Below are 57,671 nucleotides of genomic sequence, written 5' to 3'. Positions count from 1 at the left end.
ACCGGTAAAAGCTCATTTTTAAAATATCTTAAAGAAGTCTTTGGACATAATATGAGTTATTTAGATAGTCATTCTTTAAACAGCAATTTTAATCTTGATTGGGGTAACAAATTATTACTAGCCTTAGACGAAGCTTTTCTGCAAAAAGAAGAAATTACAGAAAAAATAAAATATTTATCGACCTCTAACAAAAACAAAATTGAAGCAAAAGGAAAGGAACGTTTTGAAGTAGACTTTTTTGGGAAGTTTATTATGTGCAGTAATAAAGAAGATTCTTTTATTAAAATAGATTCTGACGAAACTAGGTTTTGGGTGATTAAAGTACCAAAAATAAAAGTTGAAGATGTAAATTTTGTAAATAAATTAATTGACGAAATACCTGCCTTTTTACAATTTACACTAAACAGAGAGTTTGCTAGTGAAAGAAAAACTAGAATGTGGTTTACTGCACAACAAATCTACACACCTGCTTTAAAGAAATTAGTAAACAATAATAGAAATAGAGTTGAAAAAGAAATAGCACACCTACTTTTTAGCATAATGGAAAAATTTGAGCTGGACGAGGTACATTTTAGTTTAATGGACTTGTTAAATGCTCTTGGAAAAACTAGAGTTAAAACAGACTTAACACAACTTCGAGTATTACTAAAAAAAGAATGGAAAATTGAGCAAAGAGACAACTCATTTAAGTATCAAAAATTTGTCATTCTAAGCGATGGTGAAATTATACTTTTAGACACAAAAGGCAGGTATTTTACTCTACATAAAAGTTTTTTAAGCAAAAACTTTGATGACTTGATGACGGACTAGCCATTATATACTTTAAACTCAGTAATAACAAGGGATTCCTCCGTCATCAAAAGCATCATCAAAGCGTCATCAATAAAAACATTGATGACAGATTTAAAAAAAAGTTGATGATCTGATGATGAGTTGATGACGCAATTTTCCTTTTACCCAAAAGGGTTTCAAGAGTCCCGTCATCAAATCATCAACTTTTAAAAATTTTTAATATACACAACACAAATAAAAATGAATTGTAAAAAAGCAAAACAAATTGACCTTGTTTCTTTCTTAAAAAAACAAGGTTGTAGAATAGGTAAAACCGACACAGAAAATACTTGGATTTATTCTCCTTTTAGAAATCAGGAAAAAACACCTTCTTTTAAAATAGATATTACTAAAAACATCTGGTACGACTTTGGAGAAGGAGTTGGAGGAACAATAATTGACTTTGTAATGAAATACAATAGTTGTTCAATTAAAGAAGCATTAGTTATTTTATCTAGAGATACTTTTCCTATTCACCAGCAAACAAAACAAATCAAGAGCGAGACAAAACCGAATTACTCTATTAAAAAAGTAACTGAATTAACAAATCCAAAGTTATTGAATTATTTAAGTAATAGGAAAATCAATTTGAAATTTTCAAAGCAATTTTGTTTTCAAGTTCATTATTCTTTTTCTAATGGAAAAGAAAACTATGGCATAGGTTTTATGAACGATTATGGAGGTTTTGAAATTAGAAACAATTCCTTTAAAGGCTGTCTAAATAAAAAAGCAATAACAACCATTTTCAAGCATTCTAAAACGGTTTCTCTTTTTGAGTCTTGGTCAGATTTCCTTTCGTATTTAACATTGAAAAATGAAATCCCTGATGAAGATTTTATCATTTTAAACTCAACCGCTTTAATAAATAAAGTGATTGAACTCATTAAAAACTACGATAAAATAAAACCTTTTTTTGACAATGACGAGGCAGGTAATAAAGCTTTCAATAGCATCCAAGAAAGCACTAAAAAAGAGGTCTTAGACTATAGGATATACTACCCAGAACATAACGATTTGAACGATTATTTGATTAACCGGAAAAGTGAGCAGGTTTGAGTATTCGAGAGGTGTCTAAAACCGGTACTTGGGTACCATTTTTAAACAAATCTCGTTTTTCTCCCGATGGTCGCAAAAGCATAAAATATGAAAAGAAATAGAATAGAATTTATCTGTACTTCTTTTGAGAAGAAACTTATAAAAATTAAAGCAAAAAAAGCTGGATTAAAAACTGCTGACTACTGCAGAAAAGCTGCTTTAAATAAAGAAATGAAAGAAATTTTAAATGAAGAACAAATTGAATTATATAAGATGCTTATTAAATATCATAACAATTTTAAAAGTCTTGGAAACTTAATTAAAAACAAAGAACCTGGTTTATTTAAATTAACAAACGACACTGCTTTAGAAATTAAAAAACACCTTAAAAACTTTAAATAATATGGTAGGTTTAGGTAAAGCAATTTCACATACTAAAGCTTCAATCTCTTATGGTTGGAATGAAGAAAAAGACGCTAAGATTGTATTCAAGAAAAATCTAGTTGGAGAGACTCCAAAAGAAATTACAGAAGAGTTTCAAATCATTCAAGCAATGAATAAAAATTGCCATAAAAATACTTTCAGTTTTGTTTTAAGTCCAACCATAGAAGATGGTAAAAAATTAACTTTAAAAGACCTTAATAGAATCACTAGCGAGTTTACAAATGATTTGAAATTAGAGAGTCATCAAGCTATTGCTTTTGTACATAATGATAAAGACCATAAGCATATTCATTTATATGTTAATCGCATAGACTTCAAAGGAAAAGCATACAAAGACAATTATATAAGTAAGAGAGCTATAAAGGCGTCTGAAAGAGTAGCCAAAAAACTTGGTTTAACTACTGTTAGAGAAGTACAACAAAAAAAACTTGAGAAACTTAAAAACATCCGAATTCATATAAAAGAAAAACACGATTTCTGTATTAAAAACTTAATGCCTAAAAACTTCAATGAGTACATAAATTTAATGAAGCAATTTAATATCAATACAATCCCTTCCATCAATAAGTCCAATCAGTTACAAGGGTTTAGATACCAATTTCAAAATACAAACCTAAAAGGTAGCGAAATACATAGAAGCATGTCTTTCAATAAAATCAAACAACAAATACAAACAATCACCAAAACGAAATATAACTCTCATAAATTATAACTATGGCAAAAATTGAGGAAATAACAGCACTTCTTATTGACGAACTTGAATTGTTTCAAAAGACAGTAAAAGAATTAAAAGAAGAATCGACACAATTACAAAAAACAAAGCTCACAGTTAATACTGAAAATGTAGAAGCTGTTTTTAATGGCTATAATACAGAACTAAAGCTAAGCTATAATTCTATTGCAAAAGAATTAAACATCATACAAAACAAGCTAAAAGAAAAAGGGCAAATACCTAAATGGTTTATTCTTTATTTTATGACTATTTCTTTAGTCTTATCAGTAAGTATCATTCTTAATTTCCATTTTAACAATAATAATGCAGCAATAGAATCAGAAGCTTTTCGAAATGGTCAAGAGAATATTGAAAGCCACATTCAGCAATTCTTCGATTCAAATCCTACTTCTTTAAAAAAATACAATAACTGGTTAGATAAAAATTGATATGTCAAAAATAATATTAATCACTCATCAAAAAGGTGGCGTAGGTAAAAGTACACTAACCTTTAACCTTGCCCAAAATATTTCTAAAAATGCCAGAGTAGTTGTTTTAGATTTTGATTTACAAGGTAGTCTTAGTCAACTAGCAGACTTGGTAACAGATTTCGAAATAATTTCTTTCAAAAGGGAAATAAAAGAAATTAAAAAACTGGACTATGATTTCATTTTGCTAGACACGCCCCCGTACCTATCCAATCATCTACATAATTTAATTGAATTAGCAGATTTGATTATTGTACCAACTAAAGCAGGTATTCTAGATCTTTTAGCCATAAAAAGTACAATAGAACTTATCGAGTAACAAAAAAAAACATCACAAACTTTAATTGTTTTTAACATGATAAAAGCAAACACCACACTAACACTAGATATTCTTATCGGCCTAGAAGAATACAATGTAAATATTGCAAATACACATATTAGTGATTTAGTGTCTTTTACTAGATCAGTTTTGGTAAAAGGTGTAAAACATGATAAAAACGCACAAAAACAAATAGATAATCTCACTAAGGAAATATTAATCAAACTTATATAAATATAGATTTCTACACATCTAGTATTATATAAAAATATAAATCTATCATTATGGAAGAACAGAACATGAACGAGCTAATTAATAAAGCTAAATCCGCCAATAAGAATAAAACAATTCAAAAGGTTGTTCCAATAACAATAAAAGACATAGAGGAAGTGCAATTTTCTTTTTACATAGAAAAAGAGCTACTTAAAAGTCTTAAATTAAAAGCATTACAACAAGACACAAGTATGAAGCAACTTGTAAATGATGCTATTAAAAAATCATTAAAATCAATTTAGATCAAGTTTTCTCAATCATTGAGAACATAAGCATTCTACTTATTAAAAAGTTTGTTTAAATTTGAAACAAATACAATTTATAAGAAAAAATATAACGATAAAATAAACATATAAAGCGTTTAGCTTTTGAATTGGTTTTAGAAATCCAGCAAGATTTAAATATACCACCACTCTCAAAAGATAAGACGCCCAACGTTATGCGTTGGGCTGTTCTTGTTATGGTGGATAGGTTTCTTGCTGGAACCTCTAAAACTAATAAGATTCAGTTCCAACGCTTTTTTTATGAAATAAATTTATGAAAATTGAAAGCCACAGATTAGAAATTAAAGACACATGCAAGCCTGAGTACATAGAAGCCATTAAAAAATATTGGGTACTAGAAAAGAATAAGTTTATAAATAAATCAAAATATTTAGGGCTACCCTTTAATTTGTCTGCTTATGAGTTTGGTAGCTTAGTAAAAAGAGAATCCTCTTTTTTTATTGAATTAAAATGCCAAACCTGCCCTAACACCGATTTTTTTCAAGTAACTTCTCACTCTAATCTTTCTGTAATAAAAAGGAATTTATATAATAGTTACACTAGTCTATTTAATTGTCCAACTTGTAAAAAAGAAATAAAAGACAAAAAAATAGAACAATTAAAGAAACTAGAACAATTACAAATTGAAAAACAGACTAAAGCAATTAAAAACCAAGCATGGTCTTCTCTTAATTCTTTTCAGATAAAGGTGTTACATTCCATCATAAAATGTAAGGATTTCTCAAAACTGCATTATAAGTTCAAGAAAACACCCAACAAAACACTCTGGAGCGCAATCTATACCTTAAGAGATTTAAATTTGATTGTTTTACATTTTCACGAAAACTCAAAATATGTGCAAAAGATCTCATATTTACCCGAGCTTGAATCTGTATTACCGGAAGTCAAACCTATTGTCAAACAAGAGCCTAAAACAGTTTACAACAATACTACCAAAGAATTAAAATTTAAACTTACCAAAAATAACGATTCAAAAAACAGAGACAGTCCCTTATACAGCGGGATTCTTAACTTTGAGGAAGATGTACTTATAGAAAAAGGGACACAATATACTTTTGGGGTTTGGAAACGTGAGCTCGATAATTTGTATTTTACTTTAGTCCCCACAGATAGTATCTACAAGGCACCTAGACAGGAATCAATTTCAAGTCAACCCAAACATTTAAGAGATGCAATACAGGATTTTTTTAATTCCAGTGGGTTTGATTTATAGGTGTAATTAAAATTAATTTCTACAGCCAAGTAATAGGAAACAACGCTATCTAATCGTGTAAAAAAAATTATCTTAATTACATAGTTTTTAAATTTATAGAAATCAATAACTCATCTTATCCGGAATAACACCTCTTACTCCTCCCCTTGGGTTTTCAATATCCCCCTTGTATCTAGGTATTAAATGACAGTGAAAATGAAAAATAGTCTGACCTGCAGTTTCCCCGCAATTCATTCCAATATTGTAACCAGAGGGGTTATACTCTTTGCATATTATTTCTTTTGCAATTTCAAGTACTTCAGCTAAATTATTTTTCTCCTCAGATGAAAGCGCAAAATAATCCGCTTTTAAAACATTTGAAATGATTAAAAGATGACCAGGAGATACCGGAAAGGAATCTTTAATTATAAAGAAGAATTGATTTTTAAAAAGAATTGATGTCTCAGGTAGTTCTAGAAAGTTTTTCATAAGCTCATATATTGAAAACCATTATTATGAGCAATAGTAAGCATTGGCTTTATATGTTCTTCATACTTGAATTTACTTAATTCTTGGCTAGGAAAAATTGGTAAATAGTCCTGAAGAAATTTATTCTTAGGTCGCAACGTTCTAACTATATCATAGCCTTCTTTCTGGAGTCTATAGAAGTCGTCAAAGTAAGTTTCGAATGAAGGAAGTTTATTACTCTTACGGGAATTAAAACTTGATTCTGCAGGAATTAAATTCCACATTAAATCATGTGCAACAAACTGATGGGGAATAAAATGTTCAACTATATAACCTCCTACAACTAACTTCTCTCCGGTATATATACAATTTATATACCCCAATTCCTTTATTACAAGATCCCAGAACATTTTTTTATGTTTATTTAAACTCCCTCTTATTATTGGTCTTAGTATTTTATTTGGAATATCGGGTACATTAGAGTTTCTCGCTTGTAAAAACAGGGTTAAATTCCAATAACAAAAGGTTTTTAATATGCCACTATTTGTTCTAAAATAATTATACCATTTATCATATATAAAGATGGAATCATTCAATAATTTATAAGGGGCATCAAAAGTAACATCCAAAGACTTTTCATATACTTTTGATCTAGAACCAGAACCTAACCATGGACTCAAAAATTTATGTGGTACATTTATATCAAAATGATGCAATAAGCCATTGGTTTCATTGTTTTCAGACTCTAAAAGCATCTTAAGAATCATACTTTTCTTGGTATCAACATTAATATTTTCAATATCTTTTATCCTTCGAACTGCTTTCTGAATTAAGTCTTGCTTCCCAAACGATACTTGAAAATAATTTACAGTGTACCATGACAAAGTTAACATTCTGGAAAATATCTCCTTTTTATTAATCTCCTTCTTCCCTTCATCAGCACATTCTAAAATCGCCCAAAACCAGTAAAACTTATAAGTTGCACTGGTATTTTTAAATACTGAAGTAAGTTTAGAAATTGATATAGTTGACTCTAAAGGTAATTGCATGTTTTAAAATAAATTAGAAGTAATAAAAAAAAATAAAAGTTAGTACATTAAAAGTAAATTTTGCAAATGAAACAATCAATTATTTACATTGTTTATATAAAACTATAATTCTAGAAATATAGTTTTATAGTTTTACGGAAAACCGTAATTATATATCAAATGGATTTCTTAATTTACCACTCTCAATTTGAGAATAATGTTGTTTAACGATTAAACTCAAGAAACATGTAGTAGATATAGTACTATATCGTTCAAAAGCATATTAAGGTATAAAAAAAATTATATCATAGATTAATAAAACATCAAAAATAGTGTTTCAATAAGAAACTTAAAAACAAACTAATTAACAGTAATTAGATATCAAAATGAGTAAAAAAAGAGATATAGACGTATCTAAAGAAGCTGGCCTTATATGGCAAGTTGCTAATGATGTACTAAGAGATATTTTTCAAAGAACAGAATATCCTGATATTATTTACCCAATGGTACTGATAAGACGTTTAGAATGCGTTCTAAAATCTGAAATTGACAAGATTGAAAAAGAGTTTGATGATGGTATCTCTAGGATGACTGACAGTGCAGCTGCAAAATTTATTAATGATCAACTTTATAGACGTGTTGGTTTTTCTAACGATTCAGGATTCACTTTACAAGATCTAAAAGATGAAGGGGAAAATAGTATCAAGACCAACTTTATTAGTTATCTAAATGGCTTTCATAGTAAGAAAGCAAAACCAGAAGATAAAGACAAGATTCAAGACGTTATTAAGTTCTCAGGAATCCGAAAGCATGTAGATAAACTGAATACAAACAATATTTTATATTCAGTAATAGAAGAATTTACAAATATCCCTTTAGAGCCAGAAACGGTTTCTAATATTAAGATGGGTTATATTTTTGAGGAATTAGTAAGGCGTTTTTCAGAAGCCAACAATTCAGAAGCAGGAGAACATTATACGCCACGAGAGGTTATAGATTTAATGACCCATATGCTTGATATTGATCAACGTAAATTGAAGGATGGAGAATTAGTAACTATCTATGATCCTGCTTGTGGTACTGGTGGAATGCTTACTGCTTTAAAAGAGTTTATAGAAGTTAATGTAAATGACAAAGCAAATGTTCGTTTATATGGACAAGAGGTTAACGATAAAACGTGGTCTATTTGTGAAGCCGATTTAATGATAAAAGGAGAAGATGCCAAAGTAGTAAATGGTGACACCCTTTTTGAGGACGGCTTCCCGAATGAGAAGTTTGATTATATGATTTCTAATCCACCTTATGGTAAATCTTGGTCTAAGATCAAGAAAAAAGTTATGGCAGCTAGTAACGGTAGGTTTGATATTGCACAACCTCGCACCTCAGATGGACAGTTATTGTTTACACTACATATGCTTTCTAAAATGAAAGACCCTAAAAAAGGAGGTTCTGCAATTGCTATTGTACATAATGGTTCCCCTTTATTTAGTGGTGATGCAGGTGGTGGTGAAAGTACCATACGCCAACATATTATTGAAAACGATATGCTTGAAACCATTGTAGCACTGCCTACAAACTTGTTTTATAACACTGGTATAGCAACATATATATGGATTGTTAGAAACAACAAAACTGCTGAACGTAAAGGTAAAATACAGCTGATTAATGCTGTTGATTTCTGGAAACCTATGAAAAGGAGTTTAGGTGATAAAAGACGTTTTATTGCAGATCCTGATGTGCATAAAATAGTGCAAATCCATAAAGATTTCAAAAAAGGAAAATACAGTAAGATTTACGATTTGGATGATTTTGCATATCGTAAAGTAACTATAGAGTTAGAAGAATTAGACGAAGAAGGTAACCAGCTGTTTGAAAAGAAAGAAGTAACAGTAGCACAAAATGCATTATCAAAAATTCTAAAAGCGACACCTTCACAAATTAAAGCACTAAAAGATAAAAAGAATACGAAACAAGACACGTTTACATTTGAACTGAAAACCGATAGTGATTTTGTTATAAAAAACAGAACTAAAGATAAAACCATAGAAGTTATTAAAGCTGTTGATGGAAACAAGCTAAAATTAACAGCTTTTATAAACGTACCCGTTATTGCAAAAGATACAGAGATTATTCCTTGGAAAGAAGACACAACCAAATGGCTCAACAAAGAGGTTGAAAAGAAATGGACATACATAGACGAGAAAAAAGGCTATGAAGTACCTTTTACTCGAGAGTTTTATGTGTATCAACCTTTAAGGGAATTAGAAACTGTTTTAGCAGAATTTAAAGATTTAGAGCATGGAAATTTAGATGAAGACAAAATTGGTAATACACAATTGTTGAACGAATTAGGTCTAGAGTTATGAGTAAACATTTATCATATAAACATTCAGGTATAGAATGGCTTGGAAATATACCAACACATTGGGAGTTGAAGAGATTTAAATACTGTTTTAAGAATGGTAAAGGTTTATCTATAACAAAATCCGATCTACTTGAAGAAGGTATTCCTTGTGTAAGTTATGGTGAAATCCACTCTAAGTTTGGTTTTGAAGTTGATCCTGATAAAAATACCTTATTGTATGTAAATGAAGAATATCTTGAAACAAATAAATCTTCTTTATTGAAGTATGGAGATTTTGTTTTTGCTGATACTTCTGAGGACATTGAAGGAGCAGGGAATTTCACTCATTTAGCTAGTGAGAAAAAAGTTTTTGCAGGATATCATACAGTTGTCTGCAGGCTATCAATAAAATCAAATCCAAGATTCTTTGCTTATGCTATTGATTCAATTTCTTTTAGGACTCAAATTAGAAGAAAAGTTCAAGGCGTTAAGGTATATAGTATTACAAATAAAATTCTTAAAGATACTATATTATGGTTTCCAGAAATAAAGGAACAAACCGCGATAGTCAATTACCTAGATGAAAAAACAAGTAAATTAGATCTACTAATAAGTAACAAAAAAGAGCAAATAAAAAGGCTTAAAGAATTACGCCAAATAGAAATAAATACAGCGGTTACTAAAGGCTTAGACTCAAATGTAAAACTAAAACCAACAGGCATAGAGTGGCTTGGAGATATTCCTGAGCATTGGGAGGTAAAGAGATTGAAAGAGGTTTCTAATATTTGGGGTAGAATTGGTTTTAGGGGATACAATAAGGAAGATATTGTGCACGATGAAACGGAAGGAGCATTAACCTTGGGAGCCAAACATATTAGCAAATCTAATAGTATCAAATTATCCCATCCAGAGTATTTATCTTGGGATAAATATTATGAATCACCAGAAATCATGGTGAAGGTTGGGGACATATTAATAGTGCAAAGAGGTAGTATTGGAAAATTCACAATAGTTGAAAGTGAAATTGGTGACGCCACTATTAACCCAAGTATGATTCTTGTAAATAACTTAAAAATTGAACCAAAATTGGTTTATTATTTATTGCATTCAAAACATATTCAGAGTTTCATTGAAGTTCTAACTTCTTCAACTGCTGTTCCAATGATATCACAATTTCAAACGGGTACATTTCGCTTACCATTTTCCAAAAACAGGTCAGAACAAATTGAAATAGTTAAGTACCTAGACGCTAGAGTTTCAAAAATTGATAATCTTATAGAAAATCAAATAAACCAAATCAATCAATTACAAGAAATACGCAAAATTGAAATTTACAATGCTGTAACAGGTAAAATTAAAGTGGCTTAGTATGGCGAAGAAAAAAGACTTAGTTATAGATAATGAAACAGTATTTGAAGAGCACTTTTGCCATCAATTAGAGGTTTTTGGCAAATACCGTTTAGATAAAAATAGAGATGTTACTATTAATAAAGAGCTTTGCCTTTACCCAAATGATTTAGAAGAATTTTTATATAATACGCAAGAAGAAAAATTAAGACAACTTCAAGAGCAGTATCATACCAAATGGAGAGAAGAGTTTCAAAACCATTTTAAACAAGCACTGGCTACAAAGCAATTGTTTCAGGTTTTACAAGAAGGCATAGAAGTTAATGATTTACATTTCGATCTTCTATATTTTAAACCAAATAAAGCATCTAACACAACTCAAAAAGAGCTTTATAAAAGAAACAGGTTTACAGCCATTCGCCAATGGACGTTTGGGTCTCAAGGAGAAGCACAGAACAAAAGTTTAGATATTGTTTTACTGGTTAATGGTTTTGCTATTGTAACTATAGAGCTTAAAAACCAAGGTACAAGTGGTACTATTGAAGAAGCTATAGAACAGTACTTAGGTAGAGATTTAGATTTACCTATATTTCGTCAACCATTTTTACACATTGTTTGTGATAATGATAAAGTGAAAATGGCAGCTGCTTTTGGTAAGCCACCATCAGAGAGTAATTTCCGTGATTTTAATATGGATTTGGTAAACGTAGCGCCTAATGAACATGAGTATCCTGTTCATTATTTGTATCACGATATTTTGCTTCCAGATAGTTTATTGAATTTTTTAGAATCCTATTTATATCCTGGTAAAGGTAATAGTTGGATTTTTCCGAGATACCATCAACAGCGTGCTACACGTAATGTGGTTGAGGATATTAAAAAGCAAATTGCAGAAACAGGCAAATTAAACTTAAATTACCTTATTCAACATTCTACAGGTTCAGGAAAAAGTAATACCATCGTTTGGATGGTTCAGAACCTTCGTAATGCATTTGATGGAGATAACTCTATTTTTGATAGTGTGGTAGTACTTACCGATAGGATTAACTTAGACGATCAAATCTCTAAAGATTTTCAGAAAGCAATTTTAACGCCTGGTGTTGCAGAGTATGCAGAAGATACAGCCGCATTAAAAAAAGCGCTTCAGCAAAATAAGAAAGTCATTATATCTACCATTCATAAGTTTTCACATCTTAAAGAACTTTCAGACCAAACCAATAAAAGAATTTGCGTTTTAATTGACGAGGCACATAGATCGCAAGAAGGCAAACTACATGATGGTTTAACAGATACTTTTCAAACTGATGAAGGAGAAGAAGAAATAAATGAAGAAGGTATTGCAACTGTGGCGCCAGATAAACAAGATGTGTTGATAGATGAAATCTCAAGAAAGGAATTCCCAAACATGGCCTTTATTGCACTTACGGCAACACCTAGCGATAAAACTTTAGAGCACTTTGGTGTTGCTAAAAAGGATGAGAAAGGAGAGTTAGTTTTAGACAAAAAAGGAAATAAAACATGGGAAGCCTTTGATGTGTATTCCATGGATCAGGCTATTAAAGAAGGTTATATTATGGATGTTGCCAAACACATCTATAGTTACAACACGCTTTATGAGTTAAATAAAGAAGTAGATACAAAAAAGGAATACCTGCCAATGATGGTGCGTAAAGCACTTCGCCAAAAGGCTTATCAAGACACAGGTATTATAAAAGAGAAATGTAACCGAATGGTTAACATTTTTAAGAATAAATCAGCACATAAAATAGGTGGTAAAGCCAAAGCAATGGTCGTTACAAGTAGTAGAATAGCTGCATGTAAATACAAGTTGTTTATGGATGAAGAGATTAGAAAACAAGGCTTAAATTATAAAACTATTATAGCTTTTTCTGGAGGAGTAGATGTTGATAAATTAGAATTGACTGATGATGAGTTTACGCAACTTAATATTGAGGGATTAAAAGGTACTAAATTCACTGAAGACGGAATGAATAAGGAACATAATCCTAAAAGTCTGAAAATTGAGGATTTGTTTGAAGAAACTGATGATATTCGTTTCTTAATTGTTGCCAATAAATTTCAAACAGGGTTTAGTGAATCGTTATTACATACCATGTTTATTGACAAACCACTTAGAGATAAAAATGCTGTACAGACCTTGAGTCGATTGAACAGAATGCATCCAGGTAAAGTAGACACATTAGCTATTGATTTTACAAATTCTTATAAACAAATTATAAAAGCCTATACGAAGTATCAAAAAGATGTGACTTCAAATAAGTCAAGTGATCCTAACCAATTACACGAATTAAAAGCAGCGTTACTAAAATTTGAAATTTTTACAGAAGATGATGTTACAAAACTTCTAGAGTTAGCTACTTCTGGAAATAGTAAAAATATGCCTGCTATTGCAGGATTAACCTTTATAATAAAGTCGAATTTTGAAACCAATTTAGCTCGTGAAAAAAGAGACGAGTTTAGAACGCTTTTAGGTAGATATTTAGGGATATTCAAATATATAAATGCCTTATTTAATTTAAGAGAAAAAGAATTACATCAATTTCAACTTTTTTGCATTTACCTAAGTAACAAGCTATCCAATAGCAGCAATAAAGATTTAGAAAAGGAATTGAGAGACGTAAGTGTTATTAATTTCTCTATTCCTGAAATTGAAATAGACCCTGAGGATGACGACGATGATACAACTGGTGGAGGAAGTTCAGGTAGTAATGGCTCGGTAACACGAGTAAAAGTAACAAAAACTGTAAAAGAAATTATATCAGAAATTAATCTACAATTTCAATCGGAGATTGGAGACGATGGAGTTGCTGTGGTTGGAGACTTTTTAGAAGATGTAGCACATGATCAAATATTGTTATCTATAATGTTGAATAATAAAAATAAGGATGCAGAGAAGGTCTATAATGAAATTATAAAAGAACAATTAACTAATAAACTTGTTGATACCATTATGTCTAAGTCGCCAGAAAAGTATGGAGATATTATGACAGATAATGTTTTGTCTTATATAAATAGAACGGCTTATAATGTGCTCAAAAACGCTACTAATACTGCTTAACCACAGATAAAGTTAAAATATATAAAGAAAACAAATTAGTACTTTATTAAAAGAGAGAACAGTAATAATAGGTTCTTTTTTTACTTAGAATTTCAAAAGAATGTCAGTAAAAATAAACAAAGAGGACTCCATCGTCTTATATGATCAATTAAAAGATCTATATAATAGATTTCATAAAAATGTAAGTTATGAGGCTATAAAGCAAATTAGATCACTTTTGTCAACAGTTTTAAATTTAGCAACAAAAGAGGAGATAGCTACATTTTCTTCACTATTTTCTAAATGGACATACGTTTACAAAACAGGAGCATTAACTACTACCTTACAAGCTCAATTATCAGAATTCAGATATAAATCTAAGGATGAAAATTTTTGTAATAACATCTCAATTAATGAGTTTTACGGCTTGTTTTCAGCAATTGGTTATCTTATACAGCAATTAGGAGAAGGAACACAACCCAAATGGTTAACTTCAGTAAATTCTAATTCTTCTTTTTTAAAATCAGATGCAATTTTTTATAAGATAGATACTCCATATGAATTTTATAATGTGCTTGGTTACTCAGATAATACTATTCGATTAGATTATCAACAGTTAAACATCTTTACATTAATTTTAACAAAGCAACAACAGGCGATATATGATAATATTTTGGATATTATTCGTGAAGGGGATAGGGTATGTTTAATTGATATAGTCCATTTAGAGGACAATAAAGTTCAATGCAAACATCTAATACTAGAGCCTGATTTCACACTAGATGTTTCTTCATTGGCTTCTACTGTTAAAAGAATTGGAGGAGAAACTCATTTTTTATGGCAACAATTTTTCATTAATGAACTCATAGATATTCAACCCAATATCCCAATGCATAAAGGAAATGTTGTGAATGACCTATTAGATAAATGGATTTATGCTAGTAAAGATAATCCTCCAGTATTTGTGGATAATTTCAAAGAATCGTTTGCGAGACACGCTTTAGTTTACACAAAGTTGTTTGATGATGATAGTGGTCTAATAAAGTTTATGAATGAAATTAAAGATCAGAATGAGAATCTCAAACGAATAATTAACAAAGAACTACCAACTCTTTTGCGAACTGAAAGAGCAGATAGTATTTTGTTAGAACCCTCATTTATTTCTAATAAATTTGGGATTCAAGGGCGGCTGGACCTCTTATATCTAAATGATTTAGGGAAAAACATTATAGTAGAATTAAAAAGCGGAAAACTACCATATCCTCAAAATGATAGTAATAGAGTGGATGAAACTCACTCTGCTCAAGCTAGATTATATGAATTAATGTTATCCTCAGTGATGTCAACATCACGTAATAATTTTGGCTCTTATATCTGTTACAGTGCTGGGGTTTTGGATAGTCTTAGATATGTTGAACCAAAAATAACTTTTGAACAAAAGTTATTAAATAATAGAAATTCTATTATTAGTACGATTATCACTATTTCTCGTAGTTCAGATAAAGATTTAGATTCTTTATTTAAACAATTTGATTTTGATAAAACCGGCATTGAGCTAGCTGGTAATATAGGATGGGTTAGAAGAGACTTTGATATAGTAATTAATAAGTTACGAGGCTTAAACACTATAGAAATAAATTATTTTAAAGCATTTTACAGATTCATATACACAGAACTTATATTACACAAATTAGGTAGTTCTAACTCAGTTGCAGGTAGTTCTTCTTTATGGAATAAAGAGGAGGATATTAACTCTAGTTCAACACAACTTACAAATCTTAAAATAAAGGAAAACAATTCATCAAATATTTTGAATCCTATTATAGTTTTCACAATTACTGATTTCAAGGTTATTGCAAAAAAAAGTATCAGGGCTGGTGATTTATGTGTATTATACCAGCAAAAAACGGAATCAAGCTTAGCAACTGAAAGCCAAATATATAAAGGCACAATAGAGTCCTTGAGTTCTAAAAACCAAACAATAAGTATTAAACTCCGCTATAGTCAAAACCAAATAATAAGTCCAATTATTTTTAATAATGACTATACGTGGTCAATAGATCGGGACTACGTTGATAGAAGTTTTTCAGTTATGATTAAATCTTTATTTAGATTAATGAAAACTTATCAGCCATATAAAGAATTAGTTATGGGAGTGCGTAAACCTGTAGAATATTCGAGTAGCAAATTAGAAATTATAAAATCAGATGAGTCACCCAATGAGGATAGTCGTAGGGAACAAAATAAAATATTAAATGCTGCAATCTCTGCAGAAAATTATTTCTTAATTATCGGCCCACCAGGTACTGGTAAAACAAGTATAATGTTAAAGCATTTGGTTAGAAGATTGTATAATGATTTCGATAATACTAATATATTATTGCTTGCCTATACAAACAGAGCAGTTGATGAAATTTGCGACGCGGTAAATAATGCTATCATTAATTTTAAAAGCACTAACACAAGTGACATAAATAAAGAGACTACCGATTTAAATTTCGTTCGTATTGGCTCTGCATCTGGAACTGCAAAAAGACATCATCACAATCTTCTTTCTAACGCTTGTTCGGGCACTGTCGATAGGAGTAAATTAAAAAAAGTTTTATTACAACATAGGGTATTTGTTAGTACTGTTTCTAGTATCTCATCTCAGCAGATACTTTTTGACTTAAAAAAATTTGACACTGTAATTATCGATGAAGCATCACAAATACTTGAACCACAACTCGTAGGATTACTACCTCATTTTTCAAAATTTATTATGATAGGTGATCAGAAACAATTACCTGCAATTTCACAACAATCATTGAAGGAATCACAAAGGTTTTCTCAAAGCTTAGAGACCATTCAAATGACAGATTTGAGAGTTTCTTATTTTGAAAGGATGTTGAATAATTGTATTGCTAAAGGATGGAGTCACGCATATGACATACTGACTTATCAAGGTCGTATGCATAAAGATATTGCTGCATTTCCAAATCATTCATATTACGATAGTGCTTTAAAAATAGTAGGTTTATCACGTCAAAAAGCTAGTCTTCCTTTTGCGAATTTCAATTCTGGATTAGAACAAGATTTAGCGACAAAAAGAGTTTTATATTATCCTTCATATTCTAAAAAAGAAGAAATAACATTAAAATCTAATAATTATGAAGCAAAATTAGTTGCTGATTTAGTAAAAAAAATCCAATCACTCTATTTGAAAAACTCTGTAGTTATTGACGAGTTTGGTGCTGTGCGTGAATTAAAATACAGCAATAAGACCATAGGTATAATAACACCATATAGAAGTCAAATTGCACTAATTAAATCTGTTTTAGAGTCTGAAAACATTGAAGGCTGGGAAAATATTACTGTAGATACAGTAGAAAGATTTCAAGGGAGCCAAAGAGATATTATAATATTGAGTGTTGCAGTAAATAGTACGCATCAATTAGATTTTCTTTCTAGTCAAACATATTTAGATTTAAAATCAAGAAAGTTAATAGACAGAAAATTAAACGTGGCTATAACTCGTTCGAAAGAACAATTAATAGTAACGGGTAACCCTTATCTTTTAACTCAAAACAGTAACTATAATGATTTACTGGATTATATAAAAATAAAAGGAGGCTATATAGATCAAGATTTTAGTAATATTGATTCAAATTATGAGAAAGAGCTAATTCCTAAACCTCTAATATTTACTATACATGATATTCTAATCCCATCGAAGGCTGTCAGCTCTCTTTTTGAGAACCTCATAATTAAACCAATTAAAGACAAATCACCTGGCTTTCCTAAAGAAATACTAGGATATGACTCAGATTTCAATAGGAATTCAGTTCTTCGGTATGGACGTACCATATTTGACCAAGCTTCAACCACGCATACTTCTGAAGAGAAAGTTAAGTTGTATTGTTATTATAACTTACGAAAGCATTATTTTACTCAACTGGCAGTATTGTTTTCTGAGAATGATTTGTTCACTACTTTGTTTGAAAATCATAATAAAGAGGTTACAATTTTAGATTTTGGATGTGGACCAGGAACAGCCGCAATAGCTTACCAATCTTTTTATAGTAAAAACTCTTTAGATATCAATACCAATTATATTGGTATTGATATATCAACATCAATGTTAAAAGAAGCCTCTAATTTTCTTAAAAACTCCTTTTTCAAAAAATCTTTTTTGTATAATTTAAGTGATAATTTTAATCGGGATAATTTAAGGTCCTTAAAAAAACAATTATCTAAGACATCTTTAATTATCTTTAATTATAGTTATTTATTTGCTAATATATCAAAAGAGGTCGCAGTAAAGTTAACAGAGCCAATAGTATCAATAAAAGAGACCTACCCTTTAGCTTCTATTTATATTATTTATCAAAATAGCGCTAGGAATGGTAATAATAAATCCTATTCTGAGTTTAAAGAGTATTTACCAGTATATGATGTTGTAAAATCGGGAAAACCAACATTTAATTACAAGAACAATAAACGTCACAAAGATGTAAGTACAGAGACAATTTATTATGAAATTTTAAAAATATGAGCGATTTATTTGGTTATTATAAGTCTGATGTTGAATTGAATAACGACAGACTATCTCTAATAGATGGTTTGGCTATGTCATATGAGTTTATCACAGCTGAAGAAGAAAGAGTACTTGTTAACAAAATTAACTTGTCTCCTTGGATTGACGATTTAAAAAGAAAAGTACAGCATTATGGCTATCGATATAATTACAAGACAAGAAGGATAGATTCGTCTCTACGAATAGGAGATTTACCAATTTGGATGAATTCTATAAAAAATAGAATACAGAATATTGACAGACAAATACAACCTATAGAGCAAGTAATTATAAATAATTATGAAATAGGTCAAGGAATATCACCACATGTAGATTGTGAGCCCTGTTTTGGTAATTATATAATTTCTCTTAGTTTAATGTCTGATATCGTAATGCAGTTTCGAGATTTAATAAATAATAATCTTGTTGAAATAAAATTACCACGTCGATCTTTGGTAATTATAAAAGATGACGCGAGGTATAAGTTTACCCATGGTATAGCACCTAGAAAAAAAGACCTTTTTAATGGGGTGAACCAAGAGAGAGCTAGAAGAATTTCAATGACCTTCAGAAGTGTTATTTTGGATTAATATTAACGTAAATATATAATTAAATAACAGAATGAAATTAGCTTCATTTTTTTAGCACAATAACACATATTGTGTAATTACGGAATAAAAATCGGAAATAATAATGGACGGGGTTAATTTATGACCATTATTAGTCCCAGCAAACTGTACTCTCTTATCTCTACTTCTTTTTCTGTCTTAGACACACTAACATTTCTTGCTTCCAATGTCCTTAAACAAAAGTCACAACTTTTGTGTTAGCACTTCAACCAAAAATCAAAACTCCCCAAAAACCTTATTAACAGCATTCATTCTAGCAGAATCATTAACCTGATGATACATATTAAAAGTCTTAATATCTTTATGACCACTTATACTCATTATAGTTTTATCTGCAACTCCCTTGTTTCTCATAATAGTAATAAAACTACGTCTAGCAGTATGTGTTGATATTCGTTTATAAAAAGGCTTGATAAACGTTTCTTGCTCTACTCCTTTCGTTCTCGTAAACTCTACTTCATTTGTGAAACCAGCAGCCTTTAAAACAACTTTAATAGCCTCGTTTTGCTTTTGATTAGAAAGTAGCGGCAACTTATAGTCATACTTTAATAGAATATCCAAAGCAATTTTTGTCAAAGGAATTTCTCTTGAGGATTTTGAAGAATCCTTTTCTTCTTTAAGAACAATACTATTGTGCTCATTTACTATCCTTTTGTTTACAAGTTTCAACTCACCATATCGCATACCTGTCAAACATTGAAATACAAAAGCATCTTTTGATTTAGTTAAAGATTCAGTTTCACAGTCAAAATGATGTAATTCTCTTAAATGTTCCAATGTTAGAGCTTCCTCTCTAGTTAAAACACGTTGTGGTTTCTTAAAATCAAGAAAAGCAGGATTAAAAGCATAACCATTTTTTATAGACCAAAACATAAAGGTTTTAAATAAACCTACGTTTCTACTAAATGTATTTGTAAAATGATTTTTATACTCATAACAGAAATCTGTGAATTCTGTAAAAAACTTTTTATTAATCTTACTAAAGGTTAACTTATAACATTTTACGTCCTCAAATTCAAGCAATAAATTTTTAATATTGGTATATCTTTTAATAATAGAATGTTTCCATTCTTTTAACTTTATTTTCTCTTCTGTAAATTGATCATAGACCTCGAAAAACGAACTCACCTTAGCTACTCTTTCAAATTCCTTATTAAAGTGCTCTTTTAATGTATTGCTATCAAATTGCAACTCTCCTAGTTCAGATCTAGATTTAATTAACAGAAAAGCATCTTCAAAGTCACGAAGTTTTTTTGAAATTGTTTTTTGATTTAAAGAAACATTTTTACCCGTTTTCTTTGGGCATCTATTTTGAAAATCCCAATGATTTGGCAAAATTGATTTTTTTGTAGAAAAGACAAATCTCTTTTTTTCTTGATTAAAATAACAAGAAAATAAAATTAATGTCTCTGAATCAGATTTAGGTTTTCTAAGGTTAAAACTGTACCTCATAATTTTTTCGAAATATTTAGTTAATAAACTGCGTTGACAAAATCGTTGATAATTTTGTTATACCTTATTAGTATTAAAGTTATCAACAAGGCATACAAAACACCGCCAAAGCACTGCTTTACAACAACATAATCATAAAAACTAAGTATTCAAAAACAACGTAAGAAATATTCTCCGACTCCACAAAAAAATCCCAACCTTTTCAGATTGGGATTTTTTTATTTGTTATTTTTTCTTGTAGGGCAGTCCTTCATGTTCCCATTTAGAAAAGCCGCCTTGCATATCATAAATCTTTTTAAATCCTAGATCTATCATTTTTTCTGCACATTTTGCACTTCTTCCGCCTTTTTGGCAATATAACATTACAGGCTTTTCTTTGTCTAAAGTTAAAATATCTTTATCAAATGTTGGTGACATAAAATCTATGTTTTGCGCCAACGCAATGTAACCTGAGTTATGCTCTTTAGACGTTCTTACGTCAACTAATTGCACATTATCTAATTGTAATAATGTTTGCATCTCTTCTGGAGACACCACTTTTATTTCGCCCTCTACTTGTTCTGTACAGCTAAACACTAACAAAACTAAAAAGCTTAAAATTATCGATACTTTTTTCATAAATAAATATTATTCTACCTCACCATTCCACTCATTAAAACCTCCCATTAGGTTGTATGCGTTTTCAAAACCTAGTTGATTCATAACCGCACAAGCTTGAGCACTACGCCCTCCTGATCTGCAATACACATAATAATTCTTAGACTTATCTAGTTTTTGTAAATCATCTACAAAACCTTGTCCTTTGTATATATCAATATGTAATGTGTTTGGTATTTTACCATCTGCAACCTCTGCATCCGTTCTAACATCTAGGATTACCGCATTGTCATCTTTTTCTAATTGGGCTACCCAGTCTGATTGTAATAAATCTGCCATTTTCTTGTACTCTTAATTTTCTACAAAATTAACGTTTCTTTAGTATATAGACGTGAAAAAATCCGAAATGTTACATTTTCACTCCTTAATTGCATAATTTGAAGCTAAAAAATTTGAAAAACTAAAATTTGATTTATATCTTTGAACTTTACAATAATTATGAACACAATATTAAATCATACTTGGTGGTGGAACTCTCGAAACTCAAACTTCGTGAACTAACCTATACGTATTATTTAAATAACTATACAAAAAGGCTTGTCATTCACGACAAGCCTTTTTTTTATTTTCTGAATTAGCTTCAGAAACAAACAACAAATTAATACTATCTCTTAAGTAAGAGGTACTGAAATAAATTCAACCAAAAAATGAAAACATTCAGTTTATACACACATTATAAAAAAATACTAGCAGACACTATTACTCCGGTAAGTATCTACTTAAAAATTAGAGATAAATATCCTAATAGTATTTTGTTAGAAAGTAGCGATTATCATGCCAACGACAATAGTTTTTCTTATATCTGTTTTAACCCAATTGCCTCTATTAAAGTAGATGATACGGCAATTACACAGACATTTCCTGATGGTAGTGAAATGAAAAACAAGGTGCGTAACGTAACCGAAATGATTCATAAATTCACCAAACGTTTTAAAGTTAAATCTGACGAAGATTTTAAATTTATAAACAATGGTATTTTTGGTTATACGGCTTATGATGCTGTAAAACATTTTGAAGATGTTCAGATTTCTAAAAAACCAAATTCGTTAGAAATACCTGATGTCTATTACGCAGTGTATCAAAATATAATTGCCATAAACCATTTTAAAAACGAAGCCTATATTTTTGCGCACTGTTTTGAAACAGAAAATAATATAGACGAAGTGTTACAACTAATTAGCTCTAAAAACTTTGCATCTTATAAGTTTGAAACAAATTCTGAAATAGAATCTAATCTAACCGATGACGAATATAAAGCACAAGTAGAATTAGCAAAACAACACTGTGCAAGAGGTGATGTGTTTCAATTAGTATTATCTAAAAAATTCTCTCAAGCTTTTAAAGGAGACGAGTTTAATGTGTATCGTGCCCTACGTAGTGTCAACCCGTCTCCATACCTTTTCTATTTTGATTACGGCGATTTTAAAATATTTGGAAGTTCTCCAGAAGCACAATTAGTGGTTATTAACGGTCAAGCCGAAATCCACCCAATAGCAGGAACATTTAAAAGAACAGGAAACGACGAAGAAGATCAAATACTAGCAAAAAAACTAGCACAGGATGCTAAAGAAAACGCAGAACATGTAATGTTAGTAGACTTAGCAAGAAATGATCTAAGTAGACATGGTAGCGAAGTAAAAGTTGTGACTTATAGAGAAGCCCAATTTTTCTCACATGTAATTCACTTAGTTAGTAAAGTTACAGGAAAGGTACATCAAGATACACCGACTATGCAAGTGGTTGCAGACACGTTTCCTGCAGGAACATTAAGTGGTGCTCCAAAACACAAAGCCATGCAGCTAATAGAAAAATACGAAAAAACAAGTCGTGGTTTTTATGGTGGCGCTATTGGTTTTATGGATTTTGATGGTAATTATAACCATGCCATTATGATCAGGACGTTTATGAGTAAAAATCATCAATTACATTGGCAAGCAGGTGCAGGATTGGTTTCAAAATCAAATCCAGAAAGCGAGCTGCAAGAAGTGTATAACAAACTTGGTGCTTTAACAACTGCCATTCAATTAGCAGAAGATATTTAATATCTAAACTAGCACATTGAATCATAAAAAAGGAATTGCAAATAAATAGTTTTCGCTTTAAGCGGAAATTAAAAAAGTATAAAAATGAAAGTACTAGTAATAGATAACTACGATAGTTTTACCTACAATTTAGTTCACTATCTTGAGGACTTAAATTGCGAAGTAACAGTAAAAAGAAACGATAAATTAACTTTAGAAGAAGTTGATGCTTTTGACAAAATAGTGCTATCTCCAGGTCCAGGAATACCGGATGAGGCAGGTCTTTTAAAAGCAATAATAAAAACTTACGCACCTACAAAAAGTATTTTAGGCGTTTGTTTAGGGCAACAAGCTATTGGAGAAGTGTTTGGAGGATCTTTAATTAATTTAGAAGAGGTATATCACGGAGTTGCTACAAATGTAGAGATTGTTGTGGATGATGAAGTCTTATTTAAAGGTATGGATAAAACTATCGAAGTAGGACGTTACCATTCATGGGTTGTTAACCCTGACTTACCAGAAGCTTTAGAAGCGACGTCTTTTGATAAAAACGGACAAGTTATGTCGTTAAGACATCGTGTTTATGATGTTAGAGGCGTACAATACCACCCAGAAAGTGTATTAACACCAAATGGAAAACAAATTTTAGAAAATTGGATCAATAGCTAATTATAATCGAACACAATACTTAAAATAGCTATTAAAACTTTAAAAAAGATCTCTTTAAAAACGAAGAGTAAATCATAGAAATGAAACAAATACTAAATAGATTAATAAATCAAGAAAGCATCTCTACAGAAGAGGCAAAACGCGTATTGGTTAATATATCATTAGGTCAATATAATCAAAGTCAAATTGCTTCTTTCCTAACCGTTTACATGATGCGTAGTATAACACTGGAAGAGCTTCAAGGCTTTCGTGATGCGCTATTAGAGTTATGTATCCCGGTAAACCTTTCGGATTTTGACCCTATCGATTTATGCGGAACTGGAGGAGACGGAAAAGACACATTTAACATCTCTACCTTAGCCTCTTTTATTACTGCAGGAGCCGGAGTAAACGTTGCTAAACATGGTAATTACGGAGTATCATCAGCTTCAGGATCTTCAAATGTAATGGAAGCTTTAGGCATTCATTTTTCTGATAAATCTGATTTCTTAAAATACTCTATTGAAAAAGCTGGCATCTGTGTGTTACACGCACCTTTGTTTCACCCAGCCATGAAAAACGTGGCACCAATACGTAAAGCATTAGGTGTTAAAACCTTTTTTAATATGCTCGGACCAATGGTAAATCCTGCATTTCCAAAAAACCAAATGGTTGGTGTTTTTAATTTAGAGTTACAACGTATCTATGGTTACTTATATCAAAACACAGATAAAAACTATAGTATCGTACACGCTCTAGATGGTTATGACGAAATATCTTTAACAGGAAATACAAAAATTATTTCTAACGCTTCGGAGACTATGTTAAGTCCATCAGATTTAGGATTAGAACAACTAGAACAATCAGACTTATTTGGAGGAGACACTGTTAAAGAAGCTGCTAAAATTTTCAAAAATATTATAAATGGAAAAGGTACAGACGCACAAAACAACGTGGTTTGTGCTAATGCAGGTTTAGCAATTGCAACAGCCAAACAAATATCACATTTAGAAGGTTATCAACTTGCTAAAGAAAGTTTAGAAAGTGGACGTGCAAAAATAAGTTTAGAAAAATTAATAGAATTAAGTAAGTAATGGATATTCTAACTAAAATAGTTAACGACAAACGTATTGAAGTTAACTTACGCAAGCAGTTAATACCAATCAAACAATTAGAACACTCTATTTTGTTTGAACGCGAGACTGTTTCACTTGCAAAAAAATTAAAAGAAAGCAGCACAGGTATCATTGCAGAGCATAAAAGACGTTCGCCATCAAAGCAAGTCATCAATCACGATTTAAATGTCTTTGATGTTGCTAAAGGTTATGAAGATGCTGGTGTTTGCGGAATGTCTGTTTTAACCGATGGGAAATATTTTGGAGGAAGTTTAGACGATTTACTAACTGCAAGAGCAAGTTGTAATTTACCTTTATTAAGAAAAGAATTTATAATAGATCCGTACCAAATTATTGAAGCTAAAGCTTATGGTGCAGATGTTATTTTATTAATTGCAGCAATCTTAACCAGAGAAGAAATTAAAACCTATTCAGAATTAGCTAAAAGTTTAAATCTTGATGTGCTTTTAGAAGTGCATAACCAAGACGAATTACATAAATCTATTATGCCAAGCTTAGATATGCTGGGTGTTAACAACCGTAATTTAAAAACCTTTGAGGTTAGTTTAGATACAAGCAAACAATTAAGTGATTTAATCCCTGACGATTTTGTAAAAGTATCGGAAAGCGGAATAAGCAATATCGAAGCCATAAAAACACTACAACCCTTTGGTTATAAAGGGTTTTTAATTGGCGAAAATTTTATGAAAACTGACAATGCTGGCTTAAGTGCCAAACAATTTATCAAAACATTAAACAACTAAGACTATGAAACTAAAAGTATGCGGAATGAAAAATGAAAACAACATCCTAGATGTTGCTGATCTTAATCCAAATTATATGGGTTTCATTTTTTACGAAAAATCATCGCGTTATTTTAACGGAGTCATTCCAGAATTACCAGAAAGCATCAAAAAAATTGGTGTTTTTGTAAATGCAACGTTTGAGTATATAAAAGGAAAAGTGGATAAGCATGACTTACAAGGGGTGCAATTACACGGTCAAGAAACACCAGAATTGTGTCAACGTTTAAAAGATTTAGACATTGCTGTAATCAAAGTGTTTTCTATAAAAAACCAATTTGACTTCTCTGTTTTAGAACCTTATGAGGATGTTTGTGACAATTATTTATTTGACACAAAAGGAAAAGAACCCGGAGGTAATGGTTACACCTTTAATTGGAATGTTTTAAAAAGCTACCCCTCTTCAAAACCTTACTTTTTAAGTGGCGGTATTGGATTAAACGAAGTAGATGCCATTCTTCTATTTTTAAAGAGGCCGGAATCTTACCTATGCTTTGGATTTGATTTAAATAGCAAATTCGAAACTGCAGCAGGATTAAAAGACACGACAAAACTTAACGATTTTAAACAAAAATTGATAGCACACAATTATGAGTTTTAATATTAACGACAAAGGATATTACGGAGATTTTGGAGGTGCATACATCCCAGAAATGCTATATCCAAACGTAGAAGAATTACGTCAAAACTATTTAAAAATAATGGCAGAACCGTCTTTTAAAGTGGAATTTGACTACTTATTAAAAGATTATGTTGGACGCCCTTCTCCTCTCTATTTTGCAAAACGCTTAAGCGAAAAATATAATACTAAAATCTACCTTAAACGCGAAGATTTAAACCATACAGGAGCACACAAAGTAAACAATACCATCGGTCAGATTTTAATGGCACAGCGTTTAGGTAAAACGCGTATTATAGCAGAAACTGGCGCTGGACAACATGGTGTTGCTACAGCAACTGTTTGTGCTTTAATGGGCATGGAATGCATTGTTTACATGGGCGAAATTGATATTGCACGCCAAGCACCAAACGTGGCAAGAATGAAAATGTTAGGCGCAGAAGTACGTCCAGCATTATCAGGAAGTCGCACCTTAAAAGATGCCACTAACGAGGCCATTAGAGATTGGATTAATAACCCAGTAAACACACATTACATTATTGGTAGTGTTGTTGGACCGCACCCTTACCCAGATATGGTCGCACGTTTTCAATCTGTAGTCTCTGAAGAAATTAAATGGCAATTAAAAGACAAAGAAGGACGCGAAAAACCAGACTATGTCATTGCTTGTGTAGGTGGTGGTAGTAATGCAGCAGGTGCTTTTTACCATTATTTAGATGACACAGACGTTAAATTAGTAGCAGTAGAAGCTGCCGGAAAAGGGATTTATTCTGGAGAGAGTGCAGCAACGTCGGTATTAGGAAAAGAAGGCATTATTCACGGAAGTAAAACCCTATTAATGCAAACGCAAGATGGACAGATTACAGAGCCTTATTCGATTTCTGCAGGATTAGATTATCCAGGTGTTGGGCCAATGCATGCTAACTTGTATACCACTGGTCGTGCCGAGTTTATCTCAATTACCGATGATCAAGCTATGAAAGCTGGATTAGAATTAAGTCAGTTAGAAGGGATTATTCCAGCAATCGAAAGTTCGCATGCATTTGCCATTTTCGAAAACAAAAAATTTAATCCAGAAGACATCGTCGTAATTAATTTATCAGGACGTGGTGATAAAGATTTACAAAATTATATCGACTATTTTAAACTGTAATATTTGGGCGTTACCACAAGGGTCAGGCTTTCAATGCTCGCGCTCTGTGAGGCGCTCAAACAAACCTTTTCAAACCTTTAGGTTCACGAAATCAATATTTTAAAATATTAATCTGTGAGTAATCCTCAACGCGGGAGAGCTATATAGTTAGCAAAATAATGAGAATTTAAGACAAGTTAAGTATCAAAAATTAAACAAAGCTAGCAATAGAAAAAGTCCCTAATCAATTCGCAGAATTGAACGCCAAGGCGAAGAATAAATAAAGAAAAGCTCCGAAAACAGGAGAACATAGTTCGACGCGGAGTTTTCGTATTGGTTTCAGTTTGTAAAACTGAAAATTCCTTGGCTTGGATGTCTTTTTTTGGTTCGTTTTTTGGACAAGCAAAAAATGAATATAGATAAATTTAAAAAACTGCATTAGTGCAAACAAAAAATAAATTCATTTAAAAATGAACAGAATAAATCAAAAACTAAAAGAAGATAAAAAGCTGTTAAGCATATACTTCTCTGCAGGTTACCCAACACTAAACGATACGGTTTCAATAATTCAAAACCTTGAACAAAACGGAGTTGATATGATTGAAATTGGGCTTCCATTTAGTGACCCTTTAGCAGATGGGCCAACCATACAAGCTAGTTCTACGCAAGCTTTAAAAAACGGAATGACAACAGACACGTTATTCACCCAACTAAAAGACATTAGAAAAACAGTATCAATACCATTAATAATCATGGGTTATTTTAACCCAATGTTACAATATGGGGTTGAAGCATTTTGCAAAAAATGCCAAGAGACCGGTATTGACGGATTAATAATTCCTGATTTACCAGTAGATGTCTACAATGACCAATACAAAGCAACATTTGAAAAGTACGGTTTAATAAATGTATTTTTAATTACACCACAGACTAGTGTGGAACGCATCAACTTTATAGACTCTATTTCAAACGGATTTATTTACATGGTAAGTAGCGCTAGCGTAACAGGTGGTAATTCTGGTTTTGGAACAACACAAACAGATTACTTTAAGCGTATTGCAGATATGAAGTTAAACAACCCTCAAATTGTAGGTTTCGGTATTTCTGATAACAAAACGTTTACTCAAGCAACACAATATGCAAAAGGAGCCATTATTGGAAGTGCATTTATAAAACACTTAACCACTAACGGTAACGCCAAAATAAAAGAATTTACGGATACTATATTAAATTAAAAAGTAACACCTATGGCAACGATTACGTTTAGAGAAGCAACATTGGAGGACAAACCAGTGTTATTACAATTTGAACAACAACTTATTGCCTACGAGCGTCCTTTTGACAGTATTTTAAAAGCCGATTGTACGTATTATGACCTTGACTTTTTAATACAATCAAAAGACGCTAAATTAATCGTTGCTACAGTTAACAGTATGCCTATCGCTTCAGGCTATGCCAAAATTGTAAAAGCAAAGCCCTATCACAAAATTACAGAATACACCTATATGGGTTTTATGTATGTCGATCCAAAATTTAGAGGTCAAGGTGTGATTCAAAATATAATTGAACACTTAAAACAATGGTCTATTAGTATCGGTATTTTTGAAACTAGATTAGAAGTATACAGCGATAATACCTCAGCGATTAAAGCCTATGAAAAAAAAGGGTTTAAAAATAGGATGATCGAAATGAAAATGGATCTTAAATAATCCTTTAAGAGAGTTTAACAGTTAGTGACATTAGTTTAACTATCCCTTGTGACACAGTAGCATATGTAAATACTATCTTTATTAAGAACCAAAAAATTATAAATTATGGGAATGATAAAAGATAGAAAGAAATTTAAAACAACGGTTAGACAAACCAATCCAACTAACCCTACAGGAAACACAAAAAGGGAGACTAACGATTTTGATATTGATAGTGCGACCATTAAAAAACAGCAAAATAAAACCAATAGCTAAACCGATTTAGTTTAGTTATTAAATGCCTATTCAGTATATTTGAATAGGCATTTTTTTTATGAAACTACTTAACGACTTCCGACTAATTGCATTACTATGTTTAACCTTAGGCCTAGCTCCTTTTTTTCCAGAACCTCATCTTTGGGGTAAATTAAAATGGATTGCAGGAGGCGTAACAGGTATGCAACCTAAAGATTGGTTTGATGTGCTACTACATGGGTTTCCTTGGGTGCTTTTAATTAGAGTAATAATTGTAAAATTAACATCAAAAAACAATGCTTAATATCGTTTTAATAGAACCAGAAATCCCTAACAACACTGGAAACATTGGTAGACTAGCGCTAGCTTCTGGCGGTACGTTACACTTGGTTAAACCTTTTGGATTTGAACTAAGTGACAAACGTTTAAAACGTGCAGGATTAGACTATTGGAAACATTTAAATGTTGTTATGTACGACTCAGTAGATGACTTTTTTAGAATAAACAAAGACGCTGATTTTGCGTTCTTTTCTAGTCACGGAACTAAATCCCATTGGGACATCCCGTTTAAAGACAACCAGTTTTTAGTTTTCGGTAAAGAATCCGCTGGACTTGGAAGCGCTATAATAGAAAAGCATAAAGATTCACTTTATAAAATCCCTTTGTATAGTGAGCATATAAGAAGTTTAAACCTGGCAAACGCTGTTGGGATTATTGTTTATGAAGGCTTAAGAAAACTACAGCTATAAGCTATGGATTCAAGAAAACGAAAAATAACAAAATCACTTTCAGAATACGCACAAATTGCACTCGGAATTGTATTAGCAAGTATTGGATTAAAAGCCTTTTTACTTCCTAATGGATTCTTAGATGGTGGTGTTACCGGAATTGCATTATTAATAAACAGATTAGTACATATCAATATTTCCTTACTACTAGTACTGTTTAGTATTCCGTTTTTAATTATTGGTTATTTTACGGTCTCTAAAAGGATTATTCTAAAGTCAGTCATTAGCATTTTAGGACTTGCACTATTTATTCACTTTGAAAATTTTGAAATCATAACAGAAGACAAATTTCTAATCTCCATATTTGGTGGATTATTCTTAGGATCTGGTATTGGAATTGCCATTAGAAATGGGTGTGTTTTAGATGGGTCAGAAATTTTGGGTGTCTTTATAAATGACCGTTTTGGAATAAGTATTGGTAAAGTAATTTTACTATTTAATGTGATCTTATTTACTATTACCGCTTTTGTAATTTCAAAAGAAATAGCCATGTACTCTATACTAACTTATATTGTAACTGCTAAAGTTACAGATATGGTTATTGAAGGGTTTGAAGATTTTATAGGGGTGTCCATTGTGTCTAAAGATTCTGACAAAATAAAAGTCGAAATTATTAAAGAACTAGGTACAGGAATGACCATTTACAAAGGAAAAAGAGGCTTTATTAACCAAGGCGAAACGGAAGATATAGATATCATACACACTATTATAAACCGTATTGATATAAAAAAAATGTATCGTATTATATCCAATATAGATGAAGATGCCTTTATTGTAGAGTTTGACGTAAACAATGTCAAAGGAGGTGTATTAAGACGATATTTAGACAGAAAAAAAGGCGTAAACTCAGCTAAATTCTTATCAGAAACACCAATGCAATAAGCTTACTTATTATTCTTTAAATACTTTAAATACATGTTTTCTACCTTAGTTCTAGCCCAAGGTGTACGACGTAAAAATTTTAAACTAGATTTAATTGAAGGGTTATCTGTAAAACATTTAATTTTTATAACATGACCCATGTACTCCCAACCATAATGCGATTCTAAATCCGTTATGATCTGTTCTAGTTTTATACCGTGTAAAGGATTGTTTTTTTGTGTTTCCACTAGATATTTTCTATTAAGCTTTTAATTTTTACTGCTTTCTCAAAATGATCCAATTTATTAGTTTGTATCCACCACGTGGCAGCTTCCATTAACAACTCGGGATCATCATTTTTATTTTTAAAAAAAGCATAAAAAGAGACTCCAACGGAGTCTCCTTTTTGCGCAATTTTCTTATTGCAAACTTCTATTATTTTATCTTTTAAAGCAAGTGTCATAAACAAATTAGCGTCTACTATCGCTATTTCTACTTTTAGATTTAGTTCTATTACGACCTCCAGAGTTTGAAGACGCGTTACCACCTCTTGACTTACCCTTATCGCCTTTAGGCTTATTATTTCTAGGCTGTCTATTTTGACCAGGTTTAATTGGCGCAGTAGATGCATTTGGATCAGGTTCAAACCCTTCCATAATCTCTACTGGTAATTTCATACCAATTAACTTTTGAATATCTCTTAAAAAAGTCGTTTCGTCAGCACTTACTAAACTTATCGCTTCCCCATTAGCTCCTGCACGACCAGTACGACCGATACGGTGTACATAATCTTCAGAAATATTAGGAATTTCAAAGTTAATAACGTGTGGTAATAAAGGTATGTCTAAACCACGTGCAGCAATATCAGTAGCTACTAACACACTAATACTTCCACTTTTAAAACCAGCTAAGGCTTTAGTACGTGCCCCTTGACTTTTATTACCATGGATTGCAGCAGCCTTAATACCTGCTTTAATCATTTTTTCTACTAACTTATTAGCACCATGCTTAGTTCTGTTAAAAACTAACACTTGTTTCCAATTACCATCAGTAATTAACTTGATGATTAGATCTGTTTTTTTAGCTTTAGCAACACGATATACTTTTTGTGTAATAGCATCAACAGTTGTATTTTCTGGAGTAGCTTCTACTTGTACCGGGCGATTTAAAATCCCGTTAGCCAGTTTTCTAATATCTTTAGAAAACGTTGCAGAGAACATTAAATTTTGACGTTTGTCTGGCATTAACTTCATTACACGTTCTATATCGCGTAAAAACCCCATGTCTAACATACGGTCAGCTTCATCTAAAACAAAAATCTCAACACGTTTTAAAGATAATAAGCCTTGGCTTTCTAAATCTATTAAACGTCCTGGAGTTGCTACCAACACATCAATACCTTGACGGATTGTTGCTGCTTGAGGTTTTTGATTAACACCTCCAAAAATTACAGCACTACGTAAGTTTAAAAACTCACTGTACTCTTTTACATTGGCATATACCTGTGCTGCTAACTCACGTGTTGGAGTTAATATTAGCGCACGTATAGGTCTGTACTTTTCTTTCGGGTTTTCCGATAAAATATGTAATAATGGTAATGTAAAACCTGCTGTTTTACCTGTTCCAGTTTGCGCCGAAGCCAACACATCGTGTCCCGCTAATACTGGCGGAATGGCTTTTTGTTGAATTGGACTTGGTGTTGTGTATCCTTTTTTACTAATCGCTTTTAGTAAGGCTTCAGATAGGCCTAAAGATTGAAATGACATAAATACTGTTTATCGAGATAATCACTATTTAGTTAGGTTATCTCTTTTAATTTGATGCAAAGGTACTGTTAAATTATGGTTTTAATATTTTAATTGGGTTTTGTTTAAGGTTTAGGTATTTCAATTTGTCAGAAAAATAGGCTAAATTCGTGTGAGCTTGGATAAGATTCTATAAACCAACATCATATTCGCAATCCAATATATTAAACATTTACAACAACACTAACATTACAAAATATTAAATAAAACTTGCGAAATGATAAAATTTAATGAAATAGAAATCTTAAAAATACTATATATAATTATAGCATATTTTGTTATTAGAGAATTCGATAATTATCAATTAATCCTAGTTTTACTTTTTTTACCTTATTTATCATCATCAATATTAGCATATAAAAAATTTGAAAATATTACTAGAAGCAAATCTTATGTTATGCTATCTAAGGGTAATTTCGACTTTTGGAATATTGGATTCGCTGGATTAATAGCTGTCTTTTGTTTAAGTCAATTGAATATTTATACTGGAATACTTTTTTTTTCGACTCTAATCTATTTATTCTTTGAATACACAGTTTCAAAACGAAGAATAATATCGATAAATGAAAGCGGAATTGATGAACTCGGAAAAAATAAATACAGAAAACTTAACGAAGTTACTTCTTTTAATATTTATCCAAATAACGTTGAAATTAGATTTAATAAGTCTGAGATATTACAAATTAACAAAAATGAGTTAGTACACCCAAACTGGGAAGATTTTGTAGAAAGAATTGTGTATATAAAAACGTATGCTAATCTAGACTCTTAAATACTAAATCACGTTAGAAAACATTTAAATCGAACTGCAAAAGCAACAATGATAATTGAATAAAAATGAGTAAAAATTTAAAAACACTATTGACTTGGTTACCTTCTTTAGTAATAACATTGTTTTTTATACCAAATGCTTTAGACAAAATACTTAACTCCAATCAAACGGACAAAATTGTTGCAAATAGTACTATAATGATTACTACTGGAATATTTCTTTTAATATCGACAATATTGTTCTTGTACAATAAGACAATACTAATCGGAGCTACTCTTTTAGCTTTGTATATGACTTTTATAGTGTTTATTCATATGTATAAAGGAAAACCTTATGAAGTGACAATTTTGATTGTGATGGCAACTATTTTCGCTGCATATATTAGAAAGCCAAAATATTTCATCAAAGCAAAAAATAAAAAAGATTTAACGCCTGAATAACTACCTAAGTAGTAAATAATGAAATTTATACCCTTAATTATTATAAGTCTTATTAGTATCGTTTATGCGATTTATTCCAAAGATAATGAAGCACCTTTCATATTTGATAATTTTGAACTCCGCAGTTCAATCAATTTTGATAACCTATTAAATTCTTTATTTAAATGGAAACATATTCTTCACTACATAATCACCTATTGGTTAGGTCTATATGCTTATGGTAAAAATGAGCATAAAAAAGTGATTCTATTCTGTTTGGTTCTTGGTTTTCTCATTGAAATTCTTCAAGGCTTTGCACCAACAAGAGGAGGATCATTGACTGATATAGCACCGAATATTTTGGGAATACTAATTGGATATGCAACTTCTACTGCTTTGAAGTTTAAGAAAAGAAAAAAAAACAAATATTAACTTGACTTTATTTTGAAATTAATATTGACTTGATTAGTGGTAATAAAAAACGATTTGCCAACAATGTATAAAAAACATAGGGCATTTATATTAGACCAAAAGGTCCGTCAATAATAACAAAGTCCGCTAAATATAAACTTTGACATTTATAGACGAAAAATAAAAGCAAACTATTTATATTTAGCTAAGTAATAACCCGAACCGAAAGTGCTTATTTACTGCCCTACGTTTCTTATGCGAGACGCAGTGGTGCATTTGAGAAACTATGAGAAAAACGATTATATTAATTGGAATAATTTTATTTGTAAGTTGTAAAACTGAAAATAATAAACCTGAAAAACTCACTTCTGAAATACCTGAAGTAAATGACCAATTTCAGAATTTTATTGACCAATTTCCTGAAATTAAATTACCAATAAAAATTAAAGGTTGCGAAGACGATTTTCAACCATTAACGGAACTGAACAAGGAAATAAGCTCACCTTTTGAAAAGGAACCATATTATGTTTTTGGAAAGATTCCGACAAATGGAAATTATGTTGCGACAATTACTCTTGGAGCAGCAGATTGTTTTTTACCAATATTGACAACCTATAAATTAAACGGAGAAAGAATTGACTCAAAAACTATTGCAATTGGTGGTTGCGGACAAGGACCTTGTTCTGAATGCGAAGAACTTATGGAAATTGATCAAGAGTTTAATATTTATACTGCAAATAATTTAAAGTATTCCGATTGTGATGAAAATTATGAAGAAATAGCAGGAACTGAAAAAAAAGAAATAATTTATAAAAGTGGAAAACTAACAAGAAAAGGAATAATCGAATTAACTAACGAACTGAAAAAATAAAAGAGACACTAATACATCGTATAAATAATGGGTAGTTTAGTGCTTAATTAAGAGTTCGTGTATTTTTGTTACTTCTGATTTTGCTTCAGAAAATCCTAGCACACAAAATCGCACTATTCCTAATACGTAACCGTTGTGTGTAATTTGAGAAACCCAATTTAACCGAAAAACTAACGAATGAATTATCGGATTTTGATGCTTACTTTTATCCTTTTCGGATGTAAAAATAATCGGGAAAAACCACCGACTTTAGAGTTGAATGAACCAATCTTTACTGCATGTGATTCAGTAAGTAAAAAAGCTATAACCGACTTTAAAAATGGAATTCGAGAATATGATATACTCGGAACTGTTGAAGTGACTGATTTTGAGCAATTTTACTGGAAATATATGGAAGAAAAATATAAGATTATAATTAAAGCAAATGACCAACCTTCACTCATAGAAGAATGTTATGCGGAATCAATGAACGATGAAGTTGAAAAAGAATATGGCGAAGACTTTATTGACAGAACAATTAATGAAGCGCGAATTGAATATAAAAGATTGAATTAAAAAAACTACACACAACAATGTATAAAAATAATCGATCAATTTTGGGCTTAACCAAAGGTCGTTGCAAGTTTACTACGTTTGATTTTCCTGCGGAAAATCCTAGCACGCAAACACGCTACTACTCTTAAACATAAACACTAGCAAATATAAATAAGGCTTAGTGTAAAGGATGCCCCTTATCATACATTAAGTACTGATAAATATTTTACTTAAAACTTTAACCATAAAGTTACTTGTGCTTTTCTACCATCTCCTAGTATACCTTTGTCAGACCATGTAGTGCTTTGATTAGTAACCCAAGGTATATTATTTGTAACTTCGCTTACCCAAACGCATTAAAAAGCACTTGATTACTTTTAAACGGTGCAGTACAAGTTTGAGATAAATGATAATTTGAAATTTAAATAATGGCAATAATATACTGTACCCAAAAATTTGAAACTGTAGTTGGTAAATCACGTATAGTTAAATCGGATAAATCTTCTCCTCTTGGTAACTGGAACGCTAATGTGTTTATGGTTAACAAGAAAAATTGTGTAATACTAATGAATGATGTTTCTTATTATTCTGTGATTTTAATTGATTTTAAAAAAATTGATTTAATGAATTTCCATGAAGTATTCGCTGAGCGCTTTCTTAAGCAATTGGAAAATGATGAGATAACGGTTCCTTCTGGATTTACAGACAAAATCACGAAAGAGTTACAGCCTGTTTTTTTAACTACCAATAATAACAGAAAGGTATTGGGTGCTATACAGGATGCCACCCTTGATATGAAGCTTTATATTACCGAAGACTATAGTGACAATATTGAGAATATTGACGTTGACGAATTGAATTCCAATATTAATGAAAAGATTTTAAGCGTTCTTGGTAAAAAGAAACGTGGTTATGGGTATCCTAATGATGCAATGCAGGAATTGTTGAATAAGTTTTGTAAGTAGCAGATTGGTATTGCGTTTTAAATCTTGTTTATAAAAAAGTAATAGCGCTCAATGCTGTAATTTGGATCCTGCTTGGTTGTGCGTTACTGTAAAGAGGAAAATAATATATAGTCATTAAAATAAAAAATAAAACATTTGCCAACAATGTATAAAACAACTACTCGATTTTGGGCTTAACCAAAGGTAGTTACTAGTTTATTACGTATGATTTTCCTACCGAAAATCCGCGCATACAAAAACGCCACTAACCGTACACAAAACCATTACGTTTTATGTATTAACACCAAAATTAAAAATTGAAAAAGAAAGAGATCTTTTGGTTTATTGGAACGACAATTCTCGTACTAATATTAAACACGCTAATTTTTGGAATTAACGGATTAAACGCTGACACCACACTTGATATAAATATTCATGATACTTATTTTATAATTCCGAATTATCATTTCATTATTTTACTGGGTGTTTTAGTGTTTTTTGGTGTTTATTTGGTTAGAACATTACGCAGCAATTTTAAAAATCTGACTGCAAATCTAATTGTAATGATTGCGACACTACTTCTAATTTTAGTACTAATCGGTCTTGATTCAATTTTAGATGCTTTTATCACACAAACCACAAGTTGGAGCATTTATCCGCCTTTAAGTGCTGGAGAAGTTGAACAAGAAATTAAACCAAAAGAAAATAATTTAGGCATATTATCAAGTGCTCTTTTCTATACCCAAATAGTCTTACTGATGTTCCTCGCCTTCTGTGGGTTTAAAACTGGCCAGAATTATAAGCCGAATACATAAGAACACAACACCGTTTAAAATTAATTAGTGTTTTTAAGACTACTTACAACCTTGTTTTAATAACAATCTATCTGTATTTAATACAACTCTTTGTTTTTGTTAAAACTATTTTACAAAATTGAGGAAAACCGTAATATTACTACAAACATTTATTTTATATTTGAGGAGCATTTGCTATAAAAATACGTAGTTATACGTATTATAAATAGCACTTATATACTTTAGTTTAGTAATCCTAAACTTTGGACTAAACCTCCTGATATCCTGACATATTTTAGGGATATCAGGAACTTTAGTCAATATAATACTAGTTGGCAATAATATAAAACCGAAACCAATTAATGATAGACTACTCTATTGAAAACTTAAAGGAACAAATATTCCATTCTAAAACTAAAGAATATTTTGACGAAGTAATTCAGACTTATTATACCAATTGTTATAGGTCTTCTGTTGTAATGCTTTATTCGGTTGTAATTTGTGATTTAGTTTTTAAATTACAAGATTTACGAGATGTCTATTCTGATTCTACAGCAAAAAAAATTCTATTGGAAATAGAAAAAATCCAAACTGACAACCCAAAATCACCTGATTGGGAAAATAAGTTGGTTGAATTAATTGGAGAAAGAACATCAATGCTCGAAATGTCTGATATTGAAAATATCAATCAACTTCAAAAACATAGGCATTTGTCTGCACATCCTGTTTTAAATCAAACATCGATTTTATTTAAACCCAATAAGGATAATGTAAAATCTCATATCAGAAACATTTTAGAAGGTGTTTTAATAAAACCACCCATTTTATCGAAAAAAATATTTAGCGAACTAATTGTTGATATTGCTGAAAATCAATATCGATTTTCAGATAATAAAGAACTAGAGAGATATTTAAATTATAAGTATTTTAAAAACTTAAGACAAGAATCTCTTAATGATATTTTTAAAAAACTTTGGAAATTTGTTTTTAAAACTGACAATGATGATTGTAATAAAAATCGTGATATAAATTATCGAACAATTGAAATAATAGTTTCTTCAAATGTTAACGAAATATCTAAGGCTATAAAGAATGAAGAAAATCATTATGACAACATTCTGAGAGGAGAATCAACCGAATATCTAATTGATTTATTATTTAAATATCCAAAGCTTTATAAGTCTTTGAGTGACATTAACAAAGCTTCTATAGAATATGAAATTAAAAATTCCCACGATTTTCAATTATTAAGTTGGTTTACCTATGACTCTTTTGCTGAGTATATTCTAGAAGTAACAAGAGTATTCAAAGAAGCAACTTCTTTTATTATTTCTCATAGTAATCTAAGAATGGTTAAAGATTTAGCAAAAGACTATAATTTGAAAAAAGAATTTTTAGACTTATCTATTGTTATTTTTTCTAAAAGTAAGTCATTTAACAATGCAGATAATAATTTTTGGTACGCTATTGAACCTTATTTAGAGGATTTCACTAATGAACAATTAGTCGAAATAGCAGATGCCACTAATAATAATTATCAAATTTGTCAAAGAAATGCTTCTTCAAGAGATAGCAGGAAGGTTAAAGAAGTATTAGATAGAAAACATCCAACATTTGATTATTCGAACTATCATAACTTCTAAAAAAATACTATTGCCAACACCGTATATAATTTATTGCTAGCTTATTGCCTACTTACGAAAGTCCTCGCGGACTTTCTTGGTTGGTAATTATTTACTAAATTAGTTGCTTAAAACACGTAACAAACCATATACAAACCGTTAGGTACAATTTGGATAAACATTGAGAATAGGAAAAAAAATATTACTAATTTTAGGTTCGACTATAATAATCGGGCTAATATATTTTATAGATAAATCAGACAGAGGACTACTCTATTCCGAATATATTCCTGTCGAAGAAATATCTGAATTCTATTTACACGAGAATAATGACAAGATTCAAGAATCGTTCGAAAAAAACTTCAGAAACCCTAAATATGAATTTCCTCGTAGTATTGTAAAAAAGATAAAGATTTTAGATAACGTTCCGCTTTTAAGCAGATTGACTTCACAGACAATATCCGAAAAAAACAAAATAGATTTTATTTTAGAATTCTTTAATAATCCACAAAATTTTGATTGGGGAGAAACCACTTGGTCAATAAATGAATCTGAATATATTTTCCGTTTCTACAACGAACAAAATGACGAAATCGGAAAGGTTTGGTTGTGTTTGAAAGGTTGTGGAATGACTGACGCTCGACCATTCTCACCGAATATGAAGTTCGGAGGATTAAGTGAATTGGGGAAATTCAGAATGAATGAGTTATTAAATAAAATAATCAAACTCTGAAATAAAAACTGCCCCTTACAACGTATAAAAATAACGCTTAGTTTAGTGCTTATTCAAGAGCTAATGTTATTTTGCTGCGCCTAAATTTCCTTCGGAAAATCCTCGCATACAAACCCACAACTATTGATTAAATGAAACGCATAATAACTTTCATATTTCTTATTCCGATTTTATTCTCTTGCAAACAAAAAGATATAATTGATTATAGAGCACCTTTTAAAATCAATCGGAATTTGAATTGCGAATTACTGATTAAAAAAGGGTATGCTCGCATTTACGGAGAAGACGCAGTACTAATTGGTAAAAATTATTTTGATACATTAATTTATTACCAAATTGATTATCCTATCAAAAAAATTGAAGACTATCAGAATAATCCTGACATAGAAAATTACTTGTCAACTAGAAAAGAAAAAAGTCTCTGCGAAAACGGAACAGTTTATTGGCGAAACTTTAAACTCCAATTAGACAGCGTGAACGCTTTTGATTACAAAAATAAAATTGACACGAATAAATATAAAGTGCTCAAAGAAACATACGGAAAACGTAACTCTGAGTACATTAGAGATTCATACCAAGTAGTCAATGTAATAGACAAAGACACCTTTAATTGTTCAATAACTAAAAGTGATGGCATCTGGTTATTCCAAAGCACTATCCAAATTACAACGCAATAGCGTGGTACAACACCGTTTAAAAATAATTTTGATTTAATGCTATATCAAAGGTAGTTGCGTGTTTGTATTGTTAGAATCTCTTTAGGTAAATCATAATACACAAAACTGAACTATTATAACAGCATGACATAATCTAACAAATTTGAAAAGTAACATTGTTTATGTTTTATAGACTAATAGTTTAAAAGAATATTTTAACAAGAACCTCACTTATTACTTAGTTATGAAACTCAATGATTTTTTTAAAGAAAAAATGTTTCTCCTAATCATATTCGACACCTATTTTTGGTGACTTAGGAGATATAATTGCCGATATTTTTAATTTAAATAATACAATGGGTTGGAAGTTAGATATCCTGAATACTCCTATAGACTGGATTTCTGGATTAATACCGCTTTCATTTCTTATTTGTTACGGCATTATGAACTTACTAAAAATAAATACTAATTTATTTTTCTCTAAATTACATCTTATCCTAATAGCTTTAAGTTCAATACTGTTTAGTTTTACAGATATTGATTTTACGATAATATATTTGTCATTAGGAATTTCTGTATTAATATTTATAACTAATATTTTTATTTCATTTACAACTCACAAACATCTAAAACATGACTAAACACATAGTAATACTACTCTTTTTTAGCTTGTTTTTAAGTTGCAAAACAGATGTAATAACAGCATCTGAAAGAAAAGAAATCATAACCGAATTAAACGCCATAAACGCTATTGACCAACAATATGCAGGCATCCCACCAAAAGCACTTACAGAAAAATATGGACGTGATAAAGCATGGGCCATTTTTGAAAACAAAAGAGATAGTATTGGCATAATAAATCAAGGAAAGATCAAAAAACTATATAACACCTATGGTTATTTAGGTTATAAAGAGATTGGAGAAAGCGCATCGCAAGATTTTTGGATAGCAATTCAACACGCGGATAACGATATTAAATTTCAGCAAGAAATGCTAAAGGCATTAAAAAAGGAAGTTTTAGAAAACAACGCGAGTAAAGTGGAATATGCTATGCTTGAAGACAGGGTACATGTAAATTTAAATAAAAAGCAAAAATTTGGTACGCAAGTAGCTTACAATACATCAGGACAAGCAATTCCTAAAATTGGTTTAATAGACACGATTAATATTGAGCAATTAAGAAAAGACTATGACCTTCCTCCTTTTCGCGACTATTATAATCGCATGACTATAAATCATTTTAAAATGAATAAACAAGTCATGTTAGACAGAGGCATAACGGAACCTAAATTATACGATTAAAAAGCCCTATAACAGTATTACTCTAAAACGCACTACATAATCCTATTTACACTATTTAAAGCCATTAAAAACACCCTAAAGAAACTCACGATACTGCATGACTCTAAAATCAAACGTATTAAATTTTGGATTGGCTGCTTTTAGTTGTTTGTATAACGGATTACTACCAATAGCGATGTTTGCTGCTCCGGATCCTGAGGTTAAGGATACGGTTTTAATTAATCTTGGTTTGAGTAAGTTTGGTTGGGTTGCTGTAGTTTCAGGACTTGGTAATACAAACTGATGTATTTTGGGTGTTATTTTTGAGACTAATTCTAATTTTAGATTGTAGTCTTTGATGTGTCTTCTAAAAAAATATTCTGGCCCGTTTTTACTGTTTCCACCTGTAAACAACAAGGTGTCTACTGCAGGATATTTATGCAAATAGCCAATTAGGTCTCTTAGTTTAATATTAGTCATTCCTAGATCTGACGCATCAATTTTTTCGCGTTCTGCACTATCCACAATATCACAAACCCCTATTTTTTGTTGTATTAAAAAGGCTTTTCTTTGGTCTATTGCTTCTTGAGAGTTATCAAAACGCAATCCTAAATCATGTATTTTATCTATAAACAACCATAAGCTATTATAATAACTACCGTAGCAAAAGTCTACATCTTTTTCTAGTAACTGTCCTGTTGTAAAACGCGGTGGTGGTAAGGTACCTACAATTAATTTTGTGGTGTCCTTTTTTATAAAGGGTTGGTATGGATGTTTGTGTTTAAACATAGTTTTTAGCTATTAAAGTCTGTTAGTCCGGCAAACTTTATAACAATTTTAGGAGTATTACTTTGGCTAAAAATAGTCCTTTTTGTATCTTAAAATCAGTATTTAAAACTAATTATTTGCACTAGCGTGCCAATTAAAATAAAAACAAACTATGGGTAAAGGAGATAGAAAATCAAAACGAGGAAAAATTAACCGCGGTACTTTTGGTGTTAGACGCCCACGTATTAAAAAACGTGTAAGACCAGAAACTAAAATTAGTTTAGACAAAAAGGGTACGGTTAAACCTTAAACCTATCCCCTATTTTTTTTCCTATGACGTAAGCACCATAAATGGCTAATAGCAATATTACTATGGTGCAAAATATGTAAAGTGGATATAAAATAACATGGTGTGCAGAGTTAAGACAAAAGGTGTCTGTAATACATACAGTAACCTCTTGATCGTACAGCATTGGCAATAAAAAGCTAACTACTAATAGCACACCAATTACAGAGAACAAATACATGACGTTTTTGTTCTTTTTTGTTTTTCCGGTAGCCTTAAATAAATTACGTTGGTCTTTGGTACGTTTGTTATCTTGTAAAGACCAAGTCTTTTTGGGTTGAGAGGTTTCCATCAAATTGATAGTTATTATAGTTAAATTGTTTTAAATCGTCTATTGTTTTTGCATTGGTATCAATAACAAATTTAGCCATTAAACCACGTGCTTCTTTAGCATAAAACGATATTATTTTTAGCTTCCCATTTTTAAACTCTTTAAAGTTAGCGGTTACAACCGGTACTTTTAGTGCTTTGGTGTCTATAGCCTTAAAATACTCGTTTGACGCTAGGTTTAAAAACAGCTCGTCATCCTCAAGCTCTTCGTTTAAAGCTGCTACGATGTCTTTTTCCCAAAACTCGTATAAATTTTTATTGCTTCCTACGGGTAACTTTGTTCCCATTTCTAAACGGTACGGTTGTATTAAATCCAATGGTTTTAACACCCCGTAAAGCCCTGATAAAATCCTAACTGTGTTTTGGGTTAACGCTAACTTATCCTCTGGGATATTGTAGGCGTCTAGTCCTTTATAGACATCTCCGTTAAACGCATAGATGGCAGGTCTGGCGTTGTCTTTAGTAAATGGTATGGTCCAGTCTTGATTACGGTCGTAATTAAGCTGTGCTAACTTGTCGCTAATACTCATCAATTTTGATAGGTCTTGCGGCGTTTGCCTTTTTAATACCGTATTTAATTTTTTAGATTGCGCTAAAAACAAAGACTGAGTTGTTTTTGTTGTTGGCAATTTAGATTCAAAATCAAGGGATTTTGCTGGAGATATAACTAGTTTCATGATGTGTTTAATTTACTATTGGAGTCCCATTGTTTTGCAATGTTACTGCTTTGTATATAGTACGTTAATACATACCATAACTTATTGTTTTACTTATCACGAAATTACGAATTACACTTTGGTTATAAAAGCTGAATCTATAGTAATTTACAATACTAAAATTTGATTTTACTATGATGTACCGTGTTGCGTTAGGGATAGTAGTGGCATCCTTTTTTTGCTGCCATAAATGGCAAAAAAAGATATAACGGATAGCGCGACCCTTATCCTGATTTTTTTTCAGGATAAGGGTAACGTCCAAAATATCTTAGACTAGTTATTATTCCATGTGTTTTGAGTAACCTCTCCACTTTTCGATACAGTTTGCTATATCTTCTGGGATTGGAGACTCAAAGCTCATAAACTTATTTGTTGTAGGGTGTACAAATCCTAATGTTTTTGCATGTAGGGCTTGACGTGGTAATACTTTAAAGCAGTTATCTACAAATTGCTTGTATTTTGTAAACGTGGTCCCTTTTAAGATTAGGTTTCCGCCGTAACGCTCGTCATTAAATAAAGTATGTCCAATATGTTTCATGTGCACACGGATCTGGTGTGTACGTCCGGTTTCTAACTTGCAAGTTACTAAGGTTACATATCCTAAACGCTCTATAACTTTATAGTGTGTTACTGCGGGTTTACCTTTGTCTGCTTCGTCGTCAAAAAACACGGTATTTTGTAGTCTGTTTTTTGGGTGTCGTCCAATGTTACCTTCTATGGTCCCTTCTTCCTCGTCCATATTACCCCAAACTATGGCTACGTATTCGCGCTCGCTAGTTTTGGCTTTAAATTGCGCAGACAGATGCGCCATAGCAACTTCTGTTTTTGCTACAACTAACAATCCTGAGGTGTCTTTGTCAATCCTGTGGACTAATCCTGGACGGTCACTAGAGTTGTTTGGTAGGTTATCAAAATGGAATATTAATGCGTTGATTAACGTCCCAGAGTAATTACCGTGTCCTGGATGCACAACCATACCTGCTGGTTTATTGACTACCAATAATTGGTCGTCTTCATAAACAACATCTAATGGTAAATCTTCTCCTACTAGAAGATTCTCGTGCGGTGGATAGGCTAAACGTACTGCAATAGCATCGTCCGGCTTGACCTTGTAGTTTGATTTTACAGGCACCTCATTAACAAATATGCTTCCATTTTTGGCAGCATCTTGTATTTTGTTACGTGTTGCGTTTTCGATTTTGTTCATCAACCATTTGTCTATTCGTAATGGTTTTTGACCTTTATCTGCAACAAACGTGTGATGCTCGTACAACGTTCCTTCTTCTTCTTCTGGTAATTCTGGTGTATAGTCGTTCATAATTAGTTACCTCCTGGACGATTACCGTTACCTAAAACCACATCAATTTTTGATGTTTTTGGTAATTTTGTATTAGGCTCTAAAACACTGCCATTATAACGTAGTCCTAAGACCATGTCTTTACCAATATTATCTATGTAGGTTGTTTTTCCAACTTGAAAACCTAAGGCTTCTATCATTGGTCTAGCTTGCCTAAACGACTTTTGGCGTAAATCAGGCACTGCTATTTTACGGTAGCCAGAGGGATTTAAGGTGATATATATTTTACGGTTTTCCTTTACTTGCTCACTAGCTTTCGGGTCTTGATCTATCACAGAAAACTTTGGGTAATCTGGATTAAAATTAGCAGAATCTTGAATTTGCATGACCAAATTATTTTCATCTAACTCTATCTGAGCAACTTCTATGGATTTTCCTTTTAAATCTGGCACAGTTTGAAACTCGCCATTATTGGTTGTAATGTCCAACCATTTTAAGATTAAAAATCCAATTACAAACAAAGCAACTATAGCAATTGCTAATTGTATAAAAAACGCTTTACTTTTAAGAAAACTGATCACACTCATTTAACTAATTTTTGTAGGCAAATATATAAAAACTAAAAGGTTTTATCTTCGGAATAAAATAAATGATATTTTTACAAAACGAATATTATACTACTTTATTGGATATCTGATATAATTTAGATTTAAATGAAAAAAAACATTGCCATAATAATGGGAGGTTATTCTAGCGAATACAAGATCTCTCTTAACAGCGGAAACGTTGTATATCAAAATTTAGACAACACTAAATACATTGGTTATCGCATACATATTTTTAAAGACAAATGGGTGTATGTTGATGCTAATGACACTGAATTTACAATTGATAAAAACGATTTTTCTGTTACTGTAAATGACACAAAAATAACGTTTGACTGTGTGTTTAACGCCATACATGGTAGTCCTGGAGAAGATGGTTTTATGCAAGGTTACTTTGCCTTGATAAATATGCCACAAACTAGCTGTGACATGTATCAAGCGGGTTTAACCTTTAATAAAAGAGACTGTTTAAGTGTTTTAAAACCTTACGGAATTTTAACCGCTGAGAGTTATTACCTTAATCTTGGAGATGTTATTAATGAAACTGAAATTGTTGCCAAAGTAGGCTTACCTTGTTTTGTAAAAGCAAATAAAGCTGGTAGTAGTTTTGGTATTAGTAAAGTGCATAAAAAAGAAGATTTACAACAGGCTATTGACGTTGCGTTTAAAGAAGATGATGAGATTATAATCGAATCGTTTTTAGATGGTGTAGAAGTATCTGTTGGTGTGATTACTTATAAAGGTGAAACTAAGGTATTACCGATTACAGAAATTGTAAGCGAGAACGATTTTTTTGACTACGAAGCCAAATATTTAGGCAAATCTCAAGAAATTACGCCTGCCAGATTAACAAAAACACAAGAAGAACAGGTCAATACCGTTGCAAAAAAGGTCTATGAGGTTTTAAAAATGAAAGGGTTTTCTAGAAGTGAGTTTATTTTTAAAAATGGCGAACCACATTTATTAGAAATGAATACCATTCCTGGATTAACAACTGCTAGTATTTTACCTCAACAAGCACAAGCTGCCGGGATATCCATGCAAGACTTGTTTAGCAGTGCTATTGAAGAAGCTTTAAAATAAAAAGCATATATTTAAATACTAACCAAACCACTATACACATGATTTTTTACGGAAGCAAAGCCTCTAAAATAAAAGAAGGCACTCTAAGCAATACAAAATGTCCGGATTGCGAAGATGGACGCAGTATGCGTTATACCATTTTTGGAAAATATGCCTATTTATATTGGATCCCGATGTTTCCGATTGGTAAAGAAAACATACTAGAATGTACTAGCTGTAAAAGGACGTATAAACTAAAAGAGCTTCCTAATCAGGTTAAAGAAAAATTTAAATTAGAAAAAGCAGATGCTAAATATCCACTTTGGTATTTTAGTGGCTTAGCTGTTTTAGCTGTTATTATTGCTTTTTTAGTGTATTCTGGTAAACAGAATGCCGAAAACGAAAAACGCTACATAGAAGATCCTGCTGTAGGTGATGTTTACGCATTAGAAACACCACAAAAAGGATATTATAGTACAATGAAGATTAACAAAATTACAACCGACAGTATTTTTGTAATTTATAATGACATGTCTATTGATAAAAAATCAAAGACCTACAAAATAGACAAACCTGAAAATTATAATACAGAATTTGATGGATACTCAAAAACTGAGATAAAATCTCTTTTTGCAAACGGAACCATCTACGATGTTGACAGAGACTAAAAAACAAAACATGAGACGTGCACTTTTCCCTGGATCTTTTGATCCGATCACCCTAGGTCATTACGATATTATTAAACGTGGTATCAAACTTTTTGACGAAGTTATTGTTGCTATTGGTGTTAACTCTGAAAAAAAATACATGTTTTCTTTAGAAGAAAGAAAACGCTTTTTAGAAGATACTTTTAAGGACGAACCAAAAGTAAAAATTGTAACCTACAAAGGCTTAACTATAGATTTTTGTAAAGTTGTAGATGCCCAATTTATTTTACGTGGTTTGCGTAATCCTGCAGATTTTGAATTCGAAAAAGCAATTGCACATACCAACCGTAAACTTTCTAAAATTGAAACCGTGTTTTTGCTAACTGCTGCAAGAACAAGTTATATCTCTTCTTCTATTGTTAGAGAAGTTATTAGAAACAATGGAGACTACACGGTTTTAGTACCAGATAGTGTTAGGACTAATAATTAGGCATTAGGCATTAGGCATTAGGCATTAGGCATTAGGCATTAGGCATTAGGCATTAGGCAAAACTAAAAAAAGCATCACGATTTAAATCATGATGCTTTTTTTTTAGTTAAGAACGAGTCCTTTTCCCTTTTAACTTCTGCCTTCTGCCTTCTGCCTTCTGCCTTCTGCCTATTTAAAGACAAAACAGATCTAAAACTTATATTCTGACAAAGGCTTAGGGAAATCCTCAGGATTAGCTGCTAAATGGTATCTAGGATCGTCTATATCTTCTACAACCACTTCTCTAAACTTAGGGTTAGATTTATATAGTAATACTTTACAATCTTCGCTTAAATGCTTTAAACGGATTTGCTTACCTTCTTTCTCATACTTTTCTACTAGATTAAAAATAGCTTCTAAAGCGGAATGGTCGCTTACTCGAGATTCGACAAAATCTATCTCCACTTTATCAGGATCGTTTTTAGCATCAAACTTCTCATTAAATGCTTGGATACTTCCAAAAAATAATGGTCCCCAGATTTCATAAATCTTAGTTCCATCTGCTTTGATACGTTTTCTTGCTCTAATTTTAGTTGCGTTTTCCCATGCAAATACTAATGCTGAAATAATTACTCCAATAAATACAGCCACTGCTAAATCTACAAACACCGTTACTAAAGATACTGTAATAAGCACCACTGCATCAGACTTAGGTATTTTTTTTAATATTCTAAAACTTGACCATGCAAATGTTTCAATAACCATCATAAACATGACACCAACTAGCGCTGCAATTGGCACCATTTCTATTAACTGATCAGCAAATAATATAAACGATAATAATGTTACCGCCATCATGATACCAGATAGTCTTCCACGTCCACCTGCATTAATATTAATAACTGTTTGACCAATCATACCACAACCACCAGTACCACCAAATAGACCAGACACAATATTTCCGGCACCTTGTGCGACACATTCTCTGTTTCCATTACCCCTAGTTTCTGTTAACTCGTCCACTAAATTCATAGTCATTAAAGACTCAATTAATCCAACAGATGCTGCTAAAAACGCAGGTATTGCAATAAACTTTAAAGTATCTAAATTAAACGGTAATTTCTCCCAAAGCTCCATATTAGGTGTTGGAAATTCTCCTTTTAAACCTGTACCACCACCTTCAACAATATAAGATCCAACGGTAGACACATCCATATTAAAACCAATAACTATTAAACTAGTCACCAATATTGCAGTTAATGCTGCTGGCAATTTTTTAGTTATTTTAGGTAATCCCCAAATAATACCCATAGTTAGTACTACTAAACCAATCATGATATATAATTCAGACCCTTGCATATAAGTACTAATGTATTCCTTTACTCCTGCATCAGAAATTTGTAATGATTTATGAGAGAACATTTTTACTTGTGCCATAAAGATTACAATAGACAACCCGTTTACAAACCCCATCATTACTGGATGCGGAATCAAACGCACAAAACGTCCTAGTTTAAAAACACCTGCTAATATTTGAATCACTCCCATTAAAACCACACAGGCCATCAGGTAGAAAAACCCCATATTTTCAATAGGCGTATCCATCAACATTCCTTTGGTATGTCCATCGGCAATCATAGTCACAAAAATAACTGCCACTGCTCCTGCTGCTCCAGATATTAAACCTGGTCTACCTCCAAAAATAGCTGTAATTAAACCTATAATAAAAGCACCTGACAATGCCATTAATGGATCAATTTGCGCTACAAACGCAAACGCTACCACCTCTGGAATCATAGCTAGAGACACTGTTATCCCGGCTAAAACATCATCTTTTGCATTCGGAATTATCTTTCTAATAAACTCAGTCATATCTTCAATTTTTCAAGCTGCAAAAGTACGTTTAATTACAACAATCACAAGTCTATAGTATTATATTTGTGTAACCACTTTTTAAAAAACTACCAATGAAAAAAATATTAGTCCTTTTAATTTTAATCGTTTCTTGCAAACCATCCACTAAGACTAACTATGATTTTGAAACTGTTTTCGAAAAATCTAATGGATTAGAAACAGCGACTTACCAACAGACTATTACCTTTTACAAAAATTTAGCATCGACTTACCCTTCAATATCTATAGACTCTTTAGGTCAAACAGACTCCGGAAAACCATTACATATAGTAACTTTAAACCCTAATGGCAATTTCAATTTTGAAAACATCAAAAAGGACAAGCGCATCTTACTAATTAATAACGGAATCCATCCTGGAGAATCCGATGGTATTGACGCTACAATGCTATTATTTAGAGACATTGCGGATGGTACTATTGCAATCCCAAAACATACCGTGTTAACTACAATCCCGATTTATAATGTGGGTGGAAGCTTAAACCGAAACACAGGCACAAGAACCAATCAAAACGGACCAAAAGCATATGGCTTTAGAGGTAATGCTAGAAACTATGATCTAAACAGAGATTTTATAAAAAGTGACACTAAAAACGCCAAGACATTTGCACAGATTTTTCATTTAGTACAACCTGATGTTTTTATTGATAATCACGTTAGTAATGGTGCAGATTACCAATACACCCTAACCCATTTATTTACACAACACAACAAACTAGGTGGCGCATTAGGAGACTATTTACACAGCAAGATGCAACCTAACTTAGAACATAAATTAGCTGATAAAAAATGGGACATCACACCTTATGTCAATGTTTTTAATACGGTTCCCGAAGCTGGATTTAGTCAATTTATGGACAGCCCGCGCTACTCCACTGGATACACAACATTATTTAACACCTTGGGCATGATGGTAGAAACACACATGCTTAAACCCTATAAGCAACGTGTAGAAGGGACTTATGAGTTAATGAAATCTATGATAGAAATTATAGAAGAAGACCATGAGCAAATAAAAACACTACGCCTAGAGGCGAATAAAAAATTGTTGGCTAAAACAACTTACCCATTACAATGGGAAATTGATACTACAAAAACCACAACATTACAATTTAAAGGTTTTGAAGGTCACAGAATACCAAGTAATATTACCGAAGCCGATCGTTTAAAATACGACGTAAACAAACCTTTTACAAAACCTGTTGCCTATCAGAACTACTTCAAACCTAGTGTTGAGGTTAGCATTCCAAAAGCCTACATTATACCTCAAGGTTGGTGGCATGTTATTGAACTTTTAAAGTTGAATAATGTAGCACTAAAAACGCTAACCAAGGATACAACTATAACGGTACAATCTTATAAAATTGATGCGTTTGAAACTAGAACAAGAGCTTATGAGGGACATTACCAACATTATAATACTTCCATAAAAGCCTCAGAGGAAGACATTCTTTTTAGAAAAGGAGATTTTCTAATTGAAACCAATCAAACGGCATTTAGATATCTAATTGAAACTTTAGAACCTCAAGCTCCAGATTCATTTTTTAACTGGAATTTCTTTGATACAATCTTGCAACAAAAAGAAGGATTTTCGCCTTACGTTTGGGAAGATAAAGCCGAATTATTATTGGCGCAAAATCCAAAACTTAAAATAAATTTCAATCTTAAAAAATCGTACGATAAAGACTTCGCAACTAACTGGTACTCACAACTAGACTGGTTGCACAAACAGAGTCCAAATTACGAGAAATCACACTTACAATATCCTGTTTTCAGAGTGGAAAAATAAATGTAAAAAATATTTTTTTTAGTTGTTTTTTCAATTTGTTTTTATACTACATTTACTATACAAATCAAGTAAATAAAAATGAACCCACAAGACATTGAAAATATAGAATTAGCATATCTAACTCTAGATGATTATCAAGAGTTAAAAGAGGCTATGCAAGAAGCATATAAGTCTATGCCTAATTTATATTGGAGAGAACATCAAATTAAAACCTTAATAGACAAGTTTCCGGAAGGACAAGTTGTTATTAAAATCAACAACCAAATTGCAGGTTGTGCATTATCTATAATAGTAGATTACGATAGAATTGAAGAAGAACACACCTACGAGGATATTACAGGTAATTACTCTTTTAACACACATACCAAATCTGGAGATGTGCTTTATGGTATTGATGTTTTTATAAAACCTAAATTTAGAGGATTACGTTTAGGGAGACGTTTGTATGATTACAGAAAAGAATTATCCGAACAACTTAACCTAAGAGGTATTGTTTTTGGCGGTCGTATTCCAAACTACCACAATCACCAAGATAAAATGACGCCGAAGGAATACATGGATAAAGTGAAGCGTAAAGAAATCCATGATTCTGTTTTAAACTTTCAAATATCAAACGACTTTCACCCACTACGTGTTTTAAAAGGCTACTTAGAAGGGGATAAAGACTCTGGAGAATTTGCGGTGCTTTTAGAATGGGATAATATTTATTACAAAAAACCATCTAAAAAAGCAGCTACCAAGAAAAAAGTAGTGCGTTTAGGTCTTATACAGTGGCAAATGCGTTTGTATAAGGATTTGGAAGAATTAATGCAACAAGCCGAATATTTTGTGGATGCCGTATCTGGATACCGTTCTGACTTTGCGTTATTCCCTGAGTTTTTTAACGCGCCTTTAATGGCTACCAACAACCACTTACCGGTATCTGAAGCTATTAGAGAATTAGCAAAACATACGGATGAGATTGTACAAAAATTTTCAGAATTAGCGATTTCATACAACATCAATATTATTACAGGAAGTTTTCCAGAAATGAAAGACGACCTATTATATAACGTTGGATATTTATGTAGACGAGATGGAACATTAGAACGTTATGAAAAATTACACGTCACACCTGACGAAGCTAAAGTTTGGGGTATGCAAGGTGGTAACAAACTACAGGCATTTGATACCGATTGCGGAAAAATAGGAATTTTAATTTGCTACGATTCTGAGTTCCCTGAGTTAAGCAGATTATTAGCTGATGAGGGTATGGACATATTATTTGTTCCGTTTTTAACGGATACACAAAATGGGTATTCTAGAGTCCGTCACTGTGCACAAGCACGTGCTATAGAAAACGAATGCTATGTTGCTATTGCAGGTAGCGTTGGTAACCTACCAAAAGTACACAACATGGACATCCAATATGCGCAGTCGATGGTGTTTACGCCTTGTGATTTTGCGTTCCCTGCAAATGGTATAAAAGCAGAAGCTACAGCAAACACAGAAATGATTTTAATTGCAGATGTAGACATAGATTTACTACGTGAATTAAACCAATTTGGTAGCGTTAGAAACCTAAAAGACAGACGTAAAGACATTTTCAGCTTGACTAAAAAATAGGCTTTACTATTTATTAAAAAATTAACTAAACTGGTTTTACTTTTTGTAAAACCAGTTTAAAAATAATATAACTTTACTTATAATTTATATCGCGATCATCGCATAAAATGAACAAATACATTGTTGTCAATCAACCTGAAAAATGGCATTTTTCGATTGAGAATATTACGGTAATTTCTTCTCAAGACTATCTTACCAATCCTAAGTTTTCACTTTTAAAAAAAGCGAGAATATTTAACCTTTGCAAAGACTACAGCTACCAATCTAAAGGGTATTACGTATCTTTATTAGCAGAAGCCAGAGGTCATTTAGCCATTCCTACGGTTAGAAACATTGTAGATTTAAAAACTTTAAAACTCGTTAAAATTGTATCGGACGAGTTTGATGATGTTATCCAACAAAGTTTAAAAAGTATTAAATCAAGAGAATTTACATTGAGCATCTATTTTGGACAAAATGTAGCTCAAAAATATAAAGAGCTAAGCAGCTTATTCTATAAACATTTTCAAGTGCCTTTTTTACGTATTAAGTTTCATCATAACAACAAATGGAACATACAAAGTATTAAAGCCATTTCAGAATCCGAAATCCCAGCGGATCATATCGAAAGTGTCAACGTATTCGCCAATCAATATTTTGCAAAAAAACGTTACGACACACCTAAATTAGCGACTTCTGATTTCGATTTAGCTATTTTAGTTAACCCAAACGACCCCGCGCCTCCAAGCAACGCCAAAGCCTTAAAAAAGTTTATTGATATTGCTGAAAAAATGAATATTTATGCCGAAATCATAGAACCTAAAGACTTAAGTCGCCTATCGTCTTTTGATGCTTTATTTATTAGACAAAGTACAGAAGTTAATAATGAAGCCTATGCTTTTGCTAGAAAAGCACAACAAGAAGGACTTGCAATTATTGATTATCCCGAAGCCATTTTAAAATGTTGCAACAAAGTGTATATGGCAGAGGCTTTGAACAATGCACATATAGCAACACCAAAAACAGTCATTGTACACAAAGAGAATAGAGCATTAGTTTTAGAACAAGTTGGGTTACCATGTGTTTTAAAAGCACCAGATAGCACGTTTTCGTTTGGTGTAAAAAAAGCAAAAACAGCAGCAGAATATGATACTTTAGTCTCTGAAATGCTTAAAGAATCAGACTTAATTATTGCGCAAGAGTTTTGTCCATCTGATTACGATTGGCGCATTGGAATTATAGATGATGTGCCTTTTTATGCCTGTAAATACTATATGGCAAAAGGACATTGGCAAATCTATAATTGGAATGCCGATAAAAAAAACGATCAAGATGGTGACGCAGATTGCCTACCAATAGAAGACGTCCCAAAAACAGTTATCACTATGGCTATAAAATCGGCTAAACTGATGGGGAAAGGTTTATATGGTATTGACATCAAAGTGGTAAACAATACACCAATGGTTATTGAAATTAATGATAACCCTAACATTGACTTTGGAGTAGAAGACGCCTTTTATGGTGATCTAGTCTACACAAAAATATTGAATGCTTTAAAAAAAAGATTGGAATAATTATGAGTAAAAAGTATCACTTATTTGAGGTCTATGGAATAGAGCTTGAATACATGTTGGTTAACACTAATAGCTTTAAAGTGGCACCTATTGTTGATGTATTACTAACTAAAAAGAATGGCCAATTAACTTCTGATATTGAAAACGGAACCATTGCTTGGAGTAATGAGTTGGTTGCCCATGTGGTAGAATTAAAGACCAATGGACCAACTAAAGATTTAAATTCGTTAGCGGAAGCATTTCATAAAAACGTATTAGAAATTAATGCGTTACTAAAACCGCTACAAGCTAATTTACTACCTACAGCATGTCACCCGACAATGGATCCTTTAAAAGACACACAATTATGGAAACACAGTTATAGTGAAGTGTATGAGTTGTACAATAGGATTTTTGACTGTAAAGGTCATGGCTGGAGTAATGTCCAAAGCACACACATTAACCTCCCTTTTTATGATGATAAAGAATTTGAAAAACTACACGCAGCCGTTAGGGTAATTTTACCGCTATTACCAGGATTGTGTGCCAGCTCTCCAATATTAGATGGTAAAGTGACAGGTTTTAAAGACACTAGATTAGAGTATTATAAAACCAACCAAAAAGAAATTCCAGAAATGACAGGGTTAGTTATTCCTGAGCGCGTCTTTACAAAAGCAGATTACCACGCTACTATTTTTGAACCCATAAAAAAAGCAATTAAAAAGCATGACACTAACAACATCTTAGATCATCACTTTTTAAATAGTCGCGGTGCCATTGCTAGATTTGACAGAAATGCTATTGAAATTAGATTAGTAGATATACAAGAATGTCCAAAAGCAGACATTGCCATTTGCGCATTAATAATTGAAGTTTTAAAGCTATTAGTTAATGGAGAAACGGTAGGACTTAAAAAGCAAGAAAAATGGTTAAAACAAGATCTTTATGCTATTTTGAATAATACTATAAAAGACGGAGAACTTTACAACATCTCTGACTTAAACTATTTAGAGCTATTTGATTTAAACGACGCTGCCACAGTAAAAGACATATGGAAACATCTATATAGTCTAGTTAAAGAAAACATCTCTGAGGACTACCAAAAAGCGTTAGAGACTATCCTTACACACGGTACATTATCTACTAGAATTGTTACCGCATTAAAACAAGATGTTTCAGTTAAAAACATAACTCACATTTATAATCAACTAGCCCAATGTTTGCAAAACAACGTGCTATTTACACCCACGGTTTAAAATGAAATTAGTTATAACTTGCGAACATGGTGGTAATACTATTCCAAAGGAATACAAATCACTTTTCACAGACACTTCCGTACTTGAAACGCATAGAGGATATGATTTAGGCGCTTTGGATGTGTTTAATTACTTACAACCACTAGCTGATTATTCTAACTATAGCAAAACTAGTCGCTTGTTAATAGAGTTGAACAGGTCTTTATTACACAAAAATGTATATTCAGAGTTTACTAAAAAGCTTCCTATCAATGAGAAAAAACAAATTATTAAAAAACATTATAGCGCATACAGAAGTGCAGTAACAGATTATATCCAAGCACGTATTAAAAATAATAATGACGTATTACACTTATCCATACATTCCTTTACTCCACAATTAAACCAAGACATCCGTAATTGTGATATCGGTTTACTATTCGATTCAAGAAAAGCTAACGAAAAAGAAATTGCTGTTGCTTTAAAAAAAAGTATTCTCGCTAAAAACCCTAACTATCGAATTCGCTTTAATTATCCTTATTTAGGTAAAGCTGATGGATTTACTACTACTTTAAGAAAACAGTTCCCGAAGCATTACTCCGGAATTGAAATTGAAATAAACCAATCTTTTAGTGTCGACAATAAAATGCCCAATGCTATTAAGACTGTCCTAAAAGAAAGCATACTTAAATTTAAGGCATAAAAAAAACCGTTACATCACTGTAACGGTTTTTTTATATAAATAATTAGTGATTATTTTCTCACTACTACCTTTTTAGTAAAGCTTCTTGTTTCTGAAGTCATTCTTAAAATGTAAAGTCCACCAGCTAACTGATTTGTTTGAATCATGTTAGTGTTGCTAGATAAACGACCAGCTAAGACTTGCTTACCATTTACATCCATCATAGAGTAAGTTAAAACTTCACCTTGTAATAAATTAATATTTACATGTAACTCATTAACAACTGGATTAGGGTATAATTTAAGACCTGCGTCTAAGTTATCGTTTCCTTTAGTTTCAGCTAACTGAGTAGCTCCAGTAGTTCTATCAGTAGAACCTGTAGTTACAATTAATAAAGGGTTTCCGTTAGCATCTAAATCTGCACAGATTTCATTGTTTTCAATTAAATCTAAGATATAAAAAGCAGTTGTATCACCTAATTCAATATCGTTTAAGTTAAACGTTGTTGGGTCGTAAGCTAAAGTATGCACTTTATAGTTCCCACCTGATACTGGTAAAATCATTGTTGTTGACTCACTAACACCTTCAATAGTTAAACCTGCACCTTTAGTAAGCACTGTACCTAATTGGTATCCTACAGGTAAAACAGCATCGTTATTAGTTATTACACTAACTGAAACAGTTACTCCTGGTGTTACTACAGCAAAACCTGTAGATAATGATCCCGTACCAACTGATACATCTTCACATTGTAATACATCTACTAAAGCAAAGCTAATAGTTTGTGT

61 protein-coding genes (2 of these 61 running past the window's edge) are annotated in these 57,671 nt (G+C 31.6%); 46 read left to right on the top strand and 15 right to left on the bottom strand.

Annotated features, from left to right (window positions below; all coding sequences use genetic code 11):
- From ACZ2G2_RS09160 to ACZ2G2_RS09120, 9 genes are all read left to right on the top strand, one after another.
- On the top strand, positions 1 to 810 hold the 3' portion of the coding sequence (locus ACZ2G2_RS09160; RefSeq protein WP_470391900.1) for a primase-helicase family protein. It extends 387 nt beyond the left edge of the window; 810 of the gene's 1,197 nt are visible here — the last part of the coding sequence; its start codon lies beyond the left edge, outside the window; the stop codon is at positions 808 to 810.
- A 222-nt stretch (positions 811 to 1,032) separates the two neighbouring features.
- Positions 1,033 to 1,887, top strand: a complete 855-nt coding sequence (locus ACZ2G2_RS09155; RefSeq protein ID WP_470391899.1) for a toprim domain-containing protein — start codon at positions 1,033 to 1,035, stop codon at positions 1,885 to 1,887.
- A gap of 87 nt (positions 1,888 to 1,974) precedes the next feature.
- The gene (locus ACZ2G2_RS09150) at positions 1,975 to 2,268 is read left to right on the top strand and encodes a plasmid mobilization protein (RefSeq protein ID WP_470391898.1); all 294 of its coding nucleotides are present in this window, start codon (positions 1,975 to 1,977) and stop codon (positions 2,266 to 2,268) included.
- Position 2,269: 1 nt separating this feature from the next.
- Entirely contained in the window at positions 2,270 to 3,022 is a 753-nt protein-coding gene (locus ACZ2G2_RS09145; RefSeq protein WP_470391897.1) for a relaxase/mobilization nuclease domain-containing protein, read from the top strand.
- 2 nt (positions 3,023 to 3,024) lie between these two features.
- On the top strand, positions 3,025 to 3,471 hold the full coding sequence (locus ACZ2G2_RS09140) for a DUF6730 family protein (RefSeq protein WP_470391896.1): 447 nt from the start codon (positions 3,025 to 3,027) through the stop codon (positions 3,469 to 3,471).
- A gap of 1 nt (position 3,472) precedes the next feature.
- Positions 3,473 to 3,829, top strand: coding sequence for a ParA family protein (locus ACZ2G2_RS09135; protein ID WP_470391895.1), 357 nt, complete (start codon positions 3,473 to 3,475; stop codon positions 3,827 to 3,829).
- A 36-nt stretch (positions 3,830 to 3,865) separates the two neighbouring features.
- Positions 3,866 to 4,063, top strand: a complete 198-nt coding sequence (locus tag ACZ2G2_RS09130; protein WP_470391894.1) for a hypothetical protein — start codon at positions 3,866 to 3,868, stop codon at positions 4,061 to 4,063.
- A 50-nt stretch (positions 4,064 to 4,113) separates the two neighbouring features.
- Complete coding sequence (locus ACZ2G2_RS09125) at positions 4,114 to 4,344, top strand: hypothetical protein (RefSeq protein ID WP_470391893.1); 231 nt, start codon at positions 4,114 to 4,116, stop codon at positions 4,342 to 4,344.
- 295 nt (positions 4,345 to 4,639) lie between these two features.
- Entirely contained in the window at positions 4,640 to 5,599 is a 960-nt protein-coding gene (locus tag ACZ2G2_RS09120) for a hypothetical protein (RefSeq protein ID WP_470391892.1), read from the top strand.
- Between the two features lie 102 nt (positions 5,600 to 5,701).
- Here ACZ2G2_RS09120 and ACZ2G2_RS09115 read toward each other — a convergent pair whose 3' ends face one another.
- Together ACZ2G2_RS09115 and ACZ2G2_RS09110 are read right to left on the bottom strand one after the other, a co-directional pair.
- Entirely contained in the window at positions 5,702 to 6,067 is a 366-nt protein-coding gene (locus tag ACZ2G2_RS09115; protein ID WP_470391891.1) for an HIT family protein, read from the bottom strand.
- Positions 6,064 to 7,095 (bottom strand): HNH endonuclease domain-containing protein, encoded by a 1,032-nt coding sequence (locus ACZ2G2_RS09110; RefSeq protein WP_470391890.1) that lies wholly within the window; start codon positions 7,093 to 7,095, stop codon positions 6,064 to 6,066. The genes ACZ2G2_RS09115 and ACZ2G2_RS09110 overlap by 4 nt, the downstream gene beginning before the upstream one ends.
- 365 nt (positions 7,096 to 7,460) lie before the next feature.
- On the opposite strand from ACZ2G2_RS09110, the gene ACZ2G2_RS09105 reads away from it, so the two are divergent.
- The 5 genes from ACZ2G2_RS09105 (at position 7,461) to ACZ2G2_RS09085 (ending at position 18,968) form a co-directional block, all read left to right on the top strand.
- Complete coding sequence (locus ACZ2G2_RS09105) at positions 7,461 to 9,440, top strand: class I SAM-dependent DNA methyltransferase (RefSeq protein WP_470391889.1); 1,980 nt, start codon at positions 7,461 to 7,463, stop codon at positions 9,438 to 9,440.
- Positions 9,437 to 10,786, top strand: a complete 1,350-nt coding sequence (locus ACZ2G2_RS09100) for a restriction endonuclease subunit S (RefSeq protein ID WP_470391888.1) — start codon at positions 9,437 to 9,439, stop codon at positions 10,784 to 10,786. Before ACZ2G2_RS09105 ends, ACZ2G2_RS09100 begins: the two co-directional genes overlap by 4 nt.
- Position 10,787: 1 nt before the next feature.
- On the top strand, positions 10,788 to 13,844 hold the full coding sequence (locus tag ACZ2G2_RS09095; RefSeq protein WP_470391887.1) for a DEAD/DEAH box helicase family protein: 3,057 nt from the start codon (positions 10,788 to 10,790) through the stop codon (positions 13,842 to 13,844).
- A 100-nt stretch (positions 13,845 to 13,944) separates the two neighbouring features.
- Positions 13,945 to 18,357: an AAA domain-containing protein gene (locus tag ACZ2G2_RS09090; RefSeq protein ID WP_470391886.1), complete on the top strand. Its 4,413-nt coding sequence runs from the start codon at positions 13,945 to 13,947 to the stop codon at positions 18,355 to 18,357.
- Positions 18,354 to 18,968, top strand: coding sequence for an alpha-ketoglutarate-dependent dioxygenase AlkB (locus ACZ2G2_RS09085; RefSeq protein WP_470391885.1), 615 nt, complete (start codon positions 18,354 to 18,356; stop codon positions 18,966 to 18,968). The genes ACZ2G2_RS09090 and ACZ2G2_RS09085 overlap by 4 nt, the downstream gene beginning before the upstream one ends.
- 255 nt (positions 18,969 to 19,223) lie before the next feature.
- Here ACZ2G2_RS09085 and ACZ2G2_RS09080 read toward each other — a convergent pair whose 3' ends face one another.
- The 3 genes from ACZ2G2_RS09080 to ACZ2G2_RS09070 all read right to left on the bottom strand — a co-directional run bounded on the left by ACZ2G2_RS09080 (position 19,224) and on the right by ACZ2G2_RS09070 (position 21,395).
- A complete protein-coding gene (locus tag ACZ2G2_RS09080; RefSeq protein WP_470391884.1) occupies positions 19,224 to 20,459 on the bottom strand; it encodes a tyrosine-type recombinase/integrase in 1,236 nt (411 codons plus the stop codon).
- A 225-nt stretch (positions 20,460 to 20,684) separates the two neighbouring features.
- Positions 20,685 to 21,077, bottom strand: a complete 393-nt coding sequence (locus ACZ2G2_RS09075; RefSeq protein WP_470391883.1) for a rhodanese-like domain-containing protein — start codon at positions 21,075 to 21,077, stop codon at positions 20,685 to 20,687.
- Between the two features lie 9 nt (positions 21,078 to 21,086).
- Positions 21,087 to 21,395 (bottom strand): rhodanese-like domain-containing protein, encoded by a 309-nt coding sequence (locus ACZ2G2_RS09070; RefSeq protein WP_470391882.1) that lies wholly within the window; start codon positions 21,393 to 21,395, stop codon positions 21,087 to 21,089.
- Positions 21,396 to 21,763: 368 nt separating this feature from the next.
- Here ACZ2G2_RS09070 and ACZ2G2_RS09065 point away from each other — a divergent pair, with 368 nt between their 5' ends.
- The 12 genes from ACZ2G2_RS09065 to ACZ2G2_RS09010 all read left to right on the top strand — a co-directional run bounded on the left by ACZ2G2_RS09065 (position 21,764) and on the right by ACZ2G2_RS09010 (position 31,067).
- Entirely contained in the window at positions 21,764 to 23,158 is a 1,395-nt protein-coding gene (locus ACZ2G2_RS09065) for an anthranilate synthase component I family protein (RefSeq protein ID WP_470391881.1), read from the top strand.
- An 84-nt stretch (positions 23,159 to 23,242) separates the two neighbouring features.
- The gene (locus ACZ2G2_RS09060; RefSeq protein WP_282068755.1) at positions 23,243 to 23,806 is read left to right on the top strand and encodes an anthranilate synthase component II; all 564 of its coding nucleotides are present in this window, start codon (positions 23,243 to 23,245) and stop codon (positions 23,804 to 23,806) included.
- Between the two features lie 80 nt (positions 23,807 to 23,886).
- A complete protein-coding gene (trpD, locus tag ACZ2G2_RS09055) occupies positions 23,887 to 24,879 on the top strand; it encodes an anthranilate phosphoribosyltransferase (protein WP_470391880.1) in 993 nt (330 codons plus the stop codon).
- A complete protein-coding gene (gene trpC, locus ACZ2G2_RS09050; RefSeq protein ID WP_470391879.1) occupies positions 24,879 to 25,664 on the top strand; it encodes an indole-3-glycerol phosphate synthase TrpC in 786 nt (261 codons plus the stop codon). Before trpD ends, trpC begins: the two co-directional genes overlap by 1 nt.
- A gap of 4 nt (positions 25,665 to 25,668) precedes the next feature.
- Positions 25,669 to 26,304 (top strand): phosphoribosylanthranilate isomerase, encoded by a 636-nt coding sequence (locus tag ACZ2G2_RS09045; protein ID WP_090841443.1) that lies wholly within the window; start codon positions 25,669 to 25,671, stop codon positions 26,302 to 26,304.
- A complete protein-coding gene (gene trpB, locus ACZ2G2_RS09040; RefSeq protein ID WP_470391878.1) occupies positions 26,294 to 27,475 on the top strand; it encodes a tryptophan synthase subunit beta in 1,182 nt (393 codons plus the stop codon). Before ACZ2G2_RS09045 ends, trpB begins: the two co-directional genes overlap by 11 nt.
- Before the next feature lie 449 nt (positions 27,476 to 27,924).
- Positions 27,925 to 28,689: a tryptophan synthase subunit alpha gene (trpA, locus tag ACZ2G2_RS09035; protein WP_090841447.1), complete on the top strand. Its 765-nt coding sequence runs from the start codon at positions 27,925 to 27,927 to the stop codon at positions 28,687 to 28,689.
- A 12-nt stretch (positions 28,690 to 28,701) separates the two neighbouring features.
- Complete coding sequence (locus ACZ2G2_RS09030; protein ID WP_470391877.1) at positions 28,702 to 29,163, top strand: GNAT family N-acetyltransferase; 462 nt, start codon at positions 28,702 to 28,704, stop codon at positions 29,161 to 29,163.
- A gap of 105 nt (positions 29,164 to 29,268) precedes the next feature.
- Complete coding sequence (locus ACZ2G2_RS09025) at positions 29,269 to 29,418, top strand: hypothetical protein (protein ID WP_177183540.1); 150 nt, start codon at positions 29,269 to 29,271, stop codon at positions 29,416 to 29,418.
- Positions 29,419 to 29,476: 58 nt separating this feature from the next.
- On the top strand, positions 29,477 to 29,701 hold the full coding sequence (locus ACZ2G2_RS09020) for a hypothetical protein (protein ID WP_470391876.1): 225 nt from the start codon (positions 29,477 to 29,479) through the stop codon (positions 29,699 to 29,701).
- Positions 29,694 to 30,146, top strand: a complete 453-nt coding sequence (locus tag ACZ2G2_RS09015; protein WP_470391875.1) for a tRNA (cytidine(34)-2'-O)-methyltransferase — start codon at positions 29,694 to 29,696, stop codon at positions 30,144 to 30,146. Before ACZ2G2_RS09020 ends, ACZ2G2_RS09015 begins: the two co-directional genes overlap by 8 nt.
- Positions 30,147 to 30,149: 3 nt before the next feature.
- Positions 30,150 to 31,067: a YitT family protein gene (locus ACZ2G2_RS09010; protein WP_470391874.1), complete on the top strand. Its 918-nt coding sequence runs from the start codon at positions 30,150 to 30,152 to the stop codon at positions 31,065 to 31,067.
- Between the two features lie 2 nt (positions 31,068 to 31,069).
- Here the strand turns inward: ACZ2G2_RS09010 and ACZ2G2_RS09005 are convergent, their stop codons facing one another.
- From ACZ2G2_RS09005 to ACZ2G2_RS08995, 3 genes are read right to left on the bottom strand one after another with little or no spacing between them, the layout of a single operon-like run.
- Positions 31,070 to 31,294 (bottom strand): VF530 family protein, encoded by a 225-nt coding sequence (locus ACZ2G2_RS09005; RefSeq protein WP_090841458.1) that lies wholly within the window; start codon positions 31,292 to 31,294, stop codon positions 31,070 to 31,072.
- The gene (locus ACZ2G2_RS09000; protein WP_090841461.1) at positions 31,294 to 31,509 is read right to left on the bottom strand and encodes a DUF6500 family protein; all 216 of its coding nucleotides are present in this window, start codon (positions 31,507 to 31,509) and stop codon (positions 31,294 to 31,296) included. Before ACZ2G2_RS09000 ends, ACZ2G2_RS09005 begins: the two co-directional genes overlap by 1 nt.
- Positions 31,510 to 31,516: 7 nt before the next feature.
- Positions 31,517 to 32,812, bottom strand: a complete 1,296-nt coding sequence (locus ACZ2G2_RS08995) for a DEAD/DEAH box helicase (protein WP_470391873.1) — start codon at positions 32,810 to 32,812, stop codon at positions 31,517 to 31,519.
- A 256-nt stretch (positions 32,813 to 33,068) separates the two neighbouring features.
- On the opposite strand from ACZ2G2_RS08995, the gene ACZ2G2_RS08990 reads away from it, so the two are divergent.
- The 11 genes from ACZ2G2_RS08990 (at position 33,069) to ACZ2G2_RS08940 (ending at position 41,909) form a co-directional block, all read left to right on the top strand.
- Entirely contained in the window at positions 33,069 to 33,623 is a 555-nt protein-coding gene (locus ACZ2G2_RS08990; RefSeq protein ID WP_470391872.1) for a hypothetical protein, read from the top strand.
- Between the two features lie 65 nt (positions 33,624 to 33,688).
- Entirely contained in the window at positions 33,689 to 34,063 is a 375-nt protein-coding gene (locus ACZ2G2_RS08985; protein WP_282068767.1) for a hypothetical protein, read from the top strand.
- Between the two features lie 18 nt (positions 34,064 to 34,081).
- On the top strand, positions 34,082 to 34,474 hold the full coding sequence (locus ACZ2G2_RS08980) for a VanZ family protein (protein ID WP_470391871.1): 393 nt from the start codon (positions 34,082 to 34,084) through the stop codon (positions 34,472 to 34,474).
- A gap of 265 nt (positions 34,475 to 34,739) precedes the next feature.
- Positions 34,740 to 35,324: a hypothetical protein gene (locus ACZ2G2_RS08975; RefSeq protein ID WP_470391870.1), complete on the top strand. Its 585-nt coding sequence runs from the start codon at positions 34,740 to 34,742 to the stop codon at positions 35,322 to 35,324.
- 177 nt (positions 35,325 to 35,501) lie between these two features.
- On the top strand, positions 35,502 to 35,879 hold the full coding sequence (locus ACZ2G2_RS08970; protein WP_470391869.1) for a hypothetical protein: 378 nt from the start codon (positions 35,502 to 35,504) through the stop codon (positions 35,877 to 35,879).
- A gap of 407 nt (positions 35,880 to 36,286) precedes the next feature.
- Complete coding sequence (locus tag ACZ2G2_RS08965) at positions 36,287 to 36,823, top strand: DUF6933 domain-containing protein (RefSeq protein ID WP_281847723.1); 537 nt, start codon at positions 36,287 to 36,289, stop codon at positions 36,821 to 36,823.
- Between the two features lie 296 nt (positions 36,824 to 37,119).
- A complete protein-coding gene (locus tag ACZ2G2_RS08960; RefSeq protein WP_470391868.1) occupies positions 37,120 to 37,617 on the top strand; it encodes a hypothetical protein in 498 nt (165 codons plus the stop codon).
- A gap of 341 nt (positions 37,618 to 37,958) precedes the next feature.
- Positions 37,959 to 39,239, top strand: a complete 1,281-nt coding sequence (locus tag ACZ2G2_RS08955) for a hypothetical protein (RefSeq protein WP_470391867.1) — start codon at positions 37,959 to 37,961, stop codon at positions 39,237 to 39,239.
- A gap of 160 nt (positions 39,240 to 39,399) precedes the next feature.
- Positions 39,400 to 39,951, top strand: coding sequence for a hypothetical protein (locus tag ACZ2G2_RS08950; RefSeq protein ID WP_470391866.1), 552 nt, complete (start codon positions 39,400 to 39,402; stop codon positions 39,949 to 39,951).
- 131 nt (positions 39,952 to 40,082) lie between these two features.
- Positions 40,083 to 40,628 carry a hypothetical protein gene (locus ACZ2G2_RS08945; RefSeq protein WP_470391865.1) on the top strand — a complete coding sequence of 182 codons (546 nt, stop codon included), beginning with the start codon at positions 40,083 to 40,085 and terminating at the stop codon, positions 40,626 to 40,628.
- Positions 40,629 to 41,240: 612 nt separating this feature from the next.
- Complete coding sequence (locus ACZ2G2_RS08940) at positions 41,241 to 41,909, top strand: DUF6624 domain-containing protein (protein ID WP_470391864.1); 669 nt, start codon at positions 41,241 to 41,243, stop codon at positions 41,907 to 41,909.
- A 75-nt stretch (positions 41,910 to 41,984) separates the two neighbouring features.
- Here ACZ2G2_RS08940 and ACZ2G2_RS08935 read toward each other — a convergent pair whose 3' ends face one another.
- A complete protein-coding gene (locus ACZ2G2_RS08935; RefSeq protein WP_470391863.1) occupies positions 41,985 to 42,677 on the bottom strand; it encodes a uracil-DNA glycosylase family protein in 693 nt (230 codons plus the stop codon).
- Between the two features lie 151 nt (positions 42,678 to 42,828).
- On the opposite strand from ACZ2G2_RS08935, the gene ACZ2G2_RS08930 reads away from it, so the two are divergent.
- On the top strand, positions 42,829 to 42,966 hold the full coding sequence (locus tag ACZ2G2_RS08930; RefSeq protein WP_090841487.1) for a 30S ribosomal protein THX: 138 nt from the start codon (positions 42,829 to 42,831) through the stop codon (positions 42,964 to 42,966).
- On the opposite strand, the gene ACZ2G2_RS08925 is transcribed toward ACZ2G2_RS08930, so the two are convergent.
- The 4 genes from ACZ2G2_RS08925 to ACZ2G2_RS08910 form a co-directional block, all read right to left on the bottom strand.
- Positions 42,956 to 43,294, bottom strand: a complete 339-nt coding sequence (locus ACZ2G2_RS08925; RefSeq protein WP_090841489.1) for a hypothetical protein — start codon at positions 43,292 to 43,294, stop codon at positions 42,956 to 42,958. The genes ACZ2G2_RS08930 and ACZ2G2_RS08925 overlap by 11 nt on opposite strands.
- Entirely contained in the window at positions 43,251 to 44,009 is a 759-nt protein-coding gene (gene yaaA / locus ACZ2G2_RS08920; RefSeq protein WP_470391862.1) for a peroxide stress protein YaaA, read from the bottom strand. Before yaaA ends, ACZ2G2_RS08925 begins: the two co-directional genes overlap by 44 nt.
- A 319-nt stretch (positions 44,010 to 44,328) precedes the next feature.
- Positions 44,329 to 45,366 (bottom strand): RluA family pseudouridine synthase, encoded by a 1,038-nt coding sequence (locus ACZ2G2_RS08915; RefSeq protein WP_272023837.1) that lies wholly within the window; start codon positions 45,364 to 45,366, stop codon positions 44,329 to 44,331.
- A 2-nt stretch (positions 45,367 to 45,368) separates the two neighbouring features.
- Positions 45,369 to 45,932 (bottom strand): PASTA domain-containing protein, encoded by a 564-nt coding sequence (locus ACZ2G2_RS08910; RefSeq protein ID WP_090841495.1) that lies wholly within the window; start codon positions 45,930 to 45,932, stop codon positions 45,369 to 45,371.
- A gap of 126 nt (positions 45,933 to 46,058) precedes the next feature.
- On the opposite strand from ACZ2G2_RS08910, the gene ACZ2G2_RS08905 reads away from it, so the two are divergent.
- The 3 genes from ACZ2G2_RS08905 to coaD are packed head-to-tail and all read left to right on the top strand — an operon-like array spanning position 46,059 to position 48,149.
- Complete coding sequence (locus ACZ2G2_RS08905; protein ID WP_282068787.1) at positions 46,059 to 47,033, top strand: D-alanine--D-alanine ligase; 975 nt, start codon at positions 46,059 to 46,061, stop codon at positions 47,031 to 47,033.
- 38 nt (positions 47,034 to 47,071) lie between these two features.
- On the top strand, positions 47,072 to 47,680 hold the full coding sequence (locus ACZ2G2_RS08900) for a hypothetical protein (RefSeq protein WP_101203776.1): 609 nt from the start codon (positions 47,072 to 47,074) through the stop codon (positions 47,678 to 47,680).
- Positions 47,681 to 47,690: 10 nt separating this feature from the next.
- Complete coding sequence (gene coaD, locus ACZ2G2_RS08895) at positions 47,691 to 48,149, top strand: pantetheine-phosphate adenylyltransferase (protein ID WP_101203787.1); 459 nt, start codon at positions 47,691 to 47,693, stop codon at positions 48,147 to 48,149.
- Between the two features lie 189 nt (positions 48,150 to 48,338).
- Here coaD and ACZ2G2_RS08890 read toward each other — a convergent pair whose 3' ends face one another.
- Positions 48,339 to 50,000, bottom strand: a complete 1,662-nt coding sequence (locus tag ACZ2G2_RS08890; RefSeq protein ID WP_470391861.1) for a SulP family inorganic anion transporter — start codon at positions 49,998 to 50,000, stop codon at positions 48,339 to 48,341.
- A gap of 95 nt (positions 50,001 to 50,095) precedes the next feature.
- Between ACZ2G2_RS08890 and ACZ2G2_RS08885 the strand changes: the two genes are divergently transcribed.
- The 5 genes from ACZ2G2_RS08885 (at position 50,096) to ACZ2G2_RS08865 (ending at position 56,904) form a co-directional block, all read left to right on the top strand.
- Positions 50,096 to 51,829, top strand: coding sequence for a M14 family metallopeptidase (locus ACZ2G2_RS08885; RefSeq protein WP_470391860.1), 1,734 nt, complete (start codon positions 50,096 to 50,098; stop codon positions 51,827 to 51,829).
- A gap of 78 nt (positions 51,830 to 51,907) precedes the next feature.
- Positions 51,908 to 53,434, top strand: coding sequence for a GNAT family N-acetyltransferase (locus ACZ2G2_RS08880; protein ID WP_470391859.1), 1,527 nt, complete (start codon positions 51,908 to 51,910; stop codon positions 53,432 to 53,434).
- A gap of 107 nt (positions 53,435 to 53,541) precedes the next feature.
- Positions 53,542 to 54,987 (top strand): RimK family protein, encoded by a 1,446-nt coding sequence (locus tag ACZ2G2_RS08875; RefSeq protein ID WP_470391858.1) that lies wholly within the window; start codon positions 53,542 to 53,544, stop codon positions 54,985 to 54,987.
- A gap of 2 nt (positions 54,988 to 54,989) precedes the next feature.
- Complete coding sequence (locus ACZ2G2_RS08870; RefSeq protein ID WP_470391857.1) at positions 54,990 to 56,222, top strand: glutamate-cysteine ligase family protein; 1,233 nt, start codon at positions 54,990 to 54,992, stop codon at positions 56,220 to 56,222.
- A gap of 1 nt (position 56,223) precedes the next feature.
- On the top strand, positions 56,224 to 56,904 hold the full coding sequence (locus tag ACZ2G2_RS08865) for an N-formylglutamate amidohydrolase (RefSeq protein WP_470391856.1): 681 nt from the start codon (positions 56,224 to 56,226) through the stop codon (positions 56,902 to 56,904).
- 50 nt (positions 56,905 to 56,954) lie between these two features.
- On the opposite strand, the gene ACZ2G2_RS08860 is transcribed toward ACZ2G2_RS08865, so the two are convergent.
- Positions 56,955 to 57,671, bottom strand: the end of a protein-coding gene (locus tag ACZ2G2_RS08860) for a T9SS type A sorting domain-containing protein (RefSeq protein ID WP_470391855.1). Its footprint extends 1,443 nt past the window's final position; 717 of the gene's 2,160 nt are visible here — the last part of the coding sequence; the start codon falls outside the window, past its right edge; the stop codon is at positions 56,955 to 56,957.

It is taken from the genome of Olleya sp. KKT75, from assembly GCF_055635485.1.
This window is presented reverse-complemented; position numbering and strand designations above follow the sequence as displayed.

What these genes read in the sequence shown, in the direction of transcription:
- trpB (WP_470391878.1), top strand. Translation starts at nt 26,294, where the DNA reads ATGAGTTTTAATATTAACGACAAAGGATATTACGGAGATTTTGGAGGT.
- ACZ2G2_RS09155 (WP_470391899.1), top strand. Translation starts at nt 1,033, where the DNA reads ATGAATTGTAAAAAAGCAAAACAAATTGACCTTGTTTCTTTCTTAAAA.
- ACZ2G2_RS08985 (WP_282068767.1), top strand. Translation starts at nt 33,689, where the DNA reads ATGAGTAAAAATTTAAAAACACTATTGACTTGGTTACCTTCTTTAGTA.
- ACZ2G2_RS08980 (WP_470391871.1), top strand. Translation starts at nt 34,082, where the DNA reads ATGAAATTTATACCCTTAATTATTATAAGTCTTATTAGTATCGTTTAT.
- ACZ2G2_RS09070 (WP_470391882.1), bottom strand. Translation starts at nt 21,395, where the DNA reads ATGGCAGATTTATTACAATCAGACTGGGTAGCCCAATTAGAAAAAGAT.
- ACZ2G2_RS08965 (WP_281847723.1), top strand. Translation starts at nt 36,287, where the DNA reads ATGGCAATAATATACTGTACCCAAAAATTTGAAACTGTAGTTGGTAAA.
- ACZ2G2_RS09015 (WP_470391875.1), top strand. Translation starts at nt 29,694, where the DNA reads ATGCTTAATATCGTTTTAATAGAACCAGAAATCCCTAACAACACTGGA.
- ACZ2G2_RS09060 (WP_282068755.1), top strand. Translation starts at nt 23,243, where the DNA reads ATGAAAGTACTAGTAATAGATAACTACGATAGTTTTACCTACAATTTA.
- ACZ2G2_RS08995 (WP_470391873.1), bottom strand. Translation starts at nt 32,812, where the DNA reads ATGTCATTTCAATCTTTAGGCCTATCTGAAGCCTTACTAAAAGCGATT.
- ACZ2G2_RS08870 (WP_470391857.1), top strand. Translation starts at nt 54,990, where the DNA reads ATGAGTAAAAAGTATCACTTATTTGAGGTCTATGGAATAGAGCTTGAA.
- ACZ2G2_RS08915 (WP_272023837.1), bottom strand. Translation starts at nt 45,366, where the DNA reads ATGAACGACTATACACCAGAATTACCAGAAGAAGAAGAAGGAACGTTG.
- ACZ2G2_RS09125 (WP_470391893.1), top strand. Translation starts at nt 4,114, where the DNA reads ATGGAAGAACAGAACATGAACGAGCTAATTAATAAAGCTAAATCCGCC.
- ACZ2G2_RS08910 (WP_090841495.1), bottom strand. Translation starts at nt 45,932, where the DNA reads ATGAGTGTGATCAGTTTTCTTAAAAGTAAAGCGTTTTTTATACAATTA.
- ACZ2G2_RS09020 (WP_470391876.1), top strand. Translation starts at nt 29,477, where the DNA reads ATGAAACTACTTAACGACTTCCGACTAATTGCATTACTATGTTTAACC.
- ACZ2G2_RS09080 (WP_470391884.1), bottom strand. Translation starts at nt 20,459, where the DNA reads ATGAGGTACAGTTTTAACCTTAGAAAACCTAAATCTGATTCAGAGACA.
- ACZ2G2_RS08935 (WP_470391863.1), bottom strand. Translation starts at nt 42,677, where the DNA reads ATGTTTAAACACAAACATCCATACCAACCCTTTATAAAAAAGGACACC.
- ACZ2G2_RS09095 (WP_470391887.1), top strand. Translation starts at nt 10,788, where the DNA reads ATGGCGAAGAAAAAAGACTTAGTTATAGATAATGAAACAGTATTTGAA.
- trpC (WP_470391879.1), top strand. Translation starts at nt 24,879, where the DNA reads ATGGATATTCTAACTAAAATAGTTAACGACAAACGTATTGAAGTTAAC.
- ACZ2G2_RS08905 (WP_282068787.1), top strand. Translation starts at nt 46,059, where the DNA reads ATGAAAAAAAACATTGCCATAATAATGGGAGGTTATTCTAGCGAATAC.
- ACZ2G2_RS09145 (WP_470391897.1), top strand. Translation starts at nt 2,270, where the DNA reads ATGGTAGGTTTAGGTAAAGCAATTTCACATACTAAAGCTTCAATCTCT.
- ACZ2G2_RS09105 (WP_470391889.1), top strand. Translation starts at nt 7,461, where the DNA reads ATGAGTAAAAAAAGAGATATAGACGTATCTAAAGAAGCTGGCCTTATA.
- yaaA (WP_470391862.1), bottom strand. Translation starts at nt 44,009, where the DNA reads ATGAAACTAGTTATATCTCCAGCAAAATCCCTTGATTTTGAATCTAAA.
- ACZ2G2_RS08880 (WP_470391859.1), top strand. Translation starts at nt 51,908, where the DNA reads ATGAACCCACAAGACATTGAAAATATAGAATTAGCATATCTAACTCTA.
- ACZ2G2_RS09085 (WP_470391885.1), top strand. Translation starts at nt 18,354, where the DNA reads ATGAGCGATTTATTTGGTTATTATAAGTCTGATGTTGAATTGAATAAC.
- ACZ2G2_RS09110 (WP_470391890.1), bottom strand. Translation starts at nt 7,095, where the DNA reads ATGCAATTACCTTTAGAGTCAACTATATCAATTTCTAAACTTACTTCA.
- ACZ2G2_RS08955 (WP_470391867.1), top strand. Translation starts at nt 37,959, where the DNA reads ATGATAGACTACTCTATTGAAAACTTAAAGGAACAAATATTCCATTCT.
- ACZ2G2_RS08875 (WP_470391858.1), top strand. Translation starts at nt 53,542, where the DNA reads ATGAACAAATACATTGTTGTCAATCAACCTGAAAAATGGCATTTTTCG.
- ACZ2G2_RS09135 (WP_470391895.1), top strand. Translation starts at nt 3,473, where the DNA reads ATGTCAAAAATAATATTAATCACTCATCAAAAAGGTGGCGTAGGTAAA.
- ACZ2G2_RS09120 (WP_470391892.1), top strand. Translation starts at nt 4,640, where the DNA reads ATGAAAATTGAAAGCCACAGATTAGAAATTAAAGACACATGCAAGCCT.
- ACZ2G2_RS08940 (WP_470391864.1), top strand. Translation starts at nt 41,241, where the DNA reads ATGACTAAACACATAGTAATACTACTCTTTTTTAGCTTGTTTTTAAGT.
- ACZ2G2_RS08990 (WP_470391872.1), top strand. Translation starts at nt 33,069, where the DNA reads ATGATAAAATTTAATGAAATAGAAATCTTAAAAATACTATATATAATT.
- ACZ2G2_RS09075 (WP_470391883.1), bottom strand. Translation starts at nt 21,077, where the DNA reads ATGAAAAAAGTATCGATAATTTTAAGCTTTTTAGTTTTGTTAGTGTTT.
- ACZ2G2_RS08900 (WP_101203776.1), top strand. Translation starts at nt 47,072, where the DNA reads ATGATTTTTTACGGAAGCAAAGCCTCTAAAATAAAAGAAGGCACTCTA.
- ACZ2G2_RS09025 (WP_177183540.1), top strand. Translation starts at nt 29,269, where the DNA reads ATGGGAATGATAAAAGATAGAAAGAAATTTAAAACAACGGTTAGACAA.
- ACZ2G2_RS09150 (WP_470391898.1), top strand. Translation starts at nt 1,975, where the DNA reads ATGAAAAGAAATAGAATAGAATTTATCTGTACTTCTTTTGAGAAGAAA.
- ACZ2G2_RS08890 (WP_470391861.1), bottom strand. Translation starts at nt 50,000, where the DNA reads ATGACTGAGTTTATTAGAAAGATAATTCCGAATGCAAAAGATGATGTT.
- ACZ2G2_RS09065 (WP_470391881.1), top strand. Translation starts at nt 21,764, where the DNA reads ATGAAAACATTCAGTTTATACACACATTATAAAAAAATACTAGCAGAC.
- ACZ2G2_RS08865 (WP_470391856.1), top strand. Translation starts at nt 56,224, where the DNA reads ATGAAATTAGTTATAACTTGCGAACATGGTGGTAATACTATTCCAAAG.
- ACZ2G2_RS08945 (WP_470391865.1), top strand. Translation starts at nt 40,083, where the DNA reads ATGAAACGCATAATAACTTTCATATTTCTTATTCCGATTTTATTCTCT.
- ACZ2G2_RS09140 (WP_470391896.1), top strand. Translation starts at nt 3,025, where the DNA reads ATGGCAAAAATTGAGGAAATAACAGCACTTCTTATTGACGAACTTGAA.
- ACZ2G2_RS09010 (WP_470391874.1), top strand. Translation starts at nt 30,150, where the DNA reads ATGGATTCAAGAAAACGAAAAATAACAAAATCACTTTCAGAATACGCA.
- ACZ2G2_RS09115 (WP_470391891.1), bottom strand. Translation starts at nt 6,067, where the DNA reads ATGAAAAACTTTCTAGAACTACCTGAGACATCAATTCTTTTTAAAAAT.
- ACZ2G2_RS09100 (WP_470391888.1), top strand. Translation starts at nt 9,437, where the DNA reads ATGAGTAAACATTTATCATATAAACATTCAGGTATAGAATGGCTTGGA.
- ACZ2G2_RS09000 (WP_090841461.1), bottom strand. Translation starts at nt 31,509, where the DNA reads ATGACACTTGCTTTAAAAGATAAAATAATAGAAGTTTGCAATAAGAAA.
- ACZ2G2_RS08975 (WP_470391870.1), top strand. Translation starts at nt 34,740, where the DNA reads ATGAGAAAAACGATTATATTAATTGGAATAATTTTATTTGTAAGTTGT.
- ACZ2G2_RS09130 (WP_470391894.1), top strand. Translation starts at nt 3,866, where the DNA reads ATGATAAAAGCAAACACCACACTAACACTAGATATTCTTATCGGCCTA.
- ACZ2G2_RS08885 (WP_470391860.1), top strand. Translation starts at nt 50,096, where the DNA reads ATGAAAAAAATATTAGTCCTTTTAATTTTAATCGTTTCTTGCAAACCA.
- ACZ2G2_RS08930 (WP_090841487.1), top strand. Translation starts at nt 42,829, where the DNA reads ATGGGTAAAGGAGATAGAAAATCAAAACGAGGAAAAATTAACCGCGGT.
- trpD (WP_470391880.1), top strand. Translation starts at nt 23,887, where the DNA reads ATGAAACAAATACTAAATAGATTAATAAATCAAGAAAGCATCTCTACA.
- ACZ2G2_RS09090 (WP_470391886.1), top strand. Translation starts at nt 13,945, where the DNA reads ATGTCAGTAAAAATAAACAAAGAGGACTCCATCGTCTTATATGATCAA.
- ACZ2G2_RS08970 (WP_470391869.1), top strand. Translation starts at nt 35,502, where the DNA reads ATGAATTATCGGATTTTGATGCTTACTTTTATCCTTTTCGGATGTAAA.
- ACZ2G2_RS09030 (WP_470391877.1), top strand. Translation starts at nt 28,702, where the DNA reads ATGGCAACGATTACGTTTAGAGAAGCAACATTGGAGGACAAACCAGTG.
- ACZ2G2_RS09045 (WP_090841443.1), top strand. Translation starts at nt 25,669, where the DNA reads ATGAAACTAAAAGTATGCGGAATGAAAAATGAAAACAACATCCTAGAT.
- ACZ2G2_RS08925 (WP_090841489.1), bottom strand. Translation starts at nt 43,294, where the DNA reads ATGGAAACCTCTCAACCCAAAAAGACTTGGTCTTTACAAGATAACAAA.
- trpA (WP_090841447.1), top strand. Translation starts at nt 27,925, where the DNA reads ATGAACAGAATAAATCAAAAACTAAAAGAAGATAAAAAGCTGTTAAGC.
- coaD (WP_101203787.1), top strand. Translation starts at nt 47,691, where the DNA reads ATGAGACGTGCACTTTTCCCTGGATCTTTTGATCCGATCACCCTAGGT.